The organism is Alphaproteobacteria bacterium (assembly GCA_040218575.1).
Classification (GTDB): Bacteria; Pseudomonadota; Alphaproteobacteria; order JAVJRE01; family JAVJRE01; genus JAVJRE01.
This window is the reverse complement of the sequence record JAVJRE010000002.1, coordinates 169,903-226,025: the sequence shown is the minus strand read 5'-3', so window position 1 is coordinate 226,025 and position 56,123 is coordinate 169,903. Positions and strand designations below refer to the sequence as shown.

Annotated in this window: 54 protein-coding genes and 1 pseudogene (2 of these 55 only partly in view); 27 read left to right on the top strand and 28 right to left on the bottom strand. The window is 66.8% G+C overall.

The window, feature by feature from the left end; genetic code table 11:
- From guaB to RIE31_02630, 5 genes are all read left to right on the top strand, one after another.
- Positions 1-1,394: the 3' portion of an IMP dehydrogenase gene (gene guaB, locus RIE31_02650; GenBank protein ID MEQ8639501.1), read on the top strand. The gene continues 64 nt to the left of window position 1, outside the view; 1,394 of the gene's 1,458 nt are visible here — the last part of the coding sequence; the start codon falls outside the window, past its left edge; its stop codon occupies positions 1,392-1,394.
- Positions 1,395-1,452: 58 nt separating this feature from the next.
- The gene (locus RIE31_02645; GenBank protein ID MEQ8639500.1) at positions 1,453-2,784 is read left to right on the top strand and encodes an RsmB/NOP family class I SAM-dependent RNA methyltransferase; all 1,332 of its coding nucleotides are present in this window, start codon (positions 1,453-1,455) and stop codon (positions 2,782-2,784) included.
- Positions 2,781-3,431, top strand: a complete 651-nt coding sequence (locus tag RIE31_02640) for a GNAT family N-acetyltransferase (protein MEQ8639499.1) — start codon at positions 2,781-2,783, stop codon at positions 3,429-3,431. The genes RIE31_02645 and RIE31_02640 overlap by 4 nt, the downstream gene beginning before the upstream one ends.
- On the top strand, positions 3,428-4,978 hold the full coding sequence (guaA, locus tag RIE31_02635) for a glutamine-hydrolyzing GMP synthase (GenBank protein ID MEQ8639498.1): 1,551 nt from the start codon (positions 3,428-3,430) through the stop codon (positions 4,976-4,978). The genes RIE31_02640 and guaA overlap by 4 nt, the downstream gene beginning before the upstream one ends.
- Positions 4,979-5,051: 73 nt before the next feature.
- Positions 5,052-5,837, top strand: a complete 786-nt coding sequence (locus RIE31_02630; GenBank protein ID MEQ8639497.1) for a hypothetical protein — start codon at positions 5,052-5,054, stop codon at positions 5,835-5,837.
- A 5-nt stretch (positions 5,838-5,842) separates the two neighbouring features.
- Here RIE31_02630 and RIE31_02625 read toward each other — a convergent pair whose 3' ends face one another.
- Positions 5,843-6,205 (bottom strand): DUF2794 domain-containing protein, encoded by a 363-nt coding sequence (locus RIE31_02625; protein MEQ8639496.1) that lies wholly within the window; start codon positions 6,203-6,205, stop codon positions 5,843-5,845.
- A 229-nt stretch (positions 6,206-6,434) separates the two neighbouring features.
- Between RIE31_02625 and RIE31_02620 the strand changes: the two genes are divergently transcribed.
- The 4 genes from RIE31_02620 to der all read left to right on the top strand — a co-directional run bounded on the left by RIE31_02620 (position 6,435) and on the right by der (position 10,549).
- Positions 6,435-6,995, top strand: coding sequence for a thioredoxin family protein (locus RIE31_02620; GenBank protein MEQ8639495.1), 561 nt, complete (start codon positions 6,435-6,437; stop codon positions 6,993-6,995).
- A gap of 63 nt (positions 6,996-7,058) precedes the next feature.
- On the top strand, positions 7,059-7,733 hold the full coding sequence (locus RIE31_02615) for a tetratricopeptide repeat protein (protein MEQ8639494.1): 675 nt from the start codon (positions 7,059-7,061) through the stop codon (positions 7,731-7,733).
- 11 nt (positions 7,734-7,744) lie between these two features.
- Positions 7,745-9,076 (top strand): PQQ-binding-like beta-propeller repeat protein, encoded by a 1,332-nt coding sequence (locus RIE31_02610; GenBank protein MEQ8639493.1) that lies wholly within the window; start codon positions 7,745-7,747, stop codon positions 9,074-9,076.
- A gap of 3 nt (positions 9,077-9,079) precedes the next feature.
- Complete coding sequence (der, locus tag RIE31_02605; protein MEQ8639492.1) at positions 9,080-10,549, top strand: ribosome biogenesis GTPase Der; 1,470 nt, start codon at positions 9,080-9,082, stop codon at positions 10,547-10,549.
- Between the two features lies 1 nt (position 10,550).
- Here der and RIE31_02600 read toward each other — a convergent pair whose 3' ends face one another.
- From RIE31_02600 to rpsF, 13 genes and pseudogenes are all read right to left on the bottom strand, one after another.
- Positions 10,551-11,027: a YHS domain-containing (seleno)protein gene (locus RIE31_02600; protein MEQ8639491.1), complete on the bottom strand. Its 477-nt coding sequence runs from the start codon at positions 11,025-11,027 to the stop codon at positions 10,551-10,553.
- 138 nt (positions 11,028-11,165) lie between these two features.
- On the bottom strand, positions 11,166-11,948 hold the full coding sequence (locus RIE31_02595) for an SDR family oxidoreductase (protein ID MEQ8639490.1): 783 nt from the start codon (positions 11,946-11,948) through the stop codon (positions 11,166-11,168).
- 4 nt (positions 11,949-11,952) lie between these two features.
- Positions 11,953-13,413, bottom strand: coding sequence for an amidophosphoribosyltransferase (gene purF / locus RIE31_02590; GenBank protein MEQ8639489.1), 1,461 nt, complete (start codon positions 13,411-13,413; stop codon positions 11,953-11,955).
- A gap of 82 nt (positions 13,414-13,495) precedes the next feature.
- Entirely contained in the window at positions 13,496-14,179 is a 684-nt protein-coding gene (locus RIE31_02585; GenBank protein ID MEQ8639488.1) for a CvpA family protein, read from the bottom strand.
- Positions 14,172-15,629: a DNA repair protein RadA gene (radA, locus tag RIE31_02580; protein ID MEQ8639487.1), complete on the bottom strand. Its 1,458-nt coding sequence runs from the start codon at positions 15,627-15,629 to the stop codon at positions 14,172-14,174. The genes RIE31_02585 and radA overlap by 8 nt, the downstream gene beginning before the upstream one ends.
- A gap of 25 nt (positions 15,630-15,654) precedes the next feature.
- Complete coding sequence (locus RIE31_02575; GenBank protein MEQ8639486.1) at positions 15,655-16,428, bottom strand: ATP-binding cassette domain-containing protein; 774 nt, start codon at positions 16,426-16,428, stop codon at positions 15,655-15,657.
- 10 nt (positions 16,429-16,438) lie between these two features.
- Positions 16,439-17,212: an ABC transporter permease gene (locus RIE31_02570; protein ID MEQ8639485.1), complete on the bottom strand. Its 774-nt coding sequence runs from the start codon at positions 17,210-17,212 to the stop codon at positions 16,439-16,441.
- Between the two features lie 2 nt (positions 17,213-17,214).
- Positions 17,215-18,423 carry an alanine racemase gene (alr, locus tag RIE31_02565; protein ID MEQ8639484.1) on the bottom strand — a complete coding sequence of 403 codons (1,209 nt, stop codon included), beginning with the start codon at positions 18,421-18,423 and terminating at the stop codon, positions 17,215-17,217.
- 16 nt (positions 18,424-18,439) lie between these two features.
- Entirely contained in the window at positions 18,440-19,969 is a 1,530-nt protein-coding gene (locus RIE31_02560) for a replicative DNA helicase (protein ID MEQ8639483.1), read from the bottom strand.
- 97 nt (positions 19,970-20,066) lie between these two features.
- On the bottom strand, positions 20,067-21,305 hold the full coding sequence (locus tag RIE31_02555) for a cyclopropane-fatty-acyl-phospholipid synthase family protein (protein MEQ8639482.1): 1,239 nt from the start codon (positions 21,303-21,305) through the stop codon (positions 20,067-20,069).
- A gap of 182 nt (positions 21,306-21,487) precedes the next feature.
- Positions 21,488-22,000: pseudogene (gene rplI, locus RIE31_02550) on the bottom strand (50S ribosomal protein L9).
- An 18-nt stretch (positions 22,001-22,018) separates the two neighbouring features.
- Positions 22,019-22,270: a 30S ribosomal protein S18 gene (rpsR, locus tag RIE31_02545; GenBank protein MEQ8639481.1), complete on the bottom strand. Its 252-nt coding sequence runs from the start codon at positions 22,268-22,270 to the stop codon at positions 22,019-22,021.
- Positions 22,267-22,743 (bottom strand): 30S ribosomal protein S6, encoded by a 477-nt coding sequence (rpsF, locus tag RIE31_02540; GenBank protein ID MEQ8639480.1) that lies wholly within the window; start codon positions 22,741-22,743, stop codon positions 22,267-22,269. The genes rpsR and rpsF overlap by 4 nt, the downstream gene beginning before the upstream one ends.
- Before the next feature lie 303 nt (positions 22,744-23,046).
- Between rpsF and fabD the strand changes: the two genes are divergently transcribed.
- From fabD to gmk, 7 genes are all read left to right on the top strand, one after another.
- Positions 23,047-24,006, top strand: coding sequence for an ACP S-malonyltransferase (gene fabD / locus RIE31_02535; protein MEQ8639479.1), 960 nt, complete (start codon positions 23,047-23,049; stop codon positions 24,004-24,006).
- Positions 24,007-24,019: 13 nt separating this feature from the next.
- Positions 24,020-24,763 (top strand): 3-oxoacyl-[acyl-carrier-protein] reductase, encoded by a 744-nt coding sequence (fabG, locus tag RIE31_02530; protein MEQ8639478.1) that lies wholly within the window; start codon positions 24,020-24,022, stop codon positions 24,761-24,763.
- A gap of 201 nt (positions 24,764-24,964) precedes the next feature.
- The gene (locus tag RIE31_02525; protein MEQ8639477.1) at positions 24,965-25,201 is read left to right on the top strand and encodes an acyl carrier protein; all 237 of its coding nucleotides are present in this window, start codon (positions 24,965-24,967) and stop codon (positions 25,199-25,201) included.
- A gap of 81 nt (positions 25,202-25,282) precedes the next feature.
- Positions 25,283-26,542, top strand: coding sequence for a beta-ketoacyl-ACP synthase II (gene fabF, locus RIE31_02520; GenBank protein ID MEQ8639476.1), 1,260 nt, complete (start codon positions 25,283-25,285; stop codon positions 26,540-26,542).
- Between the two features lie 17 nt (positions 26,543-26,559).
- On the top strand, positions 26,560-27,576 hold the full coding sequence (gene mltG / locus RIE31_02515; protein MEQ8639475.1) for an endolytic transglycosylase MltG: 1,017 nt from the start codon (positions 26,560-26,562) through the stop codon (positions 27,574-27,576).
- Positions 27,573-28,472, top strand: a complete 900-nt coding sequence (locus tag RIE31_02510) for a YicC/YloC family endoribonuclease (GenBank protein MEQ8639474.1) — start codon at positions 27,573-27,575, stop codon at positions 28,470-28,472. The genes mltG and RIE31_02510 overlap by 4 nt, the downstream gene beginning before the upstream one ends.
- A 110-nt stretch (positions 28,473-28,582) precedes the next feature.
- On the top strand, positions 28,583-29,212 hold the full coding sequence (gene gmk / locus RIE31_02505) for a guanylate kinase (GenBank protein ID MEQ8639473.1): 630 nt from the start codon (positions 28,583-28,585) through the stop codon (positions 29,210-29,212).
- 4 nt (positions 29,213-29,216) lie between these two features.
- Here gmk and rsmA read toward each other — a convergent pair whose 3' ends face one another.
- The 5 genes from rsmA to lptG form a co-directional block, all read right to left on the bottom strand.
- Entirely contained in the window at positions 29,217-30,083 is an 867-nt protein-coding gene (rsmA, locus tag RIE31_02500; protein ID MEQ8639472.1) for a 16S rRNA (adenine(1518)-N(6)/adenine(1519)-N(6))-dimethyltransferase RsmA, read from the bottom strand.
- 29 nt (positions 30,084-30,112) lie between these two features.
- Positions 30,113-31,144, bottom strand: coding sequence for a 4-hydroxythreonine-4-phosphate dehydrogenase PdxA (gene pdxA / locus RIE31_02495; protein ID MEQ8639471.1), 1,032 nt, complete (start codon positions 31,142-31,144; stop codon positions 30,113-30,115).
- Positions 31,145-31,160: 16 nt separating this feature from the next.
- On the bottom strand, positions 31,161-32,510 hold the full coding sequence (locus RIE31_02490; GenBank protein ID MEQ8639470.1) for a peptidylprolyl isomerase: 1,350 nt from the start codon (positions 32,508-32,510) through the stop codon (positions 31,161-31,163).
- A 170-nt stretch (positions 32,511-32,680) separates the two neighbouring features.
- Entirely contained in the window at positions 32,681-34,822 is a 2,142-nt protein-coding gene (gene lptD / locus RIE31_02485) for an LPS assembly protein LptD (protein ID MEQ8639469.1), read from the bottom strand.
- A 103-nt stretch (positions 34,823-34,925) separates the two neighbouring features.
- Positions 34,926-36,020, bottom strand: coding sequence for an LPS export ABC transporter permease LptG (lptG, locus tag RIE31_02480; GenBank protein ID MEQ8639468.1), 1,095 nt, complete (start codon positions 36,018-36,020; stop codon positions 34,926-34,928).
- A 364-nt stretch (positions 36,021-36,384) separates the two neighbouring features.
- On the opposite strand from lptG, the gene RIE31_02475 reads away from it, so the two are divergent.
- On the top strand, positions 36,385-37,878 hold the full coding sequence (locus tag RIE31_02475) for a leucyl aminopeptidase (protein MEQ8639467.1): 1,494 nt from the start codon (positions 36,385-36,387) through the stop codon (positions 37,876-37,878).
- A gap of 9 nt (positions 37,879-37,887) precedes the next feature.
- The gene (locus RIE31_02470) at positions 37,888-38,358 is read left to right on the top strand and encodes a DNA polymerase III subunit chi (protein MEQ8639466.1); all 471 of its coding nucleotides are present in this window, start codon (positions 37,888-37,890) and stop codon (positions 38,356-38,358) included.
- Here the strand turns inward: RIE31_02470 and RIE31_02465 are convergent.
- Positions 38,342-40,228, bottom strand: coding sequence for an ABC-F family ATP-binding cassette domain-containing protein (locus tag RIE31_02465; protein ID MEQ8639465.1), 1,887 nt, complete (start codon positions 40,226-40,228; stop codon positions 38,342-38,344). The two genes, RIE31_02470 and RIE31_02465, sit on opposite strands and share 17 nt — an antisense overlap.
- Before the next feature lie 125 nt (positions 40,229-40,353).
- On the opposite strand from RIE31_02465, the gene ndk reads away from it, so the two are divergent.
- Positions 40,354-40,776, top strand: a complete 423-nt coding sequence (ndk, locus tag RIE31_02460) for a nucleoside-diphosphate kinase (GenBank protein ID MEQ8639464.1) — start codon at positions 40,354-40,356, stop codon at positions 40,774-40,776.
- Between the two features lie 148 nt (positions 40,777-40,924).
- On the opposite strand, the gene RIE31_02455 is transcribed toward ndk, so the two are convergent.
- From RIE31_02455 to purM, 3 genes are read right to left on the bottom strand one after another with little or no spacing between them, the layout of a single operon-like run.
- Positions 40,925-41,053 carry an aa3-type cytochrome c oxidase subunit IV gene (locus RIE31_02455; protein MEQ8639463.1) on the bottom strand — a complete coding sequence of 43 codons (129 nt, stop codon included), beginning with the start codon at positions 41,051-41,053 and terminating at the stop codon, positions 40,925-40,927.
- A gap of 55 nt (positions 41,054-41,108) precedes the next feature.
- Positions 41,109-41,831 carry a phosphoribosylglycinamide formyltransferase gene (purN, locus tag RIE31_02450; GenBank protein ID MEQ8639462.1) on the bottom strand — a complete coding sequence of 241 codons (723 nt, stop codon included), beginning with the start codon at positions 41,829-41,831 and terminating at the stop codon, positions 41,109-41,111.
- Complete coding sequence (purM, locus tag RIE31_02445; GenBank protein ID MEQ8639461.1) at positions 41,819-42,907, bottom strand: phosphoribosylformylglycinamidine cyclo-ligase; 1,089 nt, start codon at positions 42,905-42,907, stop codon at positions 41,819-41,821. The genes purN and purM overlap by 13 nt, the downstream gene beginning before the upstream one ends.
- Before the next feature lie 58 nt (positions 42,908-42,965).
- Between purM and RIE31_02440 the strand changes: the two genes are divergently transcribed.
- From RIE31_02440 to RIE31_02420, 5 genes are read left to right on the top strand one after another with little or no spacing between them, the layout of a single operon-like run.
- Positions 42,966-44,069, top strand: a complete 1,104-nt coding sequence (locus RIE31_02440) for a DUF2066 domain-containing protein (protein ID MEQ8639460.1) — start codon at positions 42,966-42,968, stop codon at positions 44,067-44,069.
- A 13-nt stretch (positions 44,070-44,082) separates the two neighbouring features.
- Positions 44,083-44,676 (top strand): CDP-alcohol phosphatidyltransferase family protein, encoded by a 594-nt coding sequence (locus RIE31_02435; protein MEQ8639459.1) that lies wholly within the window; start codon positions 44,083-44,085, stop codon positions 44,674-44,676.
- Complete coding sequence (locus RIE31_02430) at positions 44,673-45,806, top strand: AI-2E family transporter (GenBank protein MEQ8639458.1); 1,134 nt, start codon at positions 44,673-44,675, stop codon at positions 45,804-45,806. Before RIE31_02435 ends, RIE31_02430 begins: the two co-directional genes overlap by 4 nt.
- Positions 45,806-46,531, top strand: coding sequence for a DNA replication protein (locus RIE31_02425; GenBank protein MEQ8639457.1), 726 nt, complete (start codon positions 45,806-45,808; stop codon positions 46,529-46,531). The genes RIE31_02430 and RIE31_02425 overlap by 1 nt, the downstream gene beginning before the upstream one ends.
- A 35-nt stretch (positions 46,532-46,566) precedes the next feature.
- A complete protein-coding gene (locus RIE31_02420) occupies positions 46,567-47,346 on the top strand; it encodes an SDR family oxidoreductase (protein ID MEQ8639456.1) in 780 nt (259 codons plus the stop codon).
- Positions 47,347-47,396: 50 nt separating this feature from the next.
- On the opposite strand, the gene RIE31_02415 is transcribed toward RIE31_02420, so the two are convergent.
- The 3 genes from RIE31_02415 to rnd form a co-directional block, all read right to left on the bottom strand.
- Entirely contained in the window at positions 47,397-47,948 is a 552-nt protein-coding gene (locus RIE31_02415; GenBank protein ID MEQ8639455.1) for a histidine phosphatase family protein, read from the bottom strand.
- Positions 47,945-48,868: a M23 family metallopeptidase gene (locus RIE31_02410; protein MEQ8639454.1), complete on the bottom strand. Its 924-nt coding sequence runs from the start codon at positions 48,866-48,868 to the stop codon at positions 47,945-47,947. The genes RIE31_02415 and RIE31_02410 overlap by 4 nt, the downstream gene beginning before the upstream one ends.
- 95 nt (positions 48,869-48,963) lie before the next feature.
- A complete protein-coding gene (gene rnd, locus RIE31_02405) occupies positions 48,964-50,259 on the bottom strand; it encodes a ribonuclease D (GenBank protein MEQ8639453.1) in 1,296 nt (431 codons plus the stop codon).
- Between the two features lie 218 nt (positions 50,260-50,477).
- Between rnd and aspS the strand changes: the two genes are divergently transcribed.
- Complete coding sequence (gene aspS / locus RIE31_02400; protein MEQ8639452.1) at positions 50,478-52,316, top strand: aspartate--tRNA ligase; 1,839 nt, start codon at positions 50,478-50,480, stop codon at positions 52,314-52,316.
- Positions 52,317-52,524: 208 nt separating this feature from the next.
- A complete protein-coding gene (locus RIE31_02395; GenBank protein MEQ8639451.1) occupies positions 52,525-52,977 on the top strand; it encodes an SPOR domain-containing protein in 453 nt (150 codons plus the stop codon).
- Between the two features lies 1 nt (position 52,978).
- On the opposite strand, the gene RIE31_02390 is transcribed toward RIE31_02395, so the two are convergent.
- Positions 52,979-53,944: a D-glycerate dehydrogenase gene (locus tag RIE31_02390; GenBank protein MEQ8639450.1), complete on the bottom strand. Its 966-nt coding sequence runs from the start codon at positions 53,942-53,944 to the stop codon at positions 52,979-52,981.
- A gap of 115 nt (positions 53,945-54,059) precedes the next feature.
- Between RIE31_02390 and RIE31_02385 the strand changes: the two genes are divergently transcribed.
- Positions 54,060-54,998 (top strand): DUF1849 family protein, encoded by a 939-nt coding sequence (locus RIE31_02385; protein ID MEQ8639449.1) that lies wholly within the window; start codon positions 54,060-54,062, stop codon positions 54,996-54,998.
- A gap of 2 nt (positions 54,999-55,000) precedes the next feature.
- Here RIE31_02385 and RIE31_02380 read toward each other — a convergent pair whose 3' ends face one another.
- Positions 55,001-56,123, bottom strand: partial view of a DNA polymerase IV gene (locus tag RIE31_02380; protein ID MEQ8639448.1) — the 3' portion only. 194 nt of this gene lie beyond the right edge of the window; 1,123 of the gene's 1,317 nt are visible here — the last part of the coding sequence; its start codon lies beyond the right edge, outside the window; its stop codon occupies positions 55,001-55,003.

Sequence of the window (56,123 nt, the reverse complement as noted above, 5' to 3'; positions counted from 1 at the left end):
TGCCTGCGGCCACCAACACCGCCACCCGCATCACCCGCGACATAGAGCTCGGCATCCCGATCATTTCGGCCGCCATGGACACGGTGACCGAGGCCCGTCTGGCTATTGCCATGGCTCAGGCCGGCGGCATGGGCGTCATTCACAAGAACATGTCGGCAGAGGCCCAGGCGGACGAAGTGCGCCGCGTCAAAAGATTCGAATCGGGTATGGTGGTCAATCCCATCACCATCACGCCGGATGAAACTCTGGCGACCGCCCTGCGGCTGATGGCCGACCATCAGATTTCGGGTATCCCGGTGGTGGAAGGCGACGGCCGGCTGGCCGGCATCCTGACCAACCGCGACGTACGCTTTGCCGAGAATGCCCGCCAGCCCGTGCGCGACTTGATGACTCGCAATGTCATCACCGTGCGCGACGGTGTAGAGCGTGAAGACGCCAAACGTCTGCTGCACCAGCATCGCATCGAGAAGCTGATCGTTGTGGATGATCAATCGCGCTGCGTCGGCCTCATCACGGTCAAGGATATAGAGAAGGCGCACGCCTTTCCCGACGCGGCGAAGGACGCGCAGGGCCGCCTGCGGGTGGCTGCCGCGACCGGAGTGGGCGATGCCGGGGTAGAACGGGCCGAGGCGCTGATCGACGCCGGTGTTGACGTGGTTGTGGTGGACACGGCGCACGGCCACTCGGCCGGTGTCCTGGCAACCGTCGGCCGCGTTAAGAAGCTGTCGAACCATGCCCAGGTGATTGGCGGAAATATCGCCACTGCAAATGGTGCGCGGGCCCTGATCGACGCCGGCGTGGATGGCGTCAAGGTCGGCATTGGTCCTGGTTCCATCTGCACCACCCGCATTGTCGCCGGTGTGGGTGTGCCACAACTGACCGCCGTCCTGAATGCTGTTGAGGTCGCGGCCAGGGCCGGCGTACCGGTTATCGCCGATGGCGGCGTGCGCTTTTCCGGCGACCTGGCCAAGGCCATCGCCGCTGGTGCCGACAGCGTGATGATCGGCTCGTTGCTGGCCGGCACCGATGAAAGCCCGGGCGACGTGGTGCTTTATCAGGGGCGCAGCTATAAGGCCTATCGTGGCATGGGCTCCCTCGGCGCCATGGCGCGCGGGTCAGCCGATCGCTATTTCCAGCAGGACGTCACGGAATCTCTCAAACTGGTGCCCGAAGGTGTTGAGGGCCGCGTTCCCTTCAAGGGTCCGGTCAGCGAGGTCCTGCACCAGCTCGTCGGCGGTTTGCGCGCCGCCATGGGATACACTGGCCACGCCACCATCGCTCACATGAAGGGCGGTTGTCGCTTCCTGCAGGTGTCGGCCGCGGGCATTCGTGAAAGCCACGTTCACGATATCACCATTACCCAGGAAGCGCCGAACTACCGGCAGCAAATGTGATTGTCCTGAGGCGGCTTCTATACTGCCGATCGCTTGTGGTGGTTAGCGGTCCGCGCCGGTGGCGGTTGCGGTGACGCCCGGCGCACGCGACGCCGCGGTTATCGAGATTCTCGATTCGATTGACGCTACGGCCATGGCTGCCGATGGCATTCTGCGCCAGTGGCTGCGCGAGCGCCGCTATGTGGGGTCGAAGGACAGGCGGGCCATCAGTGACCGGGTCTTTGGTCTGCTGCGTCGTCGGGGTCGCCTCGACGCGGCCATAGCCCGTCTCGCCGGGGATGCGGCGGGACCTGGCAACCGGCGACGGCTGCTGGCCGATCTGGTGCTCAGTGACAATCTGCCGCCGGAAGAGCTGGCCCTGCGATTTGATGGTCAGTCCTATCGTCCGCCACCCCTCGATGCGGCGGAGCACCGGCTGGTCTGCGGTCTGTCGGCGGGTGATGGCCTGGTCTCCGCGGCGGCTGGCCTGCCGGACTGGATGCTGTCGTCCCTGCGGCGCGTGTTCGGCGATAACCTTGAAGGCGAGATCGCCGCGCTGGAAGGCGAGGGGCGGGTTGACCTGCGACTGGACCTGCGGCGCCTGCCGCGCGACGAGGTCATTCGACGGCTCGCCGCCGCCGGTATTTCCGCCACTCCCTGTGTGCTGTCGCCATGGGGGGTCAGCCTGCCGCACCGTTTGGCGGCGGATGACCTGGCCGTGGTCCGCCGGCTCGGCGCGGAGTTTCAGGACGAGGGCGCACAGCTCGTCGCCCTGTTGTGTGGCGTCCGGCCGGGCATGACCGTCATAGACTATTGCGCCGGCGCCGGCGGCAAGGCCCTGGCCCTGCTGGCGGCCATGGAGGGTCAGGGCCGCGTTATCGCCTGCGACACGGACGCTGATCGTCTTGCTCGGCTGGCGCCGCGGCGTGAGCGGGCGGCCATCGGTCATGCGACCCGCGGCAACCTCACTACCTGCCGTCTGCCGGCCAGTGGCGCGCCGCCGCCGGAGCTGCACAATTGCGGCGATGTCGTGTTGCTGGACGTGCCGTGTTCGGGCTCCGGTGCCTGGCGCCGGCGACCGGAGGAACGGTGGCGGCTGACGACGGAGGGGCTGCAATCCTATGTGGCGCGCCAGCGGGAAATTGTGCGCGCGGCGGCGGTGGTGGTGCGGCCCGGCGGACGGCTGATCTATGCCACCTGTTCGGTCATGCCGGAAGAAAATGAAGAGCAGATGGACTGGGCGCGGCAGTCACTGGAAGGGTTTGTTCCGGTCGCGCCGGAGAGCCTTTGGCAGGGGGCCGGCCTGCCGCCACCGCTGCCAGCGTTGGTGCAGGGCGGTGGTCTGTTGCTGACGCCGGCGCGCAGTGGCACGGACGGCTTTTTTGTCGCTGCGCTGGAACGTTCGCCATGAGTGCGCTCAACACCATTTCGGTCCGCCTGGCGCGACCGGAGGACGCTGTCGCCATCGCCACCGTGCATGTGGCCACTTGGCGGGATACATATCCTGGCCTCATTCCGGAGTCCTTCCTCGTCCATCGTCTCAGTGTGCCGCGCAGCGCCGCGCAGTGGCAGTCTGACCTGCACCGCCCGCAGGCCGGCCATGTGACCCTGGTGGTGGAGGTGCGTCGCATGGCGGACGGCCCGGTGACGTCCGGCCCGCCCGTCGGCGCTGGCGCCGCGGCCGCTCCCGGCGCTGCTCCCTCCACGGCAATCGTTGGCTTTGCCTCCGCCGGCCCCGCTCGCGACTCTGGACGCTTTGCCGGAGAGCTTTACGCCCTCTATGTGTTGCCCGATTTTCAAAATGGCGGGCTCGGCCGGCTCCTGATCAACCGCGTTGCCCAGCGCCTGCTGGAGAACGGCATCGATTCCCTGTATGTGGAAGTGCTGGAGCGCAATCCGTCACGGTTCTTCTACGAAGCCATGCAGGGCATCCGACTGGCTGAACGCAATCTCCAGTTTGCCGGAACCCGACTGCCCGTCATTGTCTATGGCTGGACCGACCTCATTTCTCTGGCCAGTGATCTGCCACGCCAACGCCTGCCCGATGGACCGTCATGACTGACCGTATTCTGATAGTTGATTTTGGCGGCCAGACCACACAGCTCATCGCCCGCCGTCTGCGCGAGGCTCATGTTTATTGCGAGATTCATCCGTTCAACCGGGTGACTGCGGAATCCTTGCGGGACTTCGGCCCGCGCGGCATCATTCTCTCGGGCGGCCCGGCATCGGTAACGGAGAGCGGCTCGCCGCGCGCGCCCGCCGCCGTCTTTGACAGCCGCTTGCCGGTGCTGGGCATCTGCTACGGTCAGCAAACCATGTGCCAGCAACTGGGCGGTATGGTCGAAGGCCATGACCAGCGGGAGTTTGGCCGTGCCAGCCTCACGGTGGGCAAAGCCTGTCCGCTGTTTGACGGTGTCTGGCAGGTCGGCGCCACGCCCCAGGTGTGGATGAGCCACGGCGACCGGGTGGTCACTCTGCCGCCCGGTTTCAGCGCCGTGGCGGAGAGCGAAGGCGCCCCCTTTGCCGCCATCGCCGATCCGGAACGCCACTATTACGGTGTGCAGTTTCATCCGGAGGTCGTGCACACGCCTGACGGCGCGGCCCTGCTGGCAAGTTTCGCCCACGGCATTTGCGGCTGTGCCGGCGACTGGACCATGGCCGCCTTCCGCCAGGACGCGGTGGCCCGCGTCCGCAAGCAGGTGGGCGATGGCCGCGTCATCTGCGGCCTGTCCGGCGGGGTCGATTCGTCGGTCGCCGCCATGCTGATCCATGAGGCCATCGGCGACCGTCTCACCTGCATCTTCGTTGACCATGGCCTGCTGCGGGCCGGTGAGGCGGAAGAGGTCGAAGGTCTGTTCCGTGGCCGCTTCAACATTCCCCTGGTCTGCCGCGATGCCCGTGCGCTCTTTCTGGGCCGCCTGGCCGGCGTCACCGATCCGGAGGCCAAGCGCAAGTCCATCGGTGCCACCTTCATCGACGTGTTTGAGGAAGAAGCGGGTAAACGCGGCGGGGCGGACTTCCTGGCTCAGGGCACTCTCTATCCCGACGTTATCGAATCGGTCAGCGCCCTTGGCGGGCCAAGCGTCACCATCAAGTCACATCACAATGTGGGCGGTCTGCCCGAGCGCATGAACATGGCGCTGGTTGAGCCGCTGCGCGAGCTGTTCAAGGACGAGGTCCGCGATCTTGGTCGCGAGCTCGGCCTGCCGGACAGCATGGTCGGCCGCCATCCCTTTCCCGGTCCCGGCCTGGCCATCCGCATCCCGGGCGAGGTGACCGACGACCGGCTGGCCATCCTGCGCGCCGCCGATCGCATCTATATTGAGGAGATTCGCGCCGCCGGCCTCTACGACGAGATCTGGCAGGCCTTCGCCGTTCTCCTGCCGGTGCGCTCGGTGGGTGTCATGGGCGACGGCCGCACCTATGACTATGTCTGCGCCTTGCGCGCGGTCACCTCAACCGACGGCATGACCGCTGATTTTTATCCGTTCAGCCATGATTTTCTGGGCCGCGTCGCCACCCGGATCATCAACCAGGTCAACGGCATCAACCGTGTGACCTATGACATCACGTCCAAGCCGCCCGGAACCATAGAGTGGGAATAGGCCGTCGGCGACGGAGCCGTCTCCGCCGCGCTCGGCCCCTGCCGGCAAGGGCCCTTACCATGGAGAGAGTGAGATGAAGCGCATCATGATCATCGGCGGTGCCATTGTCGGCGCCCTGATCGTCGTTGTCGTGGTCGCCGGAATATTTCTCGTGGCCAATCTGGACAGTGTGGTCAAGCGGGTCATAGAGGAAGCCGGGTCGCGCATGGCCGGGGCTCCGGTGCGGGTTGAGTCGGTCAGTATTTCCCTGGAGTCCGGCAGCGGCCGCCTGGATGGCCTGACCATCGGTAATCCGCCCGGATTTTCCGATGCGATCGCCTTCAGCGCCCGCACGGTGAGCCTGTCACTGGATATAACCTCGCTGCGCGGCTCGCCGGTGGTGGTGCGCGAAATCCTGATTGACCAGCCCGCCGCCCGCTATGAGTTCCAGGGCCAGTCGAGCAACTTCTCGACCCTGGCGCAGAATGCCCGCGACCACGCCGGCGGGGGCGAGTCCGCCGGCGCGGATGCCGGTTCCGGCCAGGCTCTGGTCATTGACAGTCTGCGAATCGAAAACGGTCAGATCGCCGTGGCCGCGCCGGCTCTCACGGATCAGACCCTGTCCACCGCACTGCCGCCTGTTCGTCTCACCGGCATCGGCCGTGACAGGGGCGGGCTCGCGCCGGCGGAAGTGGCGCAAATCGTTCTTCTGGCCCTGGCCGAAAGTGCCCGCACAGCCGCCGCCAGCACCAGCCTGCAGGATCTCACCGGCGGGGCGGAGGGGGCGGTTGATCGCCTGCGCGGCGTGATCGAGGAAGGGGCTGAAGAGGCCGGATCGGGTCTTGGCGGTGCGCTTAAGGGGCTGCTGGGTGGCCAGTAGGTCGTTCAGCGCTTGCCGGCAATCAGCTTCAGATTGCGCCGCTTGAAGTAAGCCAGTGCGGTTTGCAGCGTTTGTGACTGGGCCAGGCGGTGCGGTCCCGACGAGACCATGAATTCCCCCTGGCGCTGGCTGCCAGGGGGAAACTTGGTGATCGCGAAGAGCGGCCGTTCGGCGGCGTGGCGAAAGATCGAAAAGGTGGCGCTGTCCTTGCCCTGGTCAATGGCATAGTCGCGCCACTCGCCGGAGGCGACGCGCCGGCTGTATACCGCCAGAAGCTGGTCCAGCTCGACTCGATTGAAATAGACCGTGGCCGGCCGGCGGCCGCCTTTTTTCTGGCGAAACCCGTCCAGGTTCAGCACATCGCTCATGCTGGTCCGCGGCTTGTGGCTGTTCGGCTCGTCACAACCGCCAAGTTTAACGGCTCGACCGGCCCTGTCCAGCGCTGGCATATGGCGCGGCGGCCGCTGGCGCTCTGTTGCGGGCCGGACCGGCGGCTTGTGCGGCCGTCATGGCGGGGGCTACAAAGGGCGGCGTCGGGCGCTTGCTGCGCCACGGCCGGGCCGCTCACGGCCCGCCGACCCGCGTAAGGAGGAGAGAATGGCCGAACAGGCTCCGCCGGTGTGTGACTTTGGCTGGAAAGCGGCTGACTTTTCTCTTGCCGGCGTGGATGGCCGGACCTGGACGCTGGCTGACGTGCGCGGGCCCAATGGTCTGCTGGTCATGTTCATCTGCAACCACTGTCCCTACGTCAAGTCCGCCATCGACCGCATCGTCCGTGATTGCACCGAGCTGGCGGCCATGGGGGTTGGCGCCATCGCCATCATGTCCAACGACACCGCGACCTACCCGGCCGATTCATTCGACAACATGAAGGCCTTTGCCAGCGCCAATGGCATGTCCTTCCCCTACGTCATCGATGAGACGCAAGCCGTGGCCAGAACCTATGGCGCCGTGTGTACGCCGGATTTCTTCGGTTTCAATAGAGACATGGAACTGCAGTATCGTGGCCGCCTCGATGCGCTGGGGCCGAAGCCGACTGTGCCGGGAGTCCGCCGCGAACTGTTCGAAGCCATGAGCCAGGTGGCGCAAAGCGGCAAGGGGCCGGCCGGTCAGGTGGCCAGCATCGGCTGCTCCATCAAGTGGCGCGACGCAGCGTGAGGTGCGGTAAGGCGCTCACCGCCGTCTGTCACGTGACCAGTACAGCCGTCGCGAGCACCGCCCATGTCTGACAATGGCCGCCCGTCTGACGACGGCCTGATCCGCCAGGTGGATGAAGAAGTCCGTCGCGACCGCATGACCACGTTGATGCGGCGTTACGGGCCGATGGCGGTTGTCGCGGCCGTTATCGTGGTTGTGGTGGCGGCATCCGTCGTCGGCTGGCGTGCCTGGCAGACCAGCCAGCGGATCGAGGCCGGAAACGCATACGCCCAGGCGTTGGGGCTGATTGGCGCCGGCCGCCTGGACGAGGCGGCACAGGCCATGCAGGACATCGCCGCCGCGGCGCCGGCCGGTTATGCCGCGCTCGCTCGATTGCAGGGTGCCGCGGTCCGTGCCGAGGCAGGTGATCCCGGCGCTGCCAGCGCGCTCTTCGCCGCCGTCGCTGACGACCGCGCCGCCGACCCGCAACTGCGTCAGTTCGCCGCCCTCATGGTGGCCCAGCACGGTTTCGATCAATTGCCTGACGATGTGCTTCGCGCGCGTCTGGACCCGTTGGCGGCGGACGACAGCATCTGGCGTTTCTCGGCCCGTGAATTGCTGGCCCATATGGCGCTGCGCCAGGGTGACAGCGCGCGCGGCCGCGACTTGCTGGCGGCTCTGGCGTCGGACCCGGCCTCGCCCGATGGGGTGCGGGCGCGGGCGCGCGATATGCTGTCCGCGCTGGGCGGGCCGCAGTGAGGCTCTCCGTCATGGGCCAGCCGGCCGTGCAGCCGCCGCGCCGCGCCGGGCGCTTCGCGCTGGTGGCTCTGGCGCTGGTCGTCGCCGCCTGCGGCGGCGGACCGGAAGAGGAGATTCTGCCGGGAACCCGCATCTCGGTAATGGATTTCGACCGGGCGCTGCAACCGAACGCCTCGATCAGCGATGTGCGCGTTTCCTTGCCGCGGCCGGCGGTCAATGAAGCGTGGCCAGGGACCAACGGTTTTCCAAGCCATGTGCAGGGTCACCTCGCGCTGGGTGATAGCCTGCGGCCGGCCTGGCGCACGTCGGTCGGTTCGGGCGCTGGATCCCGTGAAAACCTTGTCAGTCCACCGACGGTTGCCCAGGGGCTGGCCTTTGCCATGGACGCCGATGGCCGGGTCAGCGCGGTCGATCTTGAAAGCGGGCAGCAGCGGTGGCGTCGCGATCTGGCGCCCGATCATGAACGCGAAGGTCTTTGGGGCGGCGGCATTGCCTGGCAGGACGGCCGGCTCTATGTGGCCACCGGATTCGCCCAGGTGATCGCCCTGGACGCCGTCACCGGGTCGGAACTCTGGCGTCGCCGGCTCAGTGGGCCCATGCGCTCCGGGCCGACCGTCGTTGGCAACCGTCTGTTTGTGCTGACCATCGATAACCGCCTGACGGCCCTGGCGACGGACGATGGCAGTGAGTTGTGGACCCATGCGGCTATTGAGGAAACCGCTGCGATCCTGGGCGGCGCCAGTCCGGCGGTGGCTTCGGGGGTGGTTGTTGCCGCATTCTCTTCGGGCGAGATATTCGCCCTTAGAGAGGAGAATGGCCGTCCGCTGTGGAGCGACACGCTGGCGGCGCTGCGCCGCATCGATGCGGTGTCTTCGTTGGCGGACATTCGCGGCGCGCCGGTCATTGCCGGGGATCAGGTGATCGCGGCCAGTCATTCCGGCCGCATGGTGGCCATCGACCTGCCGACCGGGCGGCGCATCTGGGAACTGCCGGCCGGCGGCATCAACATGCCCTGGGTTGCCGGCGATTATGTGTTCACGGTGACCTCCGACGGTCAGGTTCTGGCCATCCAGCGTCAGACCGGGCAGGTGCGCTGGACTACCGCACTGGCGCGATTCACCGATGCGGACGAGGATCAGCGGATAGCCTGGTATGGCCCGGTGCTGGCCGGCGACCGGCTCATTCTGGCCGGCTCCCATGGGGTGGCGCTTGCTCTGTCGCCCTACACCGGCGCGCTGCTGGGCAGCCTCGATCTCGGTGGCCCGCTATCCGTGCCGCCGGTGGTGGCCAGAGGACAGGTGCTGTTCCTGACCAACGCGGCGCAACTTCTCGCCTACCGCTAGGCCATGGCGCCGGCCGCCGCGGCCTCCGCCGCACAAACGCCCGATGATGGCGCGCCGGAAGCCACCGTGACGGTGGCCATCCTTGGTCGTCCCAATGTGGGAAAGTCCACTCTGTTCAATCGTCTCGTCGGGCGTCGGCTGGCTCTGGTCCATGACCGGCCCGGTGTCACCCGCGACTGGCGCGAGGCGGACGCCAGCCTGGCCGATCTTCGCTTTCGCCTGATAGACACCGCCGGGCTTGACGATGCGGTAGACGATTCCCTTGCCGCGCGAATGAGCGCGCGCAGCATCGCCGCGGCGGAACTGGCCGACGTTACGCTGCTGGTTTTTGACGCCCGGGTCGGCGTCACGCCAGTGGACGAAGCCTTTGCCCGGCAGCTGCGCCGGCTTGGCCGCCCGGTCATTCTGCTGGCCAACAAGTGTGAAGGGCGGGTGGCGGATGACGGGCTGACGGAGGCCTATGCCCTGGGTCTTGGCGATCCGGTAGCCATTTCCGCCGAGCATGGCGACGGTATGGCCGGGCTGCACTCGGCATTGGCTCCGTGGCTCGATGCGCTGGCCGCCGGCGAAGGGGCCGCCGGGCCGGACGGGCCGCAAGATCGCGCCGGGTCAGCCGGGGCGCTGCCGCCGGACGACGCAGAAGCGCCGCCGCTGCGGCTGGCCATCATCGGCCGGCCCAATGTGGGCAAGTCCACCTTGATCAATCGTCTGGTTGGCGAGGATCGTCTGATGACCGGGCCGGAGGCCGGCCTGACTCGCGAGTCCATTCCCGTGCAGTGGCGCTGGCGTGACCGACGGGTCCGTCTGGTGGATACCGCCGGTATGCGCCGCCGGTCGCGCGTGACCGAGCGGCTGGAGCGCATGAGCGTCGGCGAGTCGGAGCGCGCCATGCGCCTGGCCGAGGTGGTGGTTCTGGTCATTGACGCCACCCAGCCCATGGAGCATCAGGAAATGACCTTGCTGGGCAAGGTGCTGGACGAGGGGCGCGCGGTCGTTGTGGCGGTCAATAAATGGGACCAGGTGCCGCGCGATCAGAGACGGGCGACACTCGACGAACTGGCTCTCAGCCTGTCGGAAGTCATTTCCCAGACCCGCGGCATGCCTCTGGTGCCCGTGTCGGCACTTACCGGCGAAGCCATGGACGATCTCATGCCGGCGGTGGTGGAAGTGCATGACGCCTGGAACCGGCGGATCGGGACAGGACCGCTCAACCGCTGGTTGGCGGACGCCGTACAGGCCCATCCGCCGCCGCGTGTCAGCGGCGGCCGCGCGGTGCGGCTGCGCTACATAACCCAGGCCAAGGCCCGCCCGCCAACCTTCCTTGTGTGGTCCAACCGCGCCGATTCCCTGCAGGAGGGCTATATGCGCTATCTGGTCAACGGGCTGCGCGAGCACTTCGATCTCGGCGGTACACCGATCCGCTTGCTCATGCGTCGCGGCAAGAACCCATTCGTTGACCGCGCCGAAGGATGACCTACTGACTGAGGCGCAGCCAGTTGGCGTCGCCATCGGCGATGTAGCGGCTGGGCGCCAGGCGCCAGCGTATCTGCGTGAAGGTGGAGAAGTTCAGATACAGCTTGCCGTCAACTATGTCCCAGGCATCGGGATCGATGCGCGCCGTATAACCGTGTGCCACCGCCCATGAACACCAGCCGCCGTATTGCGGCGCATAGGCTTCCGGGTCACCGGCGAAAAGATCGCGGTGGGCGGCGCTGACGAACAGCCAGGTAGCGCCATTCCAGGTATGGGCGAATGCCTCAAGCCCTCTGGCCGGCGCGCCGGTGGTAAAATAGGCGACCGGGTCATAGCCGCCGATGGCGAAGGCGGAGTCGTTGGTATTCACCCGTTCAGCCGCGCCAGCCGGCCCCGCGCTAGCGAATGGCAGGGCCACAAGCAGAAGCAGCCCGGTTAGGAATACAGGGACACGCCGGTCTCGTATGAAGGTCGCCATGAACCTCTCCGTGCAGCATTACAACCGGCTGCCAGACTAGCGCGCCGCGCCGCTCGTCGCTGCCCATCCGGTCGCGGCTGGCGAAATTGTGAAGGCCTGTTCGACGCGCGCGTGTCTGCGGCGCGTTCGTTAGCGGGGTCAGGTGCCGTCGACGATTTCTCCGCTGCCGGTCCAGGCGGTATCGGCCATACGGACAAAGATCTCGCTGACCGTGTCCGGCGTTGCCAGCCGGCTCTGATCTTCACCCGGCATGAAACTGGCCCGCAGGGTTGTCGCGACCGGCCCCAGGGCGATCAGATTGGCCTTGACCGGGGTCAGGCGCGTTTCCATGGCATAAGCCCGCACCATGGCTTCCAGCGCCTGTTTGCTGGCGGCGTAGGGGCCAAGATAGGGGGCGGCGTCATGGCTGATGCGATCGGTGACGAAGATCGCCCGTCCCGCCGTGCTCTGCCGCAGCAGGGGGTCGACACTGCGTAGCAGACGCCAGTTGGCGGTAACGTTGACCGCCATCACTTCGGCGAAGACCTTCACATCCATATGGGTCAACGGGCCCGACACACCAATCACCGCGGCATTGCCGACGACGATATCCAGCCGGCCAAAGCGCTCGTACAAGGCCTGACCCAGCGCGTCCAGAGCGTCGGGCTGCCGGAGGTCCATCGGCACCAGGGTGGCGCCAGCACCGTCCCTGGTGCCGCTTTGGGCAGCCTGCTGGCGGATGGCGTCGTCCAGCTCTTCCAGACCGCCGACCGTCCGCGCAACGGCCACCACATGAGCGCCCTCGGCGGCGAATCGCCGGGCGACCGCCTGGCCGACGCCGCGCGAGGCGCCGGTCACCAGGGCGATACGGCCGGCCAGGCGACTACCAACAGCCTGCCCCGTCTGGGCGGTTGGCCCGGTCCGGGCGGTCTGCTGAACCATGGGGTCAGGTGATTTCCGTCAGCAGGGAAAGCTGGTGCCCGCGGTCGCCGCCATCACGATCGGTCAGCGGGATGGGATAGTCACCGGTGAAGCAGGCGTCGCAGAAGGCCGGCCTCTCATTGCTCCGCCGTTCGTGGCCCATGGCGCGGTACAGCCCGTCCAGCGATACAAACGCCAGGCTGTCGGCGCCGATCAGCTTACGCATATCCTCCACCGAATGACTGTGCGCCAGCAGCTTGCTGCGCTCCGGCGTATCTACCCCATAAAAACAGGAATGTGTGGTTGGCGGACTGGCGATACGGAAATGGACCTCTCTGGCGCCGGCGGCGCGGACCATCTCGACGATCTTGGTGGATGTGGTGCCCCGTACCAGGGAATCGTCCACCAGGACAACGCTGCGCCCCTCGATAAAGGCGCGGTTGGCATTGTGTTTCAGGCGTACGCCCAGATGGCGGATGTGATCGGTCGGCTCAATAAACGTGCGGCCCACATAATGGTTTCGGATAATGCCCAGCTCAAACGGCAGGCCGGCTTCCGCCGCATAGCCGATGGCCGCCGGGGTGCCGGAGTCCGGTACCGGAATGACCACATCGGCGGCGGCCGGGGCCTCGCGTGCCAGTTCCATGCCAATGCGCCGCCGCGCGTCATAGACGCTGTTGCCATTGGCGACGGAGTCGGGCCGGGCGAAATAGATGTACTCGAACACACAGAAGCGCGACGGTACGCGCGGGAAGGGATGCACGCTGTGCAGGCCGTCATTGTCGATGATGACCAGTTCGCCGGGGGCCACGTCCCGCACGTATTTTGCACCGATGATGTCAAGCGCACAGGTTTCCGAACACAGCACCCAGGCGCCGTCCGCCTGACCCAGTACCAGCGGCCGTACGCCATGCGGATCGCGCACACCAATCAGGGCCGTTTGGGACAGGGCAACCAGCGAATATGCGCCCTCGACGGCGCGCAGGGCGCCGACGATGCGCTCCACCAATTGCGGCGCCTCGGTCTTGGCAATCAGATGAATGATGACTTCGGTGTCGGTTGTGGACTGGAACAGGCACCCGTCCGCCACCAGCTCGCGACGCAGCTTCAGCGCGTTGGTCAGATTGCCGTTGTGGGCGATGGCCAGGCCGCCGAAGGCGAAGTCCGCATACAAGGGCTGGACGTTGCGGATCGCCGTTTCACCGCTGGTGGAATAGCGGTTATGGCCGATGGCCGTGGCGCCGGGCAGGCGGGCAATGGTCTCGGCGGCGCCGAAATTATCGCCGACCAGCCCCAGCGCGCGGTGCGGATGGAAATGCTGGCCATCGAACGAAACGATGCCGGCCGCCTCCTGTCCGCGGTGCTGCAGGGCATGCAGACCAAGCGCCGTCAGCGAGGCGGCGTCCTTGTGCCGCCACACGCCAAAAACCCCGCACTCCTCGTGGAAGCGGTCACTGTCATGATTCCTGCCGTAGCCGGGCATCATGGTCGCACCATTATGGCCGTAGGCGTCATGGCTGTGTCGTCATGGCCGTGCCGTCATGGGCTGTGTCGTCATGGCCGTGCCGTCATGGGCTGTGGTCCTCGCTGTCCACCTGGTCGACCAGGCGGTCCAGGTCCGATGTCTGGTCGTTCGTATAGCCGGCGGCGGGTGCCGTGTCCTCTGTTTCCACTGTAATCCCACCGACGGCGTCGTCGATAACCGGTAGCGGAATGACCAACCCTGCGGCGGGCTCGGCAGAGCCGAAATAGCGTAGCATGACGGTCCCCACCGTGTCCGCGCCGCGCCGCACAAGCGGCGTTGCCCGTGCTTCACGCACCCACTGGGGCTGACTGTCGATCGGCACGACCCAGCTATAGGCGGCATAGGCCATGGACACCATCAGGGCGCCGATGGCCAGCCCCAGCAGGGCGCCGAGGCTGCGGTCCAGAACGTTCAGGGCGCTGCGTCGGATGCGTTCGGAAATGAAATGGGATATCAGCCACAAAATGACAAGGCTGACCAGAAACAAAGCCAGCCCGGCGGCCAGGTCGGCATAGGGGACGGTATCGAAGAGTCGGCCCTCCCCGGCAAGCTGGCGGGCCACGGGGCGCGCCACCGGCAGCATGGCCATAGTCACCAGCCCGGCGCCGACCCAGGCGCTGATCGCCAGTATCACGTGAACAAAGCCAAGCGAGAGACAGACCAGGGCCGACAGAAGCACCACCACCACGACGATGGCGTCCATCGGGTTGAACGGCAGGCTATCCATCCTGCCGATCCTGCTTTGCGCCCGGTCGCCGCTCTGCCGGATCGCCGGCGGCCATGCGGCGAAACAGACGCACAAGGTCTTGCAGGCCGCCAATGGCGGAAATCTCCAGCCCGTCACTGCCGCTGCGGCGGCGGCCGGTCTGCTGTCCTTCGCGCGGTTTCGGCACCCACGCATGGGTGAATCCAAGCTTGGCCGCTTCGCTCAGCCGCACATCGCTGCGGCCGACCGGCCGCACCTCGCCGGCCAGGCCGATTTCGCCAAAGATCACGGTTCCCGCCGGTACCGGCACGTCGGTTGCCGATGACACCAGCGCCGCCGCTACCGCCAGGTCAGCCGCCGGCTCGGCGATACGCAGGCCGCCGGCCACGTTCAGATAGACATCCTGACTCGACAGCCGGAGATTGGCGCGGGCCTCCAGCACCGCCAGGACCATGGCCAGTCGCGGGCCGTCCCAGCCGACCACCGCGCGGCGCGGCGTGCCAAGGCCCGACGGCGCCACCAGCGCCTGAATCTCCACCAGAAGCGGTCGCGTCCCCTCGATTCCGGCAAAGACCGCGGCGCCGGCCGGGGTCGCCGCCGCGCCCGGCGCGCCACCCAGGAACAGCGCCGAGGGATTGCTCACCTGACGCAGGCCACCATCGCTCATCTCAAAGACGCCGATTTCGTCGGTCGGGCCGAAGCGGTTTTTCACCGCCCGCAGGATGCGGAACTGGTGGCCCCGCTCTCCCTCGAAATACAGCACCGTGTCGACCATGTGCTCCAGCACCCGGGGACCAGCCAGGGTGCCTTCCTTGGTGACGTGGCCGACCAGCACCAGAACCGTTCCCGACGTCTTGGCCAGACGGATCAGGGCCTGGGTGCTGGCCCGTACCTGGGCGACCGTGCCCGGTGCTGAATCCAGGGCATCCACATGCATGGTCTGAATCGAATCGATCACCAGCAGCGCCAGGTCGCGCTCGCCCGACAGGCTGGCGACAATGGTGTCGACGCTGGTCTCCGCCGCCAGGCTGACCGGCGCCTCGGCCAGGCCCAGACGGCGCGCCCGCAGGCGCACCTGCTCGATGGCCTCTTCGCCGGAGACATAGACCACCCGGCCGCCGGCCTTGGCGACGCCGGCCGCCGCCTCCAGCAACAGCGTTGACTTGCCGATGCCCGGGTCACCGCCGACCAGAAGGGCCGATCCCGGCACCAGCCCGCCGCCGGCCACCCTGTCCAGTTCGGCGATGGCGGTTTGCAGACGGGGCATGTCCGGATCACCGCCCCGCAACTCGCTCAGCGCCATGGTCGGACCCTTGCGTCGGCGTTTGGCCACACCGCCGGTGGCGGTGGTCGGTGCCACGGATTCCTCGACCAGGGTATTCCATGCGCCGCAGGCGTCACACTTGCCCTGCCAGCGGGGCGCGCTGGCGCCACAGGCCTGGCATACATGAACTGTCTGGCGGCGCGCCATCAGCCGGTGCGAGTCCTGTCGTTGCTCATCGCCGCAGTTCCATCTGAATCGGTCCCTCGGCCCTTCCGTGAATGAACTGATCGACGAAATCATTGCCCGACCCGTCAAGTTCGCTGACCGGACCGTTCCAGACGATGGCGCCGCTGTGCAGCATGGCCACACGGTCGGCAATGCGCCGCACACTGGGCATGTCGTGGGTAATCGACAGGGTCGTGGCGCCGAGCGAGCGCACGCTTTCCACAATCAGATCATCGATGACATGGGCGGTGATCGGATCGAGGCCGTTGGTCGGCTCATCGAAAAAGATGATCTCGGGATCGCTGGCGATGGCGCGGGCCAGGGACACCCGCTTCTGCATGCCGCCGGACAGCTCCGCCGCCATAAGCCCCGCCACTTCCGGGCCCAGCCGCACCCGGGCCAGCTTGTCCACGGCGATCTCCCGGGCCCGCCGCCGCGGCACACCTGACTGAATCAGGCCGAAGGCTACGTTCTCCCAAACCGGCAGCGAGTCGAAGAGGGCCGAGCCCTGGAACAGCATACCGATTTTGCCGGTCAGGGCTTCGCGGTCGCGCGGCCGCAACGCCAGAACGTCCTCGCCGTCAATCAGGATCTCTCCGTCGTCCGCCTCCATGATCCCGGTGATGCACTTGATCAGGACCGACTTGCCGGTGCCAGAGCCGCCGATCACCACCATGCTGGTCTTGTCGGGAATGCTGAGGTTAAGCCCGTCAAGAACGGTCTTGGCGCCGAAGGCCTTGGACAGGTTCCTGATTTCGATCTTGGCCGGCGTATGGGTCATCGCGTGCAGGTCATTGGGTGAAGAACAGTTCGGTGACGATGAAATTGAACACCAGAATCAGGATCGAGGCGGAGACCACCGCATTAGTGGTCGCCTGACCGACGCCCTGAGCGCCGCCGCGGGAGCGATAGCCGTGGTAGCAGCCCATCAGGGCCACCAGAAAGCCGAACACGGCGGCCTTCACCAGGCCAGACACCACATCCAGCGGCTCGACAAAATCCATGGTGTTTATGAGATAGACGTCGCCCGCGAAGCCCAGCTTGTAAACGCTCACCAGATAGCCGCCCAGCACGCCGATGATATCGGCAATCAGCACCAGGATCGGCAGCAGCAAGGTGGCGGCAATCAGACGTGGCGCCACCAGATAGCGCAGCGGATCGGTTTTCAGCGTCGTCAGGGCATCGATCTGTTCGGTGACCCGCATGGTGCCGATCTCGGCGGCGATGGCGGCGCCGATGCGGCCGGCCACCATCAGCCCGGCCAGAACCGGGCCAAGCTCGCGGGTGATCGACACCACAACGATATTGGGAATCGCCGATTCGGCGCTGAACCGGGAAAATCCTGTAAAGCTCTGCAGGGCCAGAACCATGCCCGTAAAGATCGCAGTCAGGCCGACCACCGGCAGGGAGTAGAAACCGATCTCCACCATCTGGCGTAATACCAGCCGTGGATAGTAGGGCGGTGTCACACTGCGCAGCAGGGCCTGGCTGGCAAAAATGGCGATGCGGCCGGCGGTCACCGCGAACGCCAGCACGAAACGGCCGATGGGGGCGACGACCGGCATGGTCAGCCGCTTTGGCCGGCGTCATCTGCCGGGCCCGCCCCATCCGCGGAGGTCCCATCCGCGAACGCACAATCGGCGGGGACAGGGTGCGGCGGGGCGGTGTGCGGCAAGGCCGCCGTGTAGCGCCGCTCAAAACGTTGGCCAAGACCGACCAGCAGTTCATAAGCGATGGTGCCGGCGTCGGCGGCCAGGGCGTCCAGATCATGCTCCGGCCCTGTCAGGTTGGCCCAGCCGCCGGGCACAACCGAATCGGCCGGCAGGCCGCTCACGTCAACGGTGATGAGATCCATGGACACCCGGCCGGCGACGGGCGCCACCCGTCCTGCTATGTGGACCACCGAATGCCCCGACAGGCTGCGTGGAAAGCCGTCCGCATAGCCTGCGGCGAGGGTGGCGATCCGGCTTGGCCGGGCGGCGGAGAAGGTCGCACCATAGCCAACGGTCTGACCCCGGTCAATTTCGCGAAGCTGGAGGATTCTGGCTTTAATGCCAACCACTTGCTCCATAGGATTGGGGCGACCGGGTTGCGGATTCACGCCGTACAGGGCGACCCCCGGCCGGGCCATGTCAAAGTGATACGGGCGCCCCAGAAAGATGCCGGAGGAGTTGGCCAGGGACGCCGCCGCCGCGGGCAGATGTTGCCGCGCCCGGACAAACGCGTCGCGCTGCTGCCGGTTCAGCGGGTGGTCCGGCTCCTCGGCGATGACCAGGTGGCTCATCACCCAGGCCAGCCGGATGCCGGCGAAGCGGTCCGGACTATCGGCCAGTTGCGCCATGTCCGCCGCCGCCAGGCCCAGGCGCGCCATGCCGGTGTCCACATGCAGAATCGCCGGTAATAGCGCTTCCTGCGCCCGCGCGGTCCGTGACCAGCGGTCCACCTGGCCGGCGTCATTGAGAACCGGCATCAACCGATGCTCCAGCATCATCGACTCCTCGCCGGCCATCAGACCGTTCAGCACGGCGATGGTAGCGTCGGGCAGGGCCGCCCGCAGGCGCACGCCCTCGCTGGACTGGGCGACGAAGAAGACCCGGCAGCCGGCCCGCCACAGGGCGTCGCCCACCGCCTCCAGCCCCAGGCCATAGCCGTTGGCCTTGGCCACGCCGGCGCACACCGCCGGGGCCACCTGGCGCTGCAACCGCTGCCAGTTGCGGCCGATGGCCGCCAGATCGATGGAGAGAACCGCGCCCGCCGGCGGCGCAGCGTCGGTCATGGTTTGCCGCTCTCGCTCAGAAGGCGGGGTCGGGCAGGCGGTCGTCCGCCGCCAGATTGTCGAACTTGGTGGTCGGACCGTCGAAGTACAGGCGTACTTCGCCGGTCGGGCCATGACGCTGCTTGGCGATGATCACTTCCGCCTTGTGCTGCGCTTCCTGAAACTGTGTCTGCCATCGCTCATAGCGTTCGATGAAATGCCCTTCGTTCTCGTCCTCGCGCTGCTGCGGCTCGCGCAGGTAGTATTCCTTGCGATAGATGAACATCACCACATCGGCGTCCTGTTCGATGGAGCCGGATTCGCGCAGGTCCGAAAGCTGCGGCCGCTTGTCCTCGCGCTGCTCCACCGCCCGTGACAACTGCGACAGGGCAAGAACCGGAACGTCCAGTTCTTTGGCGAGAGTCTTCAGCCCGCGGGAAATCTCGGAGACTTCCTGAACGCGCCCGTCGTTGCGACGGCTGGCGCCGGACTGGATCAGTTGCAGATAGTCAACGACGATCATGTGCAGACCATGGGTCCGTTTCAGTCGACGGGCGCGGGTGCGAATCTGATTGACGGTCAGGGCCGGCGTGTCGTCGATATATAGCGGCAGGCTGGACAGTTCCTGGCTGGCGCGCACCACGCGGTCAAAGTCGTCGTGGTTCATTTCACCACGGCGGATCTTCTCTGACGGCACCGTGCTGACCTCGGCCAGAATACGGGTGGCCAACTGTTCCGATGACATTTCCAGCGAGAAGAACCCGACCACCGCCCCATCCATATGGCGCGTGTCGCCGTGCTCATCGGTCTCCTGGCGGAAAGCCCGCGCCGCGTTATAGGCGATGTTGGTGGCCAGCGCCGATTTTCCCATGCCCGGACGGGCGGCGAGAATCAGCAGGTCCGACGGATGCAAGCCGCCCAGCAGGCGGTCCAGGTCGTTCAGGCCGGTGGCCACGCCGGTCAGCTGGCCTTCCCGCTGAAAGGCGCTCTCGGCCATGGAAATGGCCCGCGTCAGGGTCTCATCGAAGCTGAGAAAACCGCCCTCGCGCTGGCCTTTCTCGCCAAGATCATAAAGCCTCGTTTCGCTTTGCTCGATCTGGTCGGCCGCGGTCGTTTCGATGTCCAGATGAAAGGCGTTGGCGACCATGTCGTCGCCCAGGCTAATCAGTTCGCGCCGCAGATAATGGTCATGCACCGTGCGCGCATAGTCATAGGCGCCGCCGATGGACACCGCATTGTCCACCAGCGCTGCCAGGTAGCGGCTGCCGTCCAGCTCGGCGAAGGATTCGTCGCCATCGAAATAGTCTTTCAGGGTCAGGGCGTCGGCGATCTGACCGCGATCAATCAGCCGGCCGACCGCCTCGAAGATGCGGCCATGGCGGGGATCGGCGAAATGTTCCGGTCGCAGAAACTCGCTGACCCGCTCAAGGGCATTGTTGTTGAGCAGCAAGGCCGCAAGCAACGCCATCTCCGCTTCCAGGTTACGCGGCGGGACGCGCGGCTGGTTGCCGTCCTGCGGTGCGGCAAAGGGAAGGCGGGCAATGTTGTCTGTATCGGCGGGCGGCATGACCGGATGCTAACCGATGCGCGCCAGCGGCGACAGGAGCGAAAGCGTCATTGCCTGTGGAGCGACGAGAAACCCGGGGATAGAATCGTCAGTGGCGTCAGGCGACCGACTGGTTGGCCATTGGTTGATCGCTCATACGTTCGCGTTCCCAGTCCACCATATAGTCGCGGGTCAGGGGCACGGCGGTCTGCTCGCGCGTGATCTGCATCTGAAAGACCATCTGCCCCATGTGGCGGAACGCCACCTCACAGCCGGCCAGGTAGAAATCCCACATGCGACCGAACCGCTCGTCATAGATCTGTTCGATGCGGGCCCGGTTGGCGTTGAACCGGCGGCGCCACTCACGCAGGGTCTTGGCGTAGTGCAGGCGCAGGATCTCGATATCGGTGACCCACAGGCCGGCCCGTTCAAGCGCGCGCAGGGTTTCGCTCAAAGCCGGCGTATAGCCGCCCGGGAAAATGTACTTGCGCAGCCACGGGTTGGTGCCGCCGGGGGGTTCCATGCGGCCAATGGAGTGCAGCAGCATCACGCCGTCCGGTTTCAGCAACTGGCGGACCTTGCGGAAATACTCCAGATAGTGGCCGGCGCCCACATGTTCGAACATGCCCACCGAGACGATGCGGTCGTACTGTCCGGCCTCGTCACGATAGTCCTGCAGCTTGAACCGTACGCGGTCATTCAGCCCCGCATCTTCGGCGCGCCGGTTTGACACTTTGTGCTGCTCTTCCGACAGTGTGACGCCGGTCACGTCGCAGCCGGCGACTTCAGCCAGGTACAGGCCCATGCCGCCCCAGCCGGAGCCGATGTCCAGTACCTTCTGCCCGCGCTCCAGCAGCAGTTTGGCGGCGATGTGCCGTTTCTTGTTGTCCTGGGCAATTTCCAGCGAATCATTGTCACTGGCGAAATAGGCGCAGGAATACTGGCGGTCACGGTCCAGAAACAGGTCGTACAGCGTGTCCGACAGGTCATAGTGGTGGGCCACATTGGTCTTGGCCCGACCCACCGGATTGAACATGTGAATATGACGCGTCAGCCGTTGCAGCAGCGACCAGCCGCCGTGAAATGGCAGGTTGGTTGGCGCCCCCAGATTACGGGCACACAAGTCCAGAAAGCCGTATAGGTCGCCATCCTCCACCGTCAGGCGACCGTCCATATAGGCTTCGCCAACCGCCAGCTTCGGGTTGCGGACAATCCGCCATTCCGTCGCCCGGTCGGCCAGACGGATGGTCGCCGTCGGTCCGGGCCGGCTGCCTTCGAAGACACGCCGTTTTCCGGCATGGTCCACGACCTCAAGCCGCCCCACGCTGATCAACCGCTTCAGCACTGTATCGAGCATGACCGCCGAGACCTCCCTCTTGACGGCAAGCGCAACGCGGCGGCTCAGCCGCCGGAGGCAGCCTCCTCCGAGCTTTCGCCAGTCAGCGCGTCAACCGGCGACTCATGCTCGCCACCGCCTGTCGCGCTATCCCCGTCACCGGTGCCGGATGCTTGGAAGGCGGCTTCCGCGGCCTCGCGCACCTCTTCGGCTTCGCTCAGATCGGCGCGCGTCACGGCGCCACCCCGTTCGCGCTGCATCACCGCTTCTTCTGTGCTCATGGCTACATTGGCTGTCATCGTGACGATGACTTCCGGGTGGAGCACGACCCGCACCGGATGCAGGCCAAGGGTCTTGATGGGCTTTTCCAGGCGCACCCGGCTGCGCTCGACGCGGGTCCCCAGGGCGGATGCCCCCTCGGCAATATCACGGGCGTTGACCGAGCCATACAACTGCCCTGAATCGCCGGCCTGCCGGATCAGGATCAGCTCCTTGCCGTCAATGGTCTTGGCGGTTTGGCTCGCAATGTCGCGCGCCTCGGCGTTGGATTTCTCGATTTCTGCCCGCTGTGTCTGGAAATAGGCCAGATTGTCAGAGGTGGCGCGCAGCGCCTTCTTCTGCGGCAGCAGGAAGTTGCGGGCGAAGCCGGACTTGACGTTGACGACGGCGCCAATCTCGCCAAGCTTCTCGACCCGTTCCAGCAGGATGATCTGCATGTTCTGATCTCCCCCGTGCTACTGCACGGAATAGGGCAAGAGGGCCAGGAAACGCGCCCGCTTGATTGCCTGCGCCAGCGCCCGCTGCTTCTTGGCCGAAACCGCGGTGATGCGACTGGGGACGATCTTGCCACGCTCTGAAACGAAGCGCTGCAACAACTTGACGTCCTTGTAGTCGATCACCGGCGCATTGGCGCCGGAGAAGGGGCACGTCTTGCGGCGACGGAAAAACGGCCGCCGACCGCCGAACCCACCGCGTGCGTTACTCATGACTCATCTCCCGAGCTGCGCCGGCGCGGCCTGTCGTCATCATCGTCGCTGCGGCTGCGCCGCGGCCGTTCGTCGTCGCCATCATCGCTGCGGCTGCGCCGCGGGCGATCATCGTCGCGGTCATCGCCACGCCGTCCGCCCGGCCGCGCGCCGCGGTTCTGCAGCATGGCCGACGGTTCGGTGTTGAGGGCATCAAGACGGATCGTCAGATGACGGATGATATCCTCGTTCAACCGCATCTGGCGGTCGAGTTCTTCAATCGCCGCGTGCGGCGCCTCTATGTTCATCAGCACATAGTGGCCTTTGCGGTTTTTCTTGATCCGGTAGGCGAGGTTTTTCAGACCCCAGCTTTCGGTCCCGGCGACGGCGCCGCCATTGCCGGTCACCACCGCGGACATCGCCTCGGTCAGGCTGTCAACCTGGCCCTGCGATACGTCCTGTCGGGCGATGAAGACGCACTCGTAGTAAGACAAATCCCGTACCCCTTATGGCTGTTCAGTGGATCGGCGCTGTGGCGGAGGGTCTGTGTTCCGGAACAAACCGAATACAGACCCGGTGCTCAGCCGCCCGACCCTAGCCGGCCCATGCCGGCAAGGAGGGGCACGGAACCTGCCACAGGCCCGTGTCCGTGGCAAGCGGCGCGCCGTGTAGAAGGCCTCTATCGGGCGCCGTTGGGGCCATCGGCGGGGACGGGTGACAGGGGCGGCGGCCAGGCGCTAGACAGCAGGGGCCGGACACGGTCGCCGGCGGCCGCCATGTACGCTGGAGATTGCACCTTGGGCGCCTTCGCATTCGTCTTTCCGGGCCAGGGCAGCCAGGCCGTCGGCATGGGGCAGGACCTTGCTGCCGCCTTTGCGGCGGCGCGCATGGCCTTCGAGGAAGTGGACGACGCCCTGGGCGAACGCCTGTCCCGGCTGATCGCCGAGGGACCGGAAAGCGACCTGCAGCTCACGCGCAATACCCAGCCCGCCCTGCTCGCCGCCAGCATGGCTGTGGTACGCGCGCTTGAAGGCGAGCTTGGCCGACCGCTCGGTCAGGCGGCGACCTGTGTCGCCGGCCACTCGTTGGGGGAATATACCGCGCTGACGGCGGTTGCCGCCCTGTCTCTTGGCGATGCGGCTCGTTTGCTGCGCCAGCGCGGCGACGCCATGCAACAGGCCGTTCCCGCCGATGCCGGCGCCATGGCCGCCATTCTCGGCCTCGATCTCGCCGCCGTTGAAAATCTCGCCGCCGATGCCGCCCGCGCGGCGGGTGCCGGCCTGGTCTGCGAGGTGGCCAACGACAATACGCCCGACCAGATCGTCGTCAGCGGCGACCGTCTGGCGGTGGAGCAGGCCATTGTCCTGGCCGGCGAACGAGGCGCTCGCCGGGCGGTGCCCCTGCCGGTCAGCGCGCCCTTTCATTGCCGGCTCATGGCCCCGGCGGCGGAGGTCATGGACGCTGCGCTGGCGGCGGTGGCTCTTTCGCCATTGGCCGCGCCGCTGATCGCCAACGTCACGGCCCAGGCCGTCACCCAGCCGTCGCTGGTTCGCGACCTGCTGGTCCGCCAGGTGACCGGCCGAGTGCGCTGGCGAGAGAGTGTTGCGGCGCTGCGTGCCGCCGGCGTGGACACCGTTGTCGAACTGGGTCCGGGCCGGGTTCTGTCCGGTCTGGTGCGCCGCTGTGATCGTGATCTGACGGTCGCCAGCGCAGCCGATCCGGCTTCACTGGATGGCGTACTCAAGCTGCTTGGTTAAGGGGGGAAGACCCATGACATTCGATCTCACAGGCCGGGTGGCCCTGGTGACCGGCGCATCCGGCGGCATTGGCGGAGCCATCGCCCGTGACCTTGTGGCCGGTGGCGCCCGCGTCGTGGTCTCCGGCACCCGCCATGCCGCGTTGCAGGCGCTGGCCGCCGATCTCGGCGACAGCGCGGTCGTGGCGCCGTGTGATCTGTCGGACATGGCGGCGGTGGACGCCCTGCCGGCGCAGGCCGCCCAGGCCGCCGGTCAGGCGATTGATATCCTGGTCAACAATGCGGGCATCACGCGGGACAATCTGGCGATGCGCATGAAGGACGAGGAATGGGACACCGTCCTGCAGGTCAACCTGACCGCCGGCTTTCACCTGGCGCGCGCCTTGTTGCGGGGCATGCTGAAGGCGCGTTGGGGACGCATCATCTCCATCACTTCGGTGGTCGCCGCCACCGGCAATGCGGGCCAGGCGAACTATGCCGCGGCCAAGGCCGGCGTCACCGGTCTGACCAAGGCTCTCGCCCAGGAAGTGGCGGCGCGTCAGATCACGGTCAATTGCGTCGCGCCGGGCTTCATCAGGACGGCCATGACCGATGGCCTTGGCGAAGACCGTACCGCGGCCTTGCTGTCGGCAATTCCCGCCGGGCGTCTCGGCCAGCCGGAAGACGTGGCTGGCGCGGTTCGCTTTCTGGCCAGCGAGCAGGCCGCCTACATCACTGGCCAGACCCTGCACGTCAATGGCGGCATGGCGATGATCTGATGGCCCGGCCGGGCCCTGACACGGGCCTGTCGCCGGGGGTGGCATGACGCTGGCCACGGTGAAATAACTATGATAAAGCCAGCCGCGGCGTCTGGTGGCGGACACCTTTACCGTTCGTTGCAGGAACAGGACGCTTTCATTTTCGACCAGCCGCAGGAATGACAGATTTCTCCGGCTCTTGTTTTGGGGACATGGCATCAGATGAGTGACGTCTCGGATCGCGTGAAGAAAATCGTCGTCGAACATCTTGGGGTTGATGAGTCCAAGGTAACGGAAAGCGCCAGCTTTATTGACGACCTCGGGGCGGACAGCCTCGACACCGTCGAGCTGGTGATGGCCTTCGAGGAAGAGTTCGGCTGCGAGATTCCGGACGAGGCCGCGGAGAAAATCGTTACCGTCAAGGACGCCATCACCTATATCGACAGCAACGCCGGCTGATCGCGCCGCGCGTCGCGTGTCGCGCATCATGGTTCGACTCACCCAGATTCGGTTCGGGCGACCCGTAGAAATGGCCGGGCCGTGAGGCGCGTCGTTGTTACGGGTCTGGGCATGGTCACGCCTCTGGCCGCCGGGGTCGAGGCGACCTGGCAACGCCTGATTGCCGGCGAAAGTGGCATCCGCGCCATTGAAACGTTCGACGTGTCGGATATTGCCTCGAAGATCGCCGGCCTGGTGCCGACCGGTGACGGGCCGGGGCTGTTCAATCCCGACAGCGCCATGCCGGCGCATGAACGCCGCCGCCTGGATACCTTCATCGTCTACGCCATGGCGGCCGCCGTCGAGGCGGTGGAAGATTCAGGCTGGGCGCCACAGGACGAGCCGTCGCGAGAGCGAACCGGCGTTCTTATCGGCTCCGGAATCGGTGGCCTGCCGGTCATCTATGAAGGGTCCATCACGCTCTATGAGCGCGGGCCGCGGCGTATCAGCCCCCATTTCATCCCCTCGGCCCTGATCAATCTGGCAGCCGGCCATGTGTCGATCCGCTATGGCTTTAAGGGGCCTAATCACGCGGTGGTCACCGCCTGCTCCACCGGCGCCCACGCCATCGGCGATGCCGGCCGGCTGATCGCCCTGGATGACGCCGATGTCATGGTGGTTGGCGGAACGGAAGCCGCCGTCTGCCGGCTTGGCCTGGCCGGCTTCGCCGCCGCTCGCGCCCTGTCCACCCGCTACAATGACGAGCCGACCCGCGCCTCCCGGCCGTGGGACCAGGGTCGTGACGGTTTCGTCATGGGCGAGGGTGCTGGCATCATCGTGCTGGAGGAGCTGGAGCACGCCCGTGCCCGCGGCGCCAAAATCTATGCGGAGTTGACCGGCTACGGCATGTCCGGTGATGCCTATCACGCGACGGCGCCGGCGGAGGATGGCAGCGGCGGATTCCGCTCCATGTCTGCGGCCCTCAAGCGGTCGGGCCTGCGGCCGCAGGACATCGACTATATCAACGCTCATGGCACCTCCACGCCAAAAGGCGACGAGGTGGAGCTGGGGGCGATCAAGCGCCTGTTTGGCGACCACGCCTACACGCTGTCCATGTCGTCCACCAAGTCGGCCATCGGCCATCTTCTGGGTGCGGCCGGCAGCGTCGAGGCGATTTTCTCCATTCTCGCTATGAAGCATGGCATCGTGCCGCCGACCCTCAACCTGGAAGACCCGTCGCCTGGATGTGACATAGATCTGGTGCCGCTGGTGGCGAAAAAGCGCACCGTCCGCCATGTGCTGTCCAACTCCTTCGGGTTCGGTGGCACCAACGCTTCGCTGATCTTCAGCCCCTGCGTTTAGGGCGACGGCGTCGCCAGATGACCCGCCGGTCCGCTGTTGTCCTGGCTTCTGGTCTCCTTCTTCTTATTGTCGTCGCTGTCGCTGGCTGGGCCTGGCGTGGCTGGGTCGCCCCGGGACCGCTGGATCGCCACGTGCAGGTCGTGGTGCCGGCCGGCGCCGGCTTGGGCGAAATCGCCCGCCACCTGGCCGACGCCGGCGTCATCCGCAGCCCCCTCACATTCACACTCGGTGTTCGATCCAGCGGCCTCGCCCGTGTGCTGCAGGCTGGTGAGTATGCGTTTGGGCCGGACATATCCGCCCGCCAGGCGGCGCGCCTGATCGCGTCCGGCCGGATCGTGGTCCGCCAGTTCACCCTGCCCGAAGGCCTGACCACCACCGCCGCCGCCGCCCTCCTCAGCGCCGCGCCGGGGCTGGTCGGACCGCTGGAGCGGTCGGCCCTGCCCGAGGGAATGCTGCTGCCGGAAACCTACAATTATGTCTGGGGTGATTCGGCCAATGGCATGGCCGGCCGGATGGTCGCCGCCATGTCGGCGCTGCTCGATACCCTGTGGGTGTCCCGCGCCCCCGACCTGCCGTTGGAGTCGCCGTGGCAGGCGGTAATCCTTGCCTCCATCGTCGAGCGTGAGACCGCCCGTGACGGCGAGCGGCCGCTGGTCGCCAGCGTGTTCATCAACCGTCTGCGCCGCAACATGCGGCTGCAGGCCGACCCGACCGTGGCTTACGCTCTGGCCGGGCCCGATGGCCTATTGGACAGACCGCTCAGTCGCGCCGACCTGACCGTCGATTCGCCCTACAACACCTATCGAGTGCGCGGCCTGCCGCCGGGACCCATCGCCAATCCCGGCCGCGCGGCCCTGCAGGCGGTCATGCAGCCGGCGGAGACCGATTTTCTCTACTTCGTCGCCGACGGCGCCGGCGGTCATCTCTTTGCCGCCACCCTGGCGGAGCATAATCGCAACGTCCGCCGTCTGCGCGCGTTGCAGGCCGGTGACGGGGCAGGGGAGAACGACCAGGTGGAGGACGGCGCGCCATGACGGCCCCACCCCTGTCCGGCATGACCGGGTTCGCGGAGGAAGGCGGCGCGGCCGGTGCCGTCGTCTGGTTATGGCAGGCGAAAAGCGTCAATGGCCGCGGTCTCGACCTGCGCTGCCGCCTGCCGGGCGGTCTCGACCGGCTGGAGGCGGAGGTGCGCCGCCGGGCCCAGGCGCGCTTCAGCCGTGGCGCTGTCAGCCTGAACCTTCGTCTGGAGCGGCAGGACGAGGCGCCGGCTTATGTGATCAACCGCTCCTGGCTTGACCATTTGATTGGCCTGGCCGGCGACTATCCTGGCCGCGTTGGCGATGGGCCGCCACGGCTGGAGGCCTTGCTGGCGGTTCCCGGCGTGGTGGTCAGCGCCGCCGGCGGATCTGTCCCGGACGATATTTCAGACGATGTGCTGCTGGCTGGTCTCGACCACGCTCTGGACGGCCTTGTCGCCGCCCGTCTGGCCGAAGGTGCCGCCCTGGCGGCGGTGCTCGGTCGGCTGCTCGATGATATTGCGGCGCTGGTGACGGCGGCCGGTGCGGCGGCGGAATGCCAGCCTGAGGCCATGCGTCGGGTGCTGGCGCGGCAGCTTGCTGATTTGCTGGCCGCCGGCGCCGGCGATTCCGCCATTGACCCGGATCGCGTGGCTCAGGAACTGGCGCTTTTGGCGGTGAAAGGCGACGTGCGGGAGGAACTGGACCGGCTTGCTGCCCATATCGCCCAGGCCCGTGACCTTGTGGACGGCGGCGCGCCGGCCGGCCGCCGGCTGGACTTCCTTTGTCAGGAGTTTAATCGCGAGGCCAACACCCTGTGCGCCAAGGCACAGACCACGGAACTTACCGCCATCGGTCTCGACCTCAAGCAGGCGGTGGATCGCCTGCGCGAGCAGGCCCAGAATGTGGAGTAAGGCTACGCCCCCACCGTCGCCGGCGCGGCGCCCGGGGTGGAGGGGTGGTGCAGGCGACGAGATATGCACGCCCACCGGTCGCGGGACATAGGGATGCAGAGGCACAGGCGATGGCGATAAAACGGCGTGGCCTGATGCTGGTCCTGTCTTCCCCGTCCGGAGCCGGCAAGACGACGCTGTCACGCGCTCTTCTCGCCCAGGAACCCGGCCTGGAGATGAGCGTTTCGGCGACGACCCGGCCGCCGCGCCCGTCGGAAGTGGACGGCCGCGACTATCATTTCATGGACCGGGTCGCTTTCAACCTGATGCTCAACCGGCGGCAGTTTCTGGAGTCCGCCAAGGTCTTCGGTCACTACTACGGGACGCCACAGGAGCCGGTCGCCGCCGTGCTCGCCGCCGGCCACGACGTACTGTTCGACATTGACTGGCAGGGCACCCAGCAGTTGGCGGAGAATGCCCGTGAGGACCTGGTCAGTATCTTCATCCTGCCGCCGTCGCTCACCGCCCTGGAAGAGCGGTTGCAGAGCCGGGCCCAGGATCCGGCCGAAGTGGTTGCCGAGCGCATGGGGCGGGCCGCCGACGAAATGAGCCACTGGGCCGAATATGACTATGTGATCGTCAATGATGATTTCGCCGCCTGTCTGCGTGACGTGCGCGCGATTCTACATGCGGAGCGTCTGAAGCGGGAGCGCCAAAGCGGTTTGTCGGACTTCGTAAGAAAACTCAGAACAGGCCATTAACATACTAATCTAAAGTCTTTTTTTCCATTTCTTCGATGCGCCGCGCCAGGGCGCAGAACTGCTCGACGCTGAGACTCTCCGCCCGTGCCTGCGGGTCAATGGCGAGGCTCTCCAGCAGCGCTGTAGGCGCCGCCACCAGCCCGCTCAGAGAGCGCCGCAGCATCTTGCGCCGGCCGCCAAAGGCGGCCGCGGTGACGCGCTGCAGCACCTCCGGGTCAGCCGCCGCCAGCGGCGCCGGGCGCATGGTCAGGCGCACCACGGTGGAGGTTATTGCCGGCCGCGGCACGAAGGCACTCGCGTCCACATCGAACAAAAGCTGCACCTCGGCCAGCCACTGGGCCAGCACACTCAGACGGCCGTAGGTGCGGTTGCCCGGCGGTGAGGCCAGGCGCATGGCCACCTCCCGCTGAAACATCAGGACCAGGCGGTCCCATACCGGGCCCTGGCGCAGCCAGCCGATCAGCAGCGGCGTCGCCACGTTGTAGGGCAGGTTGGCGATTATGATCCGCGGTGCGGGTGCCAGCGTGCTGAGGTCCAGACGAAGAGCGTCACCATGGTGGACTTCCAGACGCCCGGCGGCGGCCTCCACCAGCGGCTCCAGGGCGGCCAGGCAGCGCGGGTCGGTCTCCACGGCAATAATACGCCGCGCCCCGCTTTCAACCAGGGCGCGGGTCAGGCCGCCGGGTCCGGGGCCCACCTCCACCACCGACACATCGCGAAGATCGCCGGCGGCGCGGACGATGCGCCGGGTCAGGTTGAGGTCAAGAATGAAGTTCTGGCCGAGGCCGCGCCGCGCCGCCAGGCCATGGCGGGCGATAACCTCGCGCAGCGGCGGCAACGCCGCCACAGCGGCGGCGGGATCGTTGTTCACTATGGGCTCAACACCGGCTCACCACCGGCTCACGGTGCTGCTGCCGGTGCCGGTTGTGCGGCGCGGGCGCGGGCCATGTCGGCGGCCAGGCGCAGGGCCGCCACCAGGCTGCCGCGATGGGCGATAGCCCGGCCGGCAATGTCGAACGCCGTGCCGTGGTCCGGTGAGGTGCGGACAATGCCGATCCCCAGAGTCGTATTGACCCCACCGTAAAAATCTAATGTTTTCAAAGGTATTAAGGCCTGGTCATGATACATTGTCAGAACCGCGTCATAGCGCTCTCTGGCGGCTTCGTGGAACAGGCTGTCGGCCGGCCATGGACCGCTGACCTGCCAGCCCTCTGCCGCCAGCGCGGCCACCGCCGGGGCGATAATGCGTCGCTCCTCGTCGCCCAGCGCGCCATCTTCGCCGGCATGGGGGTTGAGCCCGGCGACGGCCAGCCTGGGCTCCGCAATGGCGAAATCCCGTCGCAACGCCTCTGCCACCACCCGGCCGGCATGGACGATGTCCGCCTGGCGCAAACTGTCTGCCACCTGCCGCAGCGCCAGATGAATGGTCACCGGCGCCACCCGCAGGCCGCCGCCGACCAGCAGCATGACCGGTTTGCCGCCGCACAACTGGCCCAGATATTCCGTATGGCCGGGAAAGCCAAAGCCGGCGTCGTACAGGGTCTTCTTGTGGATCGGCAAGGTCACCAGGGCCCGCGCCTCGCCGCTCAGACAGTAGGCGGCGCCCCGGCGGATGGCCTCCACCACCGCCGCGCCGTTGGCCGGGTCCGGGGTGCCGGGGGTCGCCGGCCGGGCCAGCGGGCAGGTCAGCACCGGCAGGGCGGTGGCAAAGGTCCGGTTCACCTGATCCGGGCTTTCCACCGGCTGCAACGGCAGGTCCGCCAGGCCTATGCGCCGGGCCAGGCCGGCCAGGTGAGCGCCGTCCGCCAGCAGCGCAAAGGGGGGCAGGGACGCCCGCTCATGCTGCCAGGCCTGTAGAGCCAGCTCGGGCCCGATACCCGCCGGGTCGCCCATACTGACAACGATGGAACGCGGCGTGTGCGGGCCGGTCATGGCGTCTCTCGCCGGCCTACAGGCGGACTTCGATGAAGGCGGCCTGGCGCAGGTCGCGCAGATAGCTGGCCGCCGACAGGCCCAGCCGCTCCAGGAACAATTGCTGGCTGACCTGGGTGCGCGCGGCGGTATCCCCGACCTCCTGCCGGTCGCACAAGGCGACCAGCATGACACCGTTTTCCACCTCCACCGGCTGGCTCACCTGGCCGGGCTCAAGGCTGGCCACCAGATCGCTCATGGCCGGGTTGAGGTCGCGCATCGCCAGGGTGGTCGGCGCTGCCGGCGCACTGGCACCCATTTCGCCGGCCACCGCCGCCAGATCATCGCAGCCGGCGATAGTCTGGCTGAGCTGGGTGCCCAGGGCCAACTGACTGCTGCGCTCTGCCTCATCCGCATCGCCCGCCAGTGGCAGAACCATCTGCCGCAGGGTCACTTCAATGCCGCCCGGATCCGGCGCATCCACTGTCCGACGGTCGGCGATGGCCAGCAGATAGAGGCCCTCGCGCGTTTCGATCGGGCCGGCGATCTGGCCTGGTTCGGCGGCCTGGATCACCTGATCCAGCGCCTGGCTGAGGTCACCCGGCAGAACCCAGCCGATTTCGCCGCCCACCGCCACCGTGGCGCTGTCGGAGAATTGCCGGGCGACGGACGTGAAATTGGCGCCGTCGCGCAATTGCTGGGCCAGCCGGTTGGCCAGGATGCGTAACTCGGTGCGATCTTCGCCGGCGTCAAAGCGCAAAAAAATCTCATAGACATGGCTCTGCGTTTTGCCGCTGGCCTTGTTCAGGCGCTCCAGAACCGCATCAATTTCCTCATCACCGATCTGGATCGAATCGCGAAAGCGCAGCCTCACCAGCTTGTCCCATAGAATGCTGCTGGTCAGTTGCTGCACGAGGGCGTCCTTTGGTACGCCGTTGGCGGCGAGAAACTCGTCAAACGCCTCGACCGGAACGCGGTTCTGCTCGCGGATGATGGCCAGCGCCCGCTCGATTTCTTCCGGCCGGACGGAAATCCCGCGGCTGCGCGCCTCCTGCGCCTGCAGTCGTTCGTCGATAAGCTGACGCAGTACGCGCGGCGCCAGCTCGTCGCGAACCTCCGCCGTGTTGGGCAGCCGTGATGCAGCCAGCGCCACGCGGAGGCGACCGTTCAGGTCATACAGGGACACCACCTGATCGTTGACCACGGCGGCGATGCCGAGAAGCTCCTGCGCCTGCGCCGCGCCACGCCCGCCGCCTGCCGACCACAACGGGCCCGCCGCCGACAGAGCCAGCAGGACCACCCCGGCCAGCGCCGCGGCGAGCAGCCGGCCTAACCGCGCAGGCGCTCTCCTGCCGTCAATTCCCGCCTGTGGTTGTGATCCTGCCATCACGCCTCTCTCGTATGCACTGGACGGGCGATCATACGTGCGCGCCGAACCCGTCACCATGCCGGGCTCGCGGCCGTGTGTCCGGCGCCGTTCCGCGATTTCGCCAGCAACGCCTAGAAGATCCGCCGGCTCTCATACCCTGTGCCGGCAAACCCCGTGCCGGCCCCGGCCTAGAACGAGCTTTTTGGCGCGACCTGGCCAAGGTGCTTGAAAACAATCCGCACGAACAGCGTATCGTCCGGCTGCAGGTCACGGTCAACCGTGAAGTTGCGGTCCAGCGACAGCTCCATCTGATAGCACTCGTCCTGATAGATCGCGCCCAGGCCGCTGCTCAGCGATCCACCATCATCCACCAGCGAGCGGCGATGGCGCACGAACACCGACCAGTAATCGTTGAGGCCTGCGATCATGGACGCGGACAGCTCTTCCCGATCCTGAAAACCACTTTGTGAATCAGCATCATAGAAGCCATAACTGATACTGGTTCTAAGGCGCGACGGGCCGAAAGTGGTAAGCAGTTCACTGCGTCGGGCGGTCAGGTCGTCCTTATTGAAGCGCGCCCGATAGGTGATATCGGCGATGCCCGGCAGGTTGAAGTTGACCCGTCCCACCACGTCCGAGACGTGGTCTGACAGGCCCGAGACCTCAGAGAACACCGAGTCTTCGTGCAGGCGGTATGACTGGCCGACCAGGGCGGTGGCGCTGGCGCCGCTGTCGGCATATACGCCATAGCGCAGGCCATAATTGGCGCGCGGGCCGGTCTCGACCCGGTCAAATCCGGGAAACCGGTTGTCGGAGAACAGGTTGGCCGCCGAATATTCGAAGGCCAGACTGTCCTCGTTGGGTATTTCCGATGAATTGCCGCCGGTTGGCGCCATGATGACCTCGGCGATCGGTTCGAATACCTCTCGCACGGCCGGCCGTCGCCGGACAAAGGGATAGCGCCATTCCAGACTGACCTGTGGAAAGACCCGGCCCGCGAATCCCTCGCCCGTGCGCGTCGGATCGTCGGCATTGACCACGCCGGCGGCGTGATAGGCGTCGGCTCGTATATCAGCGCGCAGGGTATAGATGTCGCCGGCCGGCGCCGTGTACGGCAGGGCGACCCCGCCACGCAGGGCCAGGCGGCGGCTGTCGGTGCCGTCATCGCGCTCCAGAACCAGCAGATTGGCGTCGCCTTCGGTCCGCAGGCCAAGCCGCCCGGGAGTCCCTACATGACGATAGTCCAGGACCGGCAGGATGACCGGAATCGTGTCCGGGTCATCGCCTGCCCGCAGCCCCTGGTAGAAGAATGTGTTGGCTGCTGCGTAGTTGCGACCGCGGAACCCTTCCACGAACGCGTTGCTGGTCAGGGATTGCTCGGCAGTAAGGTTGCCCAGCCTGTAGCGCCGCAAGTAGGTATCGTCGGTCGACCGGTTGGCGTCGAAGCCCCAGCGCCACGTGTCGTCTATGGCAAAGCGGCCGGTGCTTTCCACATGACCGCGAAATTCGCTACCGGGTACGCGCGCATTGCCTTCCAGCCGGTCCGGGTTGGTTGCCGAACTGTTGACTGTCAGAAACCCGTTGTCGAAGGTCTGGCGATACTCGCCCTGCATCACCGGCGCCACGTCGGAATAGTAGATCGGCGCGAAGGTGGCGTCCTTGTCGCCGGCAATGGCCCAGTAATACGGCACTTCAATACCGCTGCCGAGGGTTTCGGAACTGCGGTATGTGGGCGCCAGAAAGCCTGATTTGCGGTCCACGGTCGGGTCCGGGTGGCTGAAATAGGGGGTGTAGAACACCGGAACGCCGTAGATTTCCATGAATGCATGGTTGTAGGTGATCTGCTGGGCCGTCTGGTCGTGGGTCACCGTGCGGGCGGTGATCTGCCACAGGGGTGCGCGTTCCGGCGCCTCGGCGCACAGTTCGCACGGCGAAAACACGGCCCGGCGAAAGCGTGTGCGGTTGCCGCTGCTGCGCACACCCGAATGGGCGGCGATACGGGTGCGATCACTCATCAGGACGCGGATCTGCTCGACCAGCCCTTCCTGCAGGTCACGGGTCAGCACCACGCGCTCGGCGAACAGGACGTCGCCGCTGGGCTCGACCAGGCTGACATTGCCGGTTGCCGTCACCGTGTCGCTGCCGCGGTCATAGGCCACGATGTCGGCCAGCAGGATGCGTGGGCCGAAGGCAATCTCCACATTGCCGATGGCGCGGATCACGTTGTTGTCCTGGTCAAAGACAACTTCATCCGCCGTCAGCAGGGCCTCGTCGGGGGCCAGCTGGGCGTGGGCCGCGCCGCCATCTGACAGGACCGCCGCTACCAGCACGACGGCTGCCAGACCCGTGGCGCAAAGCCACCTCTGGGCTCGCCGGCGGGTTTTGGCGCGCCACCTCCCGGCGATCATCGTCGGGCCGCCGCCCGCGCCGGCCTCAGCCATCTTCCATGTGAATCAGCAGGGAGCCGCCGAGCAGGGCGGTGAACAGGGCCGGCGCCCACGCTGCCAGAGGTACCGGCACCGCCTGTGACAGGCCCAGGGCAAAGACGATGTCGGAGCCGAAATAGATGACGAAGCCTGCGGCAATACCGGCGCCGATCAGCAGTAGAACGCCGCCCTGGCGTGACGGTCGCATGGAAAAGGCGCCGGCCAGCAGCACCATCGCCGCCAGCATGAACGGGCTGGAGGCCAGGCGATTCCATTCCAGACGATGACGCAGGGCCGGCAGCCCGGCTTTCTGCATGGTGTCGATAAAGCCCGGCAGGTCCCAGAACGAGATGGTTTCCGGTGATGAAAAGCTGTCCATGATGCGGTCTGACGTCAGTTCCGTCGCCAGCACATAGGTTGCCACCTGGCGTGCCGGCTCGTTCGGCGTCGCCACCACCGCGTCCACCAGTCGCCATTGGCCGTCCTCCAGGGCGCCGCTGCGGGCGTCAACCCGGCCAATGAAGCGACCCGTGGCGTCGTAGCGGAACAGGGTCACATTGACCAGCCGCATATCCGCCCCCGGCGGCACCGGCGTGTGCAGAATAGCCTCGCCACCGGCTTCCGCCTGGCGCAGCCACAGGCCGTTGCCGGTGAGGGTCAGCGCGCTCGCACCGCTTTCCAGCAGGCGGCTCTCGACGGCCTCGAAACGAGCCTGCATGGAGGCCGCCAGTGGATTGACGAAGCCCAGCTTGGCCGCGCCCAGCGCCACCGCCACGGCCATCGCCGGCAGCATGAACTGCCAGGCCGAAACGCCGGAGGCGCGGACGATCACCAGCTCATGGTGCCGCGACAACCGGGCAAATGCCGCCATGGCGCCGAACAGCACCGCAAAGGAGATGATTTCCTGCAGCATGGTCGGTGCCTTGAGCAGCGCCATGGCAAAGACCAGGCCGACGCCGACGTCGCTGCGGCTAGCCGCCCGCCGCAGCAGCTCGACCGTGTCGAACAGAAAGACCACGGCCAGCAGCACCCCGGCGACCAGAGCGATCCACAGCAGAACCTGGCGCGCGATATAGAAGGACAGGGTGCCCGACAGCCTCATGCCCGGCGGTCCCCGGCCTGGCCGGGCCGGCGCGGCTGGCGCGGCCGGATATCAGCGTCGGCGCGCGGGCAGCGGGGGAAAGGGGGCAGGTTCAAGTGCATGGCGGCGCATATTAAGCAGTCGGCGGGTAAAAGCGGAACAGCAAGGTTAACGGCAGGACGTTAATCACCGGTTGGTGTGCGGTGGCAAACCGTGCCGGGATTGCCACGACCCGGCATCGGGGCGGGGTGGGGCCGGTTGCCGCATGTCCTCCCTTTCCACACAATGCGGCGGTTGGGCCAACGCCGGAGCGGTGTTGGAACAGCCTAGGAAACGCCCGATTTGCGGCGACCTCGCCGCGTCGGCACTTGGGGAGGGGTTTGCCATGGAAATCACCATCACGCCGGCGGTCACGCCGCAGTCCGGGACGCTGGTTCTTTGTGTCGGTGACGGTGGCCGGCTCGGACCGGAGGCGCGCGACCTGGACCGCACGCTGGATGGCCGGATCAGCGCCGCCATGGCGGCGTGGGACAAGGCCGGCGCCAAGGGCAAGCTCTTCGACATCCCGGCGCCGTCCGGCACCGAGCTCAAACGGATCATTCTCGCCGGCCTCGGCGCCGCCGGCGACATCAACGACACCGGCATGGAGGCTTTGGGCGCCAATCTGGTGGATGGCCTCAATAAGCGGCGTGATGGCCAGGCTACGGTCCTCCTGCCGGAACGGCGCGGCCGCTTCGACAGCGCCCACATGGCGGCCCACCTGGCCTTTGGTGCGCGGCTCCAGTCCTACCGCTTTGACCGCTACCGTACGCGGCTCAGTGATGACAAGAAACCAACCCTGCAAAGCCTTGATATAGCGCTGAAAGGTCCAGCCTCTGCGCGCCGTCACTTTGACCGGTTGTCGGCCATCGCCGACGGCGTTTTTCTGACCCGCGATGTGGTCAGCGAGCCGCCGAACGTGCTCTATCCGGAATCCTATGCGGAGCGGTTGCTGGACCTGCGCAAGGACGGCTGCAAGGTCCAGGTGCTGGATGAGACGGCCCTGCGCAAGCTTGGCATGCACTCCCTTCTCGGCGTCGCTCAGGGCAGCGCCCGGCCGGGCCGGGTGGTCATCATGGAATGGCATGGCGCGGCGAAAACCCAGGCGCCGCTTGCCTTCATCGGCAAGGGAGTCACCTTCGACACCGGCGGTATCTCGCTGAAGCCCGGCCCCGGCATGGACATGATGAAGTGGGACATGGGCGGCTCAGGCACCGTCGTCGGGCTGATGCGGGCGCTGGCCCGGCGTAAGGCGAAGGTCAACGCGGTTGGCATTGTCGGCCTGGTGGAGAACATGCCCGACGGCAACGCCCAGCGGCCGGGCGACATCGTCTCCTCCATGTCCGGCCAGACCATCGAGATTCTCAATACAGACGCTGAGGGCCGGTTGGTCCTGTGCGATGTGCTGACCTACGCCCAGCAAAAATATAAGCCGGCCCTGATGGTGGACCTTGCCACCCTGACCGGCGCCATCCTGGTTGCGCTGGGCGCCCCTTATGCGGGCCTGTTCAGCAATGATGATCGCCTGTCCGGCCAGTTGTCGCGAGCCGGCGAGGCGGTGGAAGAGCGCGTCTGGCGTCTGCCGCTCAGCGATGCCTATGACCGGGAGATCGACTCCAAAGTGGCTGACGTGAAGAACATCGCCGCCAACCGCAATGCCGGCTCCATCGTCGCCGCCCAGTTCCTGCAGCGGTTTGTGGACAAGGGCGTGCCCTGGGCGCATTTGGATATTGCCGCCGTCGCCTGGTCTGACAAGGCGCGGCCGACGGTGCCGTCCGGTGCTACGGGCTGGGGTGTGCGCCTGCTCGACCGGCTGGTGGCCGACAACTACGAGAAATAGGCCCGACCGATGGTGGAGGCGGGATTGGCGGTGGAGGTCCGGTTCTATCACCTGACCCGGACGGCCCTGGAACAGGCCTTGCCGGAGGTTCTGGAAAAGGTCATCGCCCGCGGCTGGCGGGCGGTGGTCCTGACGGGTTCGCCAGAGCGTGCCGAGGCGCTCAGCCACGCCCTCTGGACCCATGGCCGGGACTCGTTTCTGCCCCATGGAACGGCGCGGGACGGCGCAGCGGCGGCGCAGCCCGTGTGGATAACGCCAGAGGACGAAAACCCCAACCAGGCCAGTGTGCTGATTGTCACCGATGGGGCTGACAGCCGGTTGGACGGTTATGCGCTGCGTTGCGAGTTCTTCGACGACCGCGACGAGGCCGCTGTCGCCGTCGCCCGCCAGCGCTGGCGTGACTGCACCGCGGCCGGGCGGACGGTTCAGTACTACCGCCAGTCGGCCAGCGGCTGGGAGTCTGTCAGCGACGACCGCTGAGGGTCTTGGTGTGGTCGGCTCTGGCTTCCACCTGTTCCAGCAGCGCCAGCCACTGGGCTTCGGCCTTGGCCAGTTTCGCCGACACCTCTGCCGCTTGCTGCGCCAACTGCGCCATGGTGCTGCCATCCCTGTGGTGTCGGGGATCGGCCAGCGCTGCCGCCAGCTCGTTTTTCTGCCGGTTAAGGGCGCTTACCGCTGTTTCCGCTGTCTCCGCCTGGCGTTTGAGGGCCTGGACTGAGGCACCGGCCGGCGTCCCTTTGGCCCGCTGGTTGTCCGCTTTGCGTCTGGACCGGTCGCGCCGTCCCTCCGCCGCTACCTGCCCCAGCGAACGGGCATAGGTCGCCAGATCGTCCGCATAGGGACGGCACGCGCCATCGGCCACCAGCCACAGGCGGTCGGCCACCAGATCAACCAGATGGGGGTCATGACTGATCAGCACCACCGCGCCTTCAAAGGCGTTCAGTGCCTGAACCAGAGCGTCGCGGCTGTCCAGATCCAGATGGTTGGTGGGCTCGTCGAAAATAAGCAGATGAGGCTCGGCCGCCGACGCCATGGCCAGCAGAACACGGGCCCGCTCGCCGCCTGACAGATTGCCCACCTTTGTTTCCGCTCGCCCCTGGGTCAGGCCGAAACGGCCGAGATGGGCGCGCAGCCGGGTGGGATCGTCGCGCGGTCGCAGCCGCGCCAGATGGGTCACCGCTGTTGTGCGGTCGTCCAGGCTGTCGGCCTCGTCCTGGGCCAGATAGCCGACCTGCAGCTTGCCGGGGCGGATGACCTCGCCGGACAGGGGCGCCAGTTGGCCGGCCAGCAGGCGGGCCAGCGTCGTCTTGCCATTGCCGTTGGCGCCCAGCAGGGCGACCCGGTCGTCCGGCTCCAGACGCAACGACAGGTGTTCCAGGACCGGCTTGCCGCCATAGCCGACACTGACATCGTCCAGCGCCAGGATCGGCGGCGACAAAGGTCTGGGTTGGGGAAAATCGAAGCGGACGTCGCCGGCTTCCACCAGCGGTGTTGGGTCGCCCAGTTTTTCCAGGGCCTTCAGGCGACTTTGCGCCTGCCGGGCCTTGCTTGCTTTGTAGCGGAAGCGCTCCACAAAGGCCTCCATATGGGCCTTTGCCTTGGCCACCCGCTCGGCCTCGCGGCCGACGGTCAGACGCTCTTCCCGGCGAATGCGTTCGAAAACGGAGAATCCGCCGCCATACAGCTTCAGCTTGCCGCCCTCCAGCAGCAGGGTGCGGTCGGTGGCCCGCTCCAGCAAACGGCGGTCGTGGCTGACCATCAGCACAGTGTGGGGATAGCGGGCCAGATGCCCCTCCAGCCACAGGGCGGCCTCAAGGTCCAGATGGTTGGTGGGCTCGTCCAGCAGCAGCAGGTCGGGCTCGGCGAACAGCGCCGCCGCCAACGCCGCGCGCATACGCCAGCCGCCGGAATACTCCGCCAGCGGCCGGGCTTGTGCCGCTTCGTCGAAGCCCAGGCCGGCCAGGATGCGCGCCGCCTGCGCCGGTGCCGCGTGGGCGCCGGTCTCCACCAGACGGGCATGGGCATCGGCCGCCGCCAGCGGATTACTTTGGTCGTCGGCCTGGGCCATCAGGCGCGCCCGCTCGGCGTCGCCGGCCAGAACCATCTCGCGCGGGGTCAGCCGTGGGTCGGGCAGGCGCTGAGCCACGGTGCCGATGCGACTGCGGCGCGGCATGGTGATCTCACCGGCCTCCGGCTGTATCTGGCCCAGGATCAGGGACAGCAGCGTGGTCTTGCCGGTGCCGTTGCGACCGACGAAGCCGATTCTGTGGCCGGCCGGGAGGCTGACCGAGGCGTGGTCCAGCAGCAACCGCTCGCCGAAGCGGAACGTGAGGTCTCTCAGTTCGATCATCGGCCGGTCAGGTCCGCTGGCGGCGCGGGCGGGCTGGCCAGCCGCCCTTGTTCGCCCGGGATACGGCCGATATAAGGCCGCCACCCGGTCCCCCTGCCGGCCGCAACACGAGGACAGGTGCCACCATGGCCAGCCAGCGTACGTTTTCGATCATCAAGCCCGACGCCACCCGGCGCAATATCACCGGTGAAGTGAATGCCCGGCTGGAGCGGGCCGGTCTGCGCATCGTCGCCCAGCGCCGTATCCGTATGTCCCGTGACCAGGCAGAGGCCTTCTACGGCGTTCACCGCGAGCGGCCGTTTTTCGCTGATCTGTGCGCGTTCATGACGTCGGGACCGGTGGTTGTGCAGGTTCTGGAGGGCGAGAACGCGGTCGAGCGTAATCGCGAAATCATGGGGGCCACCGATCCCGCCAAGGCCGCCCCCGGCACCATCCGCCGCGAGTTCGGGGAATCGATTGAGGCCAACACCGTGCACGGCTCGGATTCGCCGGAAAACGCGCAAACGGAGATCGCCTTCTTCTTCAAGCCGGACGAAATCACCGGCTGAGTCCAAGCCGGACGAAATTATCGGCTGAGTTCAAACCGGGCAAGTTTACCGGCTGAGTTCACGCCGGGCACATTTGCCCGCTAACCGGCCCTGGCCGCGCCCGGCGACCCGCGGCGGAAAGACCCCGGACTGCGCCGCAGCATACCCGCTACAGCAGGAAAATCGCCATTCCTGCCAGGATGACCACGACGATAGCCGTGCTCCACACGGTCAGGCGAACAAAACCCCGCCACATGGTGACGTGTGGTTCAAGGTGCTGGTCGTTCTCGGCGCTCATGTCCGGCTCCCCTCGGTTGTGCTCATACGCCCCTCGGGGGCCGGCGACTCTTAGCCTAGCCGGTGCCGCTTGAAAAGCCGGCGTCGGCGGCCGGCTGCCGGTCACTGCCGACGCGCACATCGGCCAGGGAGAGACCGGCCGGCAGGACCAGCCCGCGACCGTCCACCCGTGCCGTTTCGCCCGCTATGGCGACACGACCTTCGGCCACAAGACGCAGGGCCAGCGGGTAGAGCAGATGCTCCGCGGCCAGGATTCTTGCGGCCAGCCGGTCGGCGTCGTCATCCGGCAGGATCGCCACCCGGGCCTGGGCGATAATTGGTCCTGTATCCGTGGCGTGGCGCACGAAGTGCACGGTGCAGCCGCTCTCCGCGGCCCGGTCCTCCAGCGCCTGCGCCTGCGGGTGAAGGCCCGGATAGAGCGGCAGCAGCGAGGGGTGAATATTGATCATCCGGTTGTGCCAGCGTGTGACGAAAGCAGCAGTGAACAGGCGCATGAACCCCGCCAGACAGATGAAATCCACCTCATGCCGGTCCAGCTCGGCCTGCACCGCCTCGTCGAAAGCATCCCGCGAAGCAAAGGCCGTGTGATCCAGCGCGACAGCGGCGACTTCCGCGTCGCGGCCGTGGCCCAGGCCTGGCGCATCCGGCCGGCTTGAGATGACGCAGGCGATTTCAGCCGGAAAGTCCGCCGCTTCGGTGGCTCTGATCAGGGCCGCCAGATTGCTGCCGCGACCGGAAATAAGCACCGCCGTTCGGAGCGGTGTGGTCAGCCCCGCCATGCATCCTCAAGATGGGTCAGCCGGGTGGTCGCCGGGCCGTCGCCGGCGCTTATCCGACCGATGCGGAATACGCTTTCGCCGCTGCCGCGCAGGACTGTTTCCATATGGTCGGCATCGGCCGCCGCCACCACCGCCACCATGCCGATGCCGCAATTGAAAGTCCGCGCCATTTCCACCGCCGCCACGCCGCCGGCCTCGGCCAGCCAGCCAAAGACCGGCAGCCACGGCCATGACCGGGCGTCGATGTCGGCAACTGTGCCGTCAGGCAGAACCCGCGGGATATTCTCCGTCAGGCCGCCGCCGGTGATATGGGCCAGGGCCTTGACCTTGCCGCCGCGCACCGCCGCCAGCGCCGTCGGCACATAGATCCGCGTCGGTGTCAGCAATATTTCCGCCAGGCTGGCCCCTGGCGGCGCGGCAAAAGGCGGCGGGCTGTCCAGGGCCAGATCCAGATCGTCGATGATTCGCCGTACAAGCGAATAGCCGTTGGAGTGGACGCCGGAGGAGGCGAGACCCAGGATCACGTCGCCGGCGTCTATATCCTGGCGCGGCAGCAGATGATCGCGCTCCACCGCACCCACCGCAAAGCCGGCCAGGTCAAAGCGGTCGCCTTCGTACATGCCGGGCATTTCGGCGGTTTCACCGCCAGCGAGCGAGCAGCCGGCCAGACGGCAGCCTTCGGCGATGCCGGCGATGACCTGCGCTGCTCGCGCCACGTTCAGGCGGCCGGTGGCGAAATAGTCCAGAAAGAACAGAGGCTCCGCACCCTGCACCACCAGATCATTGACGCACATGGCAACCAGGTCGATGCCGATGGTGCTGAACGACTCCGCGGCCTCGGCCAGCAACAGCTTGGTGCCGACCCCATCGGTCGCCGACACCAGGATGGGATCATCAAAGCCGGCCGCCCGCGGATCGAACAATGCCCCGAATCCGCCAAGACGGCTCAGGCTGCCGCTGCGCCGGGTGGCTTCGGCCAGGGGGCCGATTTCGCCCACCAGCGCCTGCCCGGCGTCGATATCGACCCCGGCCTGGCGGTAGGTGCGGCGGTTGGCGTGGCTGCGTTGGCGGGACACTTTGGTCTATAAAGGCGGCACGGACATCGCGACCTTAGTGGATTCGGAATTGGCCGTCATGACGCTTCGGCGGACGGGCCTTTTGGCCCTTGCCTTTATTCTACTGACAGGCGCGCCGCCGGTGCTGGCGGCCGATGAGCTGTTCACCGTGCGTGGCGTGGCCGTGGACCGCACGGCGGCCAGCGCCGATCAGGCCAAGACGCTGGCGCTTGGTGATGGTCAGCGCCAGGCGTTTTTCCGGCTGATTGGCCGTCTGGCCTTCTCCGGCGCCGGCGCCCGGCTGGCCCATCTCGATGACCCGTCGATTGCCGGGCTGGTGGAAAGCTTCGGTGTGGAGTCGGAGAAAACCTCGGCTGTTCGCTATATCGCCAGCCTGACTGTGTCCTTCAGCCCGTCGCGCGTGCGCGACCTGTTGCGGCGGGAGGCCATCGCTTTTGCCGAAACCCCCTCCAAGCCGGTGCTGGTCCTGCCGGTTCTTAGCAGTGGCGGCGCATTCAGCCTGTGGGACGAACCCAATCCGTGGCGTGATGCCTGGGCCGCATTGCAGGACCATGACGGTCTGGTGCCGCTGGTATTGCCGCTTGGTGACCTGGCCGATATCGCCGCCATCAGCGCGCGTCAGGCGGTGGACGGCAATGACGACCGGCTGGCGGCGATTGCCGCGCGCTATGGCGCCAGCGACACGCTTGTTGTGGTTGCGGCGCCGCGCTTTGGCTCGAGCGGAACGGGGCTGCATCTGACCATCAGCCGGTTTGGCCCCGGCCAGGTCGGCGATGTGGTCGTCGATACGGTGGACGCCGGCGACAGGGCGGGATTGGCCGCGGCCTATGACCGGGCCGTGTCGCGGGTTGTGCGGGCGGCGGAAGAATCGTGGAAAGCGGCGGTCGCTGTTGGCACGGGCAGCGGTGGAACCCTGCCGGTCACCGTTCGGTTTGAGACGCTGGCCGCATGGGCGGCAATGGAGCGCCGGTTGCGCGCGGTGGCGGCCGTGCGCCAGGTCACTCTGCAATCCTTTAGCCTGCGGGACGCCGAAGCCCGTCTCCTCTATGTCGGTAGCGAAGCGCAGTTGGCGCTGGCCCTGGCCCAGAGCGACATCGTCCTGGGCCCGCCGGACGCCTTCGGCCGCCGGCCCTTGTCGTTGCGCGGTTCGGCCGCGCCGTGACCGGTGGCCGGCCATGACCGCGACCGGCGTTCGCGCCCGGCGAAGCCGTATCAGCTTGCCCAATGTGATCACGCTGGCCCGCCTTGTGACGGTGCCTTTGATTGTCTGGCTGCTGATGGATGGCCGGTTTGCGCCGGCCTTCTGGTTGCTGGTTGCCGCCGGCCTCAGCGACGCGGTGGATGGCTATATCGCCCGGCGCTTCAACCGGCGCACACATCTGGGCGCCTATCTCGACCCGCTGGCTGACAAGGCTCTGCTGGTCGGTGTTTTTGTCGCTCTCGGCGTTCAGGGGCATCTGCCAAGCTGGCTGGTCATTCTGGTGGTCTCGCGCGACATTCTGATCATTGGCGGCGCTCTGCTGATTCATACCTTGACGCAGAAACTGCGCATGGCTCCCATCTGGCTCAGCAAGCTCAATACAGTGACGCAGATCGTGCTGGCGGTGCTGGTGGTGGCGGAGCTTGGCCTGGCCACGTCCCTGACGCCGCTGACCGCGCCTTTGATCGGGCTGCTGATCTGGGTGGTGGCACTGACAACCGTCGCCTCCGGCGGCCAGTATGTGGTGACCTGGCTGCAACGGCTGATCAGGCTGGAGGACGAGCGATGACCCTACGCGGCGGAATCGGCTATGTGGCGGGCGGGGTGGCGTTCGTCCTCGCCATGATGGTGTTTGCGCCGATTCTTTTGCCGTTCATCGCCGGCTTTGCCATTGCCTACTTTCTCGATCCGGTGGCCCAGTGGCTGGCCCGGCATGGCGTGTCACGGACAATTGCCGCTCTCGTTCTCGTTGGCGGGTTTCTCGCCCTGATGGTGCTGGCCGTAGTTCTGCTGGTACCGCTCGTACAGCAGCAGATCCTGACCTTTGCCGATAATGTTCCACAGTACATTGCCGCGCTGACCGCCTGGGGCCAGCCCCTGGCCGGGCGCCTAGAAAATGTCCTCACGCCACAGGACCTGGAACGGCTGCGGAATCTTCTGTCGTCCGGCGCTGGCGATGCCTTGCGCGTTGTGGCCCGGTTCCTGACCGGTGTGTGGAGCGGCGGCGTGGCGTTTATCAACCTCCTGTCGCTGATCTTCATAACGCCGCTTGTGGGCTTCTATTTGCTGCGGGACTGGGACCGCATCCTGACGAAGATCGATGGCTGGCTGCCGCGCGATGACGCGCCGGCCATCCGTCGGATCGCTTCGGATATTGACCGCACGCTGGCCGGTTTCGTCCGCGGCCAGGGCGTGGTGGTGTTGTGCCTGGCGGTGTTCTACGCCACCGGTCTCACGCTTCTGAATCTCGATTTCGGGCTGGTGATCGGCATCGCCGCCGGTCTGGTGTCCTTCATCCCGTTTCTCGGCGCGGCCTTCGGACTGGTGGTGTCCGTTGGCATGGCGCTGGTGCAGTTCGGCCTTGCCGACTGGACGTCCGTCCTGCTGGTCGCTGCCGTGTTCGCTGCCGGCCAGATTCTCGAGGGCAATGTGCTGACGCCGCGGCTGGTCGGACGGCGGGTGGGCCTGCATCCGGTGTGGGTCATTTTCGCTGTGCTGGCCGGGGGTCTGTTGCTCGGATTTGTCGGCGTACTGCTGGCGGTGCCGGCGGCGGCGGTGACCGGCGTGCTGCTGCGCTATGCATTGGATGGGTGGCGCCATAGCCCGGCCTGGCGCGGTGGCCGACCCCCTGCGTCGTCCTCTTCGCCACCCGTTCCGTCGCCGCCCGCGCCGGTGGCTCCTGACAAGACCGACGGCTGATGCGGCAACTGGTTCTGGATCTTGGCCATCGCCCGGCCCTCGGCCGTAGTGATTTTCTCATCGCCGGATGCAATCAGACGGCGGTCGCCTGGCTCGACCGCTGGCCTGACTGGCCGGGGCACGGGCTGGTTTTGTGGGGCGGAGAGGGCGCTGGCAAGACCCATCTGGCGCAGGTCTGGCGCCAGGTCAGCGGCGCCGGCCAGATCGCCGCCGACCGCTTCATCGGCCGGCCCATGGAGTTGGCGCCGCCGGATGTTCCGGACGCGGAATCGGGACCCTGGGTGATTGAGGATGTGGACCGCGCGGTCACCGCGCCGGCCTTCGACGGCACGGCGCTGCTGCACTTTTTCAACCGCTGTCGCGAGGCCGGGTGCGATCTGTTGTTCACCGGCCGCACGCCGCCGGCGGACTGGCCGATTGCCCTTGCCGACCTGGCGTCGCGCCTTCGCGCGCTGCCGGCGGTTGGTATCGGCCAGCCTGATGACACACTGCTTGCGGCTCTGTGCGTCAAGCTGTTCGGTGATCGCCAACTGGCTATTTCGCCGGATGTGGTGCCCTATGTGGTGGCCCGTATAGAGCGTTCACCAGCCGCGGTTGCCCGTCTGGTAGACCGGCTGGATCGCCTGGCGCTACAGGAAAAGCGAGAGATAACGGTGCCGCTGGTGCGCCGGGTATTGGGCCACGACCATACTGCCGGCGGACGGCAGCCCGAAACGGCCGGCTGACGGCAACTCGCAATCGCAGGAAGGGAGATCAGCACATGGATTTGGGTTTGACCGGAAAGACGGCGCTGGTGTGCGCCTCAAGCAAGGGGCTTGGCAAAGGGTGCGCCATGGCGCTGGCGGCGGAAGGCTGCGCTGTGACCATCACCGGGCGCACCGAGGAAACCCTCGCCGCCGCTGCTGCCGATATTCGCCAGGCCACCGGCGCCACCGTGACCATTGTCAGCGGTGACATCACCACCGAAGCCGGCCGCGCCGCGGCGCTGGCAGCGTGTCCGGAGCCTGACATTCTGATCAACAATGCGGGCGGTCCGCCGCCCGGCGATTTTCATGACTGGGGCCAGAAGGAATGGGAATCGGCCCTGCAATCCAACATGCTGACGCCCATCTTCCTGATCAAGGCGGTGGTTGACGGCATGATTGATCGGCGCTTTGGCCGCATCGTCAACATCACCTCCGGCGCGGTAAAGGCGCCCATAGCCCAGCTTGGTCTGTCCAACGGCGCGCGCGCCGGTCTCACCGGTTTCGTCGCCGGCCTGGCCCGCCAGACCGTCCGCCACAACGTCACCATCAACAATCTTCTGCCGGGGCCGTTCCTGACCGACCGTGCACGTCAGCTCATGGAGGGACGGGCGAAGAAGGAAAACCGCAGTATCGATGATCTGGTGGCCGAACGGGCGAAGGGTAATCCGGCCGGCCGCTGGGGCCAGCCGGAGGAGTTCGGCCACGCTTGTGCCTGGCTGTGCTCGTCGCAGTCCGGCTTCGTCACCGGTCAGAACATTCTGCTGGACGGCGGCCACTATCCAGGAACGCTTTAGGCCGGGAACGCCTTAGGCCGCCCTCCGGCTGACACCTGGCGCCGGCGGGCTCAGGCGGCGCCCGGTTCCTGATCGCCGGCGGTGTCCGCCGGCAGATCGCCCGGCCGCGTAAAGCGCACCAGCCGGCCACGGCCGGGCGCTACCTGGCGCCAGCTTGCGGCGTCCACGGCGATTTCCGCCAGCGCCGCCGTGGGAAAGCCGCGCGCCAGAAGAGAGCGGGCAGGGGCCGGCCCGCTGGCTACCAGCATGATGGCCAGCTCGCTCAGACCCGGGTTGTGGCCGATGATGACCACCGAATCCGTGGCGTCATCCAGTTCGGCCACATGCGCCAGGATCTCTTCCGGCGACGCCAGATAAAGTCCCGTCAACTGGCGCACCGGGACACTCTGGCCAAAGGCGGCGAGAAACAGCTCGGTGGTCTCCGCCGTGCGTCGCGCGGTGGAGGTCAGCACCACGTCGATGCGAAAGCCGCGCTCGCGCGCATGGTTGCCCATGGCGGTGGCCGACCGCTGTCCACTGGATGTCAGGCGGCGGTCGCGGTCCTCCTGATCGAACTGCGGCGCCTCGGCTTTGCCGTGGCGCAGGAAATAGAGGAACTTCACGGGGTGACCACCAGTCTGGCGGAGCGCTCTTCCTGGCGTGCCGGCATGACACCCGCCGGCCGGTCGAACCTGACGGTCAGCAGGTAAAGCCCGGGCTGCCAGTCGCCATCCGGTTTGCGGCGGCCGGCAAAGTACAACTGGCTGGCCCGGTCACGCTCCACGGTGATCGCCTGGCTCACCACCACGCCGCCGTCCGGATCGCTCAGCACCAGGTCGATCCGGTCGCCCACACGAACACCGAACAGTGCCGTCCAGACGATGATCGCGTCAATCGTCGAAGGCAATTCCGTGGTGCTGTAGACGCCGCGTTCCACGCCCTCCATGCGCGGCGGGTTGGGTGTAAAGCCGAGGTTGAGGATGCCGCCGCCGCGATAGCCGAGGACAGCGTCGGCGCTGTCGTCCCACAGATCGCTCTGCTGGTCTTGCCCGAAGGGGTCGATGGCCTGGCCGTTGTGGCGGACCGCGAAATGGACATGGGGAAAATCAGCGAATCCCGACTGGCCGACCAGGCCCAGAACATCGCCGGCGGCGACCCGTTGGCCGGGGATCACGGCGATACTGTCCTGACGCAGGTGGGAGTATTGCGTTTCCCAGCCGTCCCCGTGATCGATCACCACCCCGTTGCCGGCCATGCGGTCGGCGGCGATTGCCGCATCGCGGGCGCGCCCTTCGATATCCGCCTCGCCATCGCGTACCCGCAGGACCGTGCCGGCGGCGGCGGCCACCACCGGGACGCCGCGTGCCATATCGACCCGGTCACGCACCCGGAAATCGGTGCCGTCATGTCCGTCATAGGTCAGCCGGCCACCGGCGAAGTCGGCGATGCCCTGGCCGGGGTCGCGGTCCACATGCTGCTGGATGGCGCAAACCAGGCCCATGTCACAGTCCACCGGGACAATGAACCGTGGCTCGTCGGCCATGGCCGCGCCGGCCGTCACTGCGCCGGCTGTCACAATGGCGGGCAGCAGGACTGCCAGCCATGCCCGGACACTGCACCACCGGCCGGCCACTGGCGTCAGCCCTTACCCACCAGGGCGTCGTCGGCAGCGCTTTCCGTTTCTGCCGCTGTCCGCCCGCCGCCCTTCTTGCGGCGTCGCGCCGGCCGCACGTTGCGCGCTGTTGGCGTGGTGTCCTGCAAGTCGTCGCCGTCCAACTCCAGCAGGCGCAGTCCCTGGCGGCCGATGGCTAAAGCCACGTCGCCGTTGGCCAGGGCCAGGGCCTTGTCGCCAAACAGATGACGCCGCCAACCGCCCATGGCCGGCACATCTGCCGCCGCCCCCTCGGCGGCAATCCGCTCCAGGTCGTCGCTCGATGCCACCAGGCGCTGGGCCACACCTTCGGCCTCGCACAGCAGGCGCAGCAGGACCTTGAGCAGCTCCACCACCTCACCCGGCGCGCCGTCGCGTCCGCGCGGCGGTGGTGGCCTGGGCCGTTCGTCCGCCGGTACCGCCAGGCCGCGCACCACCGCGTCAAGCAGAGCCTCGCCCAGTTTTGAGCGGCCGAACCCGTTGGGCACGGCGCGGATGCGGTCCAGCGCCCTGGCGTCGGCCGGGCGGCTCTGGGCGATCTCCACCAGTGCCTCATCGCGCAGGATACGGTTGCGCGGCACGTCGCGATTCTGTGCCTCGCGCTCGCGCACCGCCGCCACCTCGCGCAGAACCGCCAGGATTTCAGGCGTCGGCCGGCGCACTTTCAGGCGTTGCCAGGCCTTGTCCGGATCGAACTCATAGGTGGCTGGGTGGGTCAGCTTGGCGTCTTCCTCGGCAACCCACTCGGCCCGGCCGGTCTTCGCCAACTGATCGCGCAGCGTCTCATAGATCGGCCGCAGGTGGGTGACGTCGGCCAGGGCGTAGTCGAGCTGACGGTCGCTCAGCGGGCGCAGCGCCCAGTCGGTGAAGCGCATGGACTTGTCGATGCGGGCATTGTCCAAACGGGTCGCCAGCGTGTCATAGGCGACGGAGTCGCCGAAGCCGCAGACCATGGCGGCGATCTGGCTGTCAAAGACCGGCGCCGGCAACGTCCCCATCAGGTGAAAGAATATTTCCAGGTCCTGGCGACCGGCGTGAAACACCTTGGTCATGTCCGGCTTGCGCATCAGACTGAACAACGGCTCCAGCTCCAGGCCGTCGGCCAGCGGGTCTATGGCCACCGCCGCCTGCGGCCCGCCCACCTGAATCAGGCACAGACGTGGCCAGTAGGTGCGCTCGCGGATGAACTCCGTATCAACCGTGATGAACTCCTCGTCGGCTACGCTGCGACAGAAGGCATCAAGGTCGTCGGTGGTGGTGATGGGCAGGGGAAAATCAGGCATGCCCCTAGGCATACACGGCTTGTGCCGGCGCGAAAAGCGCCGCCCGGCCGGTTGCGGTGGTCAGCCGCGGCTGGTCGCCACCTGTTATCACCCGCCGCGCACCCCGTCGCGCCCCCGCCGTCCTACGACGGCGGTTGACAAGTCCGGGTGCGCCATGGCCATTGGCCGGCACCTGCGGGCGCTGTTCCGTGGGCTTTATCACGTCCTGGTCGGGGGCCATGCATCCATACCGAACTCATACCTGCGGCGCGCTCCGGCTGTCACATGCCGGTGAGACGGTTCGCCTGTCCGGCTGGATTCACCGCAAGCGCGACCATGGTCAGTTGCTGTTTGTGGACCTCCGCGACAATTCCGGCATCGCCCAGTGCGTGATCGATAATGAAAACCCTCTCTTCACTGAGGTGGAGGCGCAGCGGCTGGAAACCGTCATCACGGTGACCGGGACCGTCGTCAAACGAAACGCCGAGACGGTCAATGCGGATCTGCCCACCGGCGAGGTGGAGCTGCGTATCCAATCGCTTTCCATTCTGTCGGTGGCCGACCCCTTGCCGCTTCAGGTCAACAGTGACACCGACTATGGCGAGGAAACCCGTCTGCGCTATCGCTACCTCGATCTTCGCCGTGAGAAGATGCAGCGCCACATGCATCTGCGCAGTGATGTGATTTCGTCCATCCGTCGCCGTATGATCGACTCCGGCTTTACAGAGTTTCAGACGCCGATCCTGTCCGCCACCTCGCCGGAAGGCGCGCGCGACTATCTGGTGCCCAGTCGTCGTCACCCCGGGCGCTTCTATGCCCTGCCGCAGGCGCCGCAGATGTTCAAGCAGTTGCTGATGGTTGCCGGCTTTGATCGCTATTTCCAGATTGCCCCGTGCTTCCGCGATGAAGACAGCCGCGCCGACCGGTCACCGGGAGAGTTCTACCAACTGGATTTCGAGATGAGCTTCGTCACCCAGGACGATGTCTTCGCGGCCATCGAGCCCGTTATCCATGGGGTGTTTGAGGAGTTTGCCGCCTTTGGCCGGACGACCCCGCGCGCGGTCACACCGGCGCCATTTCCGCGAATCGCTTATGACGACGCCATGCTGCTCTACGGCAGCGACAAGCCGGACCTGCGCAATCCGCTGCTTATCCGCGATGTGACCCATGCCTTTGCCGGGTCCGGCTTCGGTCTGTTCGCGCGCGCGGTTGCCGCCGGTTCGATAGTGCGCGCCATACCTGCGCCCGGCGCCGGTGGCCGGCCGCGCAGTTTTTTCGACAAGCTGAACGACTGGGCGCGCGAGGAAGGGGCCGGTGGCCTCGGCTATATCACCTTTGCCGACGGCGCGGGGCAGGGGCCCATCGCCCGCAATCTGGAGCCGGCGCGGATTGAGGCTATCCGCCAGGCGCTTGATCTCGCGGATGGCGATGCGGTGTTCTTTGCCTGCGACGGGCCGGCGGCCGCGGCCCGGCTGGCCGGTCTCGCCCGCACCCGCCTGGCGACGGAGCTTGCCCTCGGCGAGAAGGACGCATTCCGCTTTTGCTGGATCGTTGACTATCCGATGTATGAGCGGGACGAGACCAGTGGCCGTATTGAGTTCAGCCACAATCCCTTTTCCATGCCCCAGGGCGGGCTGGAGGCGCTGGAGACCCAGTCGCCGCTGGAGGTCAAGGCCTATCAGTACGACATCGTCTGCAACGGTGTGGAACTGTCGTCAGGCGCCATCCGTAATCACCGCCCGGACATCATGCTCAAGGCCTTTGCTATTGCCGGCTATGATGCGGCGGAGGTGGAGGCGCGGTTCGGCGGGATGTTGTCGGCCCTGCGCTATGGCGCGCCGCCCCATGGCGGCTCGGCCCCGGGTATAGACCGCATTGTGATGATGCTGGCCGACGAGCCGAACTTGCGGGAGATCGTGGCGTTTCCGCTCAACCAGCAGGCCGAGGACGTGATGATGGGGGCGCCGGCGCCGATTGATGCGGCGCGCCAGCGTGAGCTGCACATCCGGGTGGTGGAGCCGCCGCGGCCCGTCGCGCCGGCAGTTTCCGGCCCCGCTTCTTCTGACGAGCCCGCCTAGCCCGCCTAGCCCGGCCTTGCCGTGGCAACCTCCTCGTGCCGCTGCCATCCGTGCCGTCATGCGCCGCGCTACGCAAGGGGCGTACCGCTTAAGCCTTCCGTAAGGTGCCGGGGCCAGGCTGTAGCCTCACCTGCGGAGAAAGCCCGTGTGCTGCTCCCGGCCTGGCTCGTGGTCCCGATCATTGCCCCGATCATTGCCCCAATGGCTGATGATCGCGGCCCTTGCCATGCATGTGGCCCCGGCGCGGAGCCTGGCCCATGACCAGACCATGGCCTGGCGCCAGATTCTGCCCGCCACGCCGCTATTGACCGGCGCGCCGGCCGGCCCCCATGCGGTGCTTGATGATGGTGCGCCGCCACAGGTCGCCGTGCGCGTCACGCCTGAGGCCTGGATCGTCGTCGCCAGTTTTCAGGAGCCGGAGCGCGCCAATCGCGCGCAGGCCCGCTTCATGCCCCTTCTGGGTGGTCTGCCGCTGTCGGTGATTCCGGCGGAGGTGTCCGGCCAGACCTGGCACCGCCTGTCGGTGGGGCCACTGACCCCGGCCGTGGCGACCGCCAGTCTGGCCCGGCTGCGGCAGCAGGTGGCGCCGGATGCCTGGCTGATTTTGCGCTGTCCTGGCGGCGCGCCGCCGCCCTGCGCCCTGGTGCTTTCCGCCTGGTAGGTCAGACCAGCCGGTCGCGTGGCGGCCGCCCGGCGAAATAATCATCCAGATTGTCCAGCGCCTTGAACCCCATGGCGTTGCGCGTCTCAATCGTGGCGCTGCCCAGGTGCGGCAGAAGGAAAGTGTTGGCCAGATCCGCATAACCAGCATGCACTTTTGGCTCGCCGGTATAGACGTCGAGACCGGCGCCGGCGATGACGCCGTCTTTCAGCGCCTGGACCAGCGCATCGTCATCAACCACATCGCCACGCGCGGTATTCACCACAATGGCGTGAGGCGGCAGCTTGGCCAACCGTTCGGCGTTCAGCAGCTTGCGGGTTTCCGCCGTTGACGGACAATGCAGGGACAGCACGTCCACCTGTCCCAGCATCTCTTCCAGGTCGCCGTGATAGTGGGCGCCCTTGGCGTCCTCTTCGGCCTTGGGCGAGCGGCTGTGGTAGTGAATCGTCATGCCGAAGGCGCGGCAACGGTCGGCGAAGGCCTGACCGATCCGGCCCATGCCGACAATGCCTACCGCCTTGCCGCTGACGTGCTGGCCCATCATGTGGGTCGGCGCCCATCCCGCCCAGCTTCTGGTGCGCATCAGATGCTCGCCTTCGCCGGCCCGCCGTGCCGCGCCCAGCATCAGCAACATGGCGATGTCGGCTGTGGCATCGGTCAGGACGCCCGGTGTGTTGGTGACGATGATGCCCCGTTCCTTGGCGGCGGGCAAATTGATGTGGTCATAGCCCACGGAAAACGTGGCGATGATCTTGATCGAGTCGGGCAGGCCGGCAATCAGCTCGGGCGTCAGCTTGTCGGTGGGGCAGGGCAGCAGTGCCGCCGCACCGGCGCAGCCGGCGATGGTCTGCTCGGCGCTCGGTTGAACATCATCAGGGTTGAGGCGCGGCGCGAAGTCCCGTTGCAGCCGTGCTTCAACGGCCTCCGGCAGCCGCCGGGTGACAAAAACGACCGGTTTTTCCGCCATACCTGCTCCTCTTCGCCACGTCCTGGTCTTGGCCAGGGCCTCATATCCCGGAGGCCCGCTTGCCGCCGCTATTTCATGGCATACTGGCTAACCTCTCGCCGGCTGAGGTGCAAGAATGGACGCCTCGGTCAGCGTCCGGTCGCACCCTGGCCCGTGGCTTCTGGAGAATGCCGTCGCCATGATCATTCAGGCCTTCGTCAGACGGTTCCGGCCGCCGCCAGCCTGCCGCCGGATAGCGCTGGGTGCGGCGCTGGCGCTGGCTACGGCTGGGGTCGCCGCTACGGCGGGGCAGGCCGCTGCCCAGGGCCTGGTGCCCCATCGCGCGCTCTACTCCCTGACCGACACCGGCGCCACCGCCAGTCACGGGGCGACCTCGGCCAGCGGTATCGTTCGCAGCGAAACCCTCAGTGTCTGTGGCGACTGGCGCTACAACCAGACTCTGGATCTGGTCATGACGCTCAGCGACGGCATGTTGCGGCGTATCACCACATTCTCTGAAACCGTCGAGTCCCAGGACGGCCTCACCTACACCTTCCGCCATGAAGTGTGGGTCAATGGCACGGTTGCGGGCCGTATCGCCGGACAGGCCCGCATGGCCGGGCCGGGGCAGGGCGGACAGGCCATCTTTCAATCGCCGCGCCGCCTGGTGGTGGCCCTGCCTGCCGGAACCTTGTTCCCGCTGGGTCATGCGGCGGCGCTGCTGGCGGCGGTAAAAGACGGCGCCCGGTTCGATCAGCGCTCGCTCTTTACCGGTGACGCCATGGAAACGCCGCTCTATTTCGGCTCCGCGGTGGTCGGTGCACCGGTCACTCCAGGTAGCGATCAGGCGCTGCTGGCCGGCCGTGCCTGGCCGATTTCCCTGGCCCTGTTCGATCCGGACGACAGCGGCCCGGCGCCCCTGGCTGAGATCGGCGGCCGCTATTTCACCAATGGCGTCGCCGATCATCTCATGCTCGACCTCGGCCTGACTGTCGTTGAGGGCGACCTGCTGGCGTTGGAGGCGCTGCCGGACGAAGGCTGTGCCGCGGCCGGCGGCTCCCGCGCGTCAGACTAGGGTCAAGGCGTTCGCGCCCGTCGCGGCCCGCTCTTTCGTCCGGCCGGCAGACCGCGCCCCTGGTGCACCACGTCGCTGCCCATTCTTGTTCGCAAATCGTCCAGCGCCGTCTCCAGCACACGGCGGCGGCCGCGACCGGGCTCCGCCAGGTCCGGCGGGTCGGCGTCTCGGCCGGGCCCAAGGTCGCTCACCCCGATGCCGATCAGGCGGAACCAGGTGCCGTCCGCCTCGTGCGCCAGCAGGCTCTTGCCGTGCCGGTACAATGTATCGGCAAGCTGCGTCGGGAAGGGGAGGCGAAGCTGGCGTGTGCGGCTGGCAAAGCGCGCCGTCTTCAGCTTCAGGGTCACTGTGCGGCCGGCTACGTCGCCGGAGCGCAGACGGCGACCAACCTTTTCGCACAATGGCCACAGCATGCGCTGCAAGTCGTCCGGCGCCCGCAGATCGTGGGCGAAGGTGGTCTCGGCCGATATGCTCCTGGCCTGGCGGTGGGTGCTGACGGGACGGTCGTCCTGGCCATGGCTGAAGCGGGCGAGACGGCTACCGATGCGGCCGTAGCGCGCCACCAGCACGGCCTCGTCCTGCCGCTGCAGGTCGCCGATGAGGCGCAGCCCGTCGCCGCTGAGCCGCCGCTCCAGGGCCTGGCCGACGCCCCAGATGCGGCCGACGGGCAGGGGGCGCAGGACGGCTTCCGCCTCGGCCCGTCCGATGATGGTAAAGCCGCGCGGCTTGTCCATGTCGGAGGCCAGCTTGGCCAGGAACTTGTTGGCGCTCAAGCCGATGGAAACGGTGATTCCCACCTCCTGCTCGATCTGCCGGGCCAGGCGCACCAGATTGCGCGCCGGGCTGCCGCGCAGACGTTCGGTGCCGGCCAGGTCGAGAAACGCTTCATCAATGGAGATGGGCTCAACCTGCGGTGTCAGGTCTTCCATCATGGCGCGGATGCGCCGCCCCTCGCGCGCATAGGTGGCCATGTCGGGACGCACCACCTGGGCGTCGGGACAGCGCCGCAACGCCTCGGCCATGGGCATGGCCGAACGGCAGCCATAGAGGCGCGCCACATAGCAGGCGGCCGCCACCACTCCCCGTTCGCGACCGCCGACCAGGACCGGGCGATCCGCCAGCTCC

Bases quoted from the DNA above. Each gene is read 5' to 3' on its own strand.
- RIE31_02640 (MEQ8639499.1), top strand. From the start codon at position 2,781: ATGAGTGCGCTCAACACCATTTCGGTCCGCCTGGCGCGACCGGAGGAC.
- guaA (MEQ8639498.1), top strand. From the start codon at position 3,428: ATGACTGACCGTATTCTGATAGTTGATTTTGGCGGCCAGACCACACAG.
- RIE31_02630 (MEQ8639497.1), top strand. From the start codon at position 5,052: ATGAAGCGCATCATGATCATCGGCGGTGCCATTGTCGGCGCCCTGATC.
- RIE31_02625 (MEQ8639496.1), bottom strand. From the start codon at position 6,205: ATGAGCGATGTGCTGAACCTGGACGGGTTTCGCCAGAAAAAAGGCGGC.
- RIE31_02620 (MEQ8639495.1), top strand. From the start codon at position 6,435: ATGGCCGAACAGGCTCCGCCGGTGTGTGACTTTGGCTGGAAAGCGGCT.
- RIE31_02615 (MEQ8639494.1), top strand. From the start codon at position 7,059: ATGTCTGACAATGGCCGCCCGTCTGACGACGGCCTGATCCGCCAGGTG.
- RIE31_02610 (MEQ8639493.1), top strand. From the start codon at position 7,745: ATGGGCCAGCCGGCCGTGCAGCCGCCGCGCCGCGCCGGGCGCTTCGCG.
- der (MEQ8639492.1), top strand. From the start codon at position 9,080: ATGGCGCCGGCCGCCGCGGCCTCCGCCGCACAAACGCCCGATGATGGC.
- RIE31_02600 (MEQ8639491.1), bottom strand. From the start codon at position 11,027: ATGGCGACCTTCATACGAGACCGGCGTGTCCCTGTATTCCTAACCGGG.
- RIE31_02595 (MEQ8639490.1), bottom strand. From the start codon at position 11,948: ATGGTTCAGCAGACCGCCCGGACCGGGCCAACCGCCCAGACGGGGCAG.
- purF (MEQ8639489.1), bottom strand. From the start codon at position 13,413: ATGATGCCCGGCTACGGCAGGAATCATGACAGTGACCGCTTCCACGAG.
- RIE31_02585 (MEQ8639488.1), bottom strand. From the start codon at position 14,179: ATGGATAGCCTGCCGTTCAACCCGATGGACGCCATCGTCGTGGTGGTG.
- radA (MEQ8639487.1), bottom strand. From the start codon at position 15,629: ATGGCGCGCCGCCAGACAGTTCATGTATGCCAGGCCTGTGGCGCCAGC.
- RIE31_02575 (MEQ8639486.1), bottom strand. From the start codon at position 16,428: ATGACCCATACGCCGGCCAAGATCGAAATCAGGAACCTGTCCAAGGCC.
- RIE31_02570 (MEQ8639485.1), bottom strand. From the start codon at position 17,212: ATGCCGGTCGTCGCCCCCATCGGCCGTTTCGTGCTGGCGTTCGCGGTG.
- alr (MEQ8639484.1), bottom strand. From the start codon at position 18,423: ATGACCGACGCTGCGCCGCCGGCGGGCGCGGTTCTCTCCATCGATCTG.
- RIE31_02560 (MEQ8639483.1), bottom strand. From the start codon at position 19,969: ATGCCGCCCGCCGATACAGACAACATTGCCCGCCTTCCCTTTGCCGCA.
- RIE31_02555 (MEQ8639482.1), bottom strand. From the start codon at position 21,305: ATGCTCGATACAGTGCTGAAGCGGTTGATCAGCGTGGGGCGGCTTGAG.
- rpsR (MEQ8639481.1), bottom strand. From the start codon at position 22,270: ATGAGTAACGCACGCGGTGGGTTCGGCGGTCGGCGGCCGTTTTTCCGT.
- fabG (MEQ8639478.1), top strand. From the start codon at position 24,020: ATGACATTCGATCTCACAGGCCGGGTGGCCCTGGTGACCGGCGCATCC.
- RIE31_02525 (MEQ8639477.1), top strand. From the start codon at position 24,965: ATGAGTGACGTCTCGGATCGCGTGAAGAAAATCGTCGTCGAACATCTT.
- mltG (MEQ8639475.1), top strand. From the start codon at position 26,560: ATGACCCGCCGGTCCGCTGTTGTCCTGGCTTCTGGTCTCCTTCTTCTT.
- RIE31_02510 (MEQ8639474.1), top strand. From the start codon at position 27,573: ATGACGGCCCCACCCCTGTCCGGCATGACCGGGTTCGCGGAGGAAGGC.
- gmk (MEQ8639473.1), top strand. From the start codon at position 28,583: ATGGCGATAAAACGGCGTGGCCTGATGCTGGTCCTGTCTTCCCCGTCC.
- pdxA (MEQ8639471.1), bottom strand. From the start codon at position 31,144: ATGACCGGCCCGCACACGCCGCGTTCCATCGTTGTCAGTATGGGCGAC.
- RIE31_02490 (MEQ8639470.1), bottom strand. From the start codon at position 32,510: ATGGCAGGATCACAACCACAGGCGGGAATTGACGGCAGGAGAGCGCCT.
- lptG (MEQ8639468.1), bottom strand. From the start codon at position 36,020: ATGAGGCTGTCGGGCACCCTGTCCTTCTATATCGCGCGCCAGGTTCTG.
- RIE31_02475 (MEQ8639467.1), top strand. From the start codon at position 36,385: ATGGAAATCACCATCACGCCGGCGGTCACGCCGCAGTCCGGGACGCTG.
- RIE31_02470 (MEQ8639466.1), top strand. From the start codon at position 37,888: ATGGTGGAGGCGGGATTGGCGGTGGAGGTCCGGTTCTATCACCTGACC.
- RIE31_02465 (MEQ8639465.1), bottom strand. From the start codon at position 40,228: ATGATCGAACTGAGAGACCTCACGTTCCGCTTCGGCGAGCGGTTGCTG.
- ndk (MEQ8639464.1), top strand. From the start codon at position 40,354: ATGGCCAGCCAGCGTACGTTTTCGATCATCAAGCCCGACGCCACCCGG.
- RIE31_02455 (MEQ8639463.1), bottom strand. From the start codon at position 41,053: ATGAGCGCCGAGAACGACCAGCACCTTGAACCACACGTCACCATGTGG.
- purN (MEQ8639462.1), bottom strand. From the start codon at position 41,831: ATGGCGGGGCTGACCACACCGCTCCGAACGGCGGTGCTTATTTCCGGT.
- RIE31_02440 (MEQ8639460.1), top strand. From the start codon at position 42,966: ATGACGCTTCGGCGGACGGGCCTTTTGGCCCTTGCCTTTATTCTACTG.
- RIE31_02435 (MEQ8639459.1), top strand. From the start codon at position 44,083: ATGACCGCGACCGGCGTTCGCGCCCGGCGAAGCCGTATCAGCTTGCCC.
- RIE31_02430 (MEQ8639458.1), top strand. From the start codon at position 44,673: ATGACCCTACGCGGCGGAATCGGCTATGTGGCGGGCGGGGTGGCGTTC.
- RIE31_02425 (MEQ8639457.1), top strand. From the start codon at position 45,806: ATGCGGCAACTGGTTCTGGATCTTGGCCATCGCCCGGCCCTCGGCCGT.
- RIE31_02420 (MEQ8639456.1), top strand. From the start codon at position 46,567: ATGGATTTGGGTTTGACCGGAAAGACGGCGCTGGTGTGCGCCTCAAGC.
- RIE31_02410 (MEQ8639454.1), bottom strand. From the start codon at position 48,868: ATGGCCGACGAGCCACGGTTCATTGTCCCGGTGGACTGTGACATGGGC.
- rnd (MEQ8639453.1), bottom strand. From the start codon at position 50,259: ATGCCTGATTTTCCCCTGCCCATCACCACCACCGACGACCTTGATGCC.
- aspS (MEQ8639452.1), top strand. From the start codon at position 50,478: ATGCATCCATACCGAACTCATACCTGCGGCGCGCTCCGGCTGTCACAT.
- RIE31_02395 (MEQ8639451.1), top strand. From the start codon at position 52,525: ATGATCGCGGCCCTTGCCATGCATGTGGCCCCGGCGCGGAGCCTGGCC.
- RIE31_02390 (MEQ8639450.1), bottom strand. From the start codon at position 53,944: ATGGCGGAAAAACCGGTCGTTTTTGTCACCCGGCGGCTGCCGGAGGCC.
- RIE31_02385 (MEQ8639449.1), top strand. From the start codon at position 54,060: ATGGACGCCTCGGTCAGCGTCCGGTCGCACCCTGGCCCGTGGCTTCTG.